This window comes from Lysinibacillus sp. NPDC093688 (assembly GCF_050280145.1).
GTDB lineage: Bacteria > Bacillota > Bacilli > Bacillales_A > Planococcaceae > Lysinibacillus > Lysinibacillus xylanilyticus_B.
On the sequence record NZ_JBNNUX010000034.1, the window covers coordinates 1 to 45,731 of the forward strand.

Below are 45,731 nucleotides of genomic sequence, written 5' to 3' on the forward strand. Positions count from 1 at the left end.
GAGCCGCTTCGCTGCGCTGCAGGGTCTCGGGCCAACACGATGTTGGTCACGAAGGCGTTATCACAGGATGTGATGCTTTTAGCCTTCGTTCCTCTGACGCTGATCCCCAAGGAGTCGCCCAGTCTCCACTCCAATCAACTTATATATGGCATATGTTTTGACCAATGCCATTCCTAACTTTTGGTGATGAATCATAAAAGTCCTCTTTTTTCATATATCGGGAAAATACCGTTATTGTTGAATTGTCCTCGTTAAGTGATACTATGTGATATAAGGAGATTCGTAGAGGTTTCAAGTAGCGATTACAAAAAGTGTATCTGCCAAAGTTTCGTGTTATCCGGGGGATAGAAATGATGAAAAATATAGCAGCAATAATACCAGCCTATAATCCACAACAGTCACTTATAACCTACGTCCATCAATTATTAGCCACCAATATTAGCCAAATTATTATTGTCAATGATGGCAGCGATCAAAAATATGCCAGTGTATTTGAAGAGTTAAAAAATATTGATTGTTGTCGAGTACTAGAGCATGACCACAATATTGGTAAGGGAGGCGCATTAAAAACAGCCTTTGCCTATGTAAGGTCGCAAAGAAGTATGCTTCAAGGTGTTATTACAGTTGGTGCTCATGGGCAACATACTATACAAGATGTAAAGCTCGTTTTAACGATGACAAAGGTTTTTTCTGAAGGAATTGTGTTAGGGGTACGTAACTTCCATTCGTCGGACAGCACGTTTTTATCATATTGGGGTAATCGTACAACAAGTTTGTTTTTTGAAATCCTTTATCATAGAAAATTAGTGGATACACAAACAGGTTTACGGTTTATTTCTATAAAGGAACTACCATGGCTGATGAAAGTAAAAGGTGAACGATATGACTACGACACAAATATGCTAGTCGCAGCACTTAAAAGAAAGTGTCCAATTTTTGAGGTAGAGATAGGTCAGTTACGAATAAAGAAAAATACAGTGATACAGTATGATGAAATAACAAATGCAGGGGCAATTATTGCTACAATGCTTATGAATTATTTAAAACCAAGGAAAAAATAGCTACAGATTTTATTTTGTAATAGGATAAAGAATAATAACTCAAGAACGTAGCGAGTATAGAAAGAAGGAGCAATGATGATGGAATATTCAGATCAAGTAAAAAATCGTGTAAAGCGCATGGAAGGCCAGCTACGTGGAATTTTAAAAATGATGGAAGAAGAAAAGGACTGTAAGGCAGTCATAACTCAATTATCGGCTGTACGTTCAGCGGTAGATCGCACAGTTGGTGTCATTGTTAGTACGAATCTTTTAGAATGTGTACAAAATGCTGAAGGTGATGGCGAGAAAATGAATGAAGTTATTCAAGAGGCCGTTAATTTAGTAGTAAAAAGTCGTTAACATAAAGAGAAGCCTGCTCGATAGAAAAGGGCTTAGAAAACTCACTAAAACAGGTGAGTTTTTATTTTTGTACAAAAATATAGTTTTATTCGATACTTATTTTGTATTAAAGGGAGTTTATACCTATATGAAGTTTATTGGTTATACAGTTAAAAGTCATAGTTAGTGAACTTGTCCGATAGATTAGTAGTTACTTTCTCTGTTATTCTAATTACAAGAATATAACAAACGGGAAGGTGATTTATTGTGAAAAAATGGTTGATAAGCGGAGCGGCATTGCTGATGTTAAGTCCAACAGCAGTCTATGCTCAACATGCAGACGCTCGTTCAGCAAATACTTCCCCAGCGATTGCTTATCATGTAGTAGCTAATACTAACGTAACAACTTGGGATCAATTCACAACTGAAATCGTAAAGCAATTAAATAATTTCGCTCCCGAAATTAACATTACATATAGTGGACCAATGACAGATTTCAAAAAGAAATTTATGGAGTCCTTTGAAAAAGCACAGGAGCAAGCAGTCTATGCGAGTGGTCATATGGAAAGTACCACTATTTCTGCAGACTCAACAGGTAATGTGACGTTTAAAGTGAAGTATTTGACAAACCAAACACAAGAAGCAACGGTACAAAAAAAGGTTGATCAACTATTAAAAACGATTATTAATCCTTCAATGACAGAATTCGAAAAAGTAAAAGCGATTAATGATTATATCGTGTCAAATACTACATATGGTACTAAAACAAAGGCTAGTCCCCATAGTGCTTATGCATTGTTAATGGAAGGACAAGCTGTGTGTCAGGGTTATGCGTTAGCGACTTATAAAATGTTGGAACAAGCCGGATTCGATGTAAAGTATGTTGTTGGTACTGTTAATGGTAACGAGGCACATGCATGGAATTTAGTAAAGGTTGATGGGTACTGGTATCATTTAGATACAACATGGAATGACCCATTACCAAATCGTTTTGGGGCTTCTTCGTATGATTATTTTTTAGTAACGGATGCACAACTAAAGAAAGATCATAAATGGATAGCATCTAATTATCCAGCTGCAACAAGTACAAAATATAACTATATGCTAAATGTTCATTTTGCATATCAAGTGAATAATACACTGTACTTTAGTAATACAGCAGATAAAGATAAATTGTATAAGCTTGATTTAGCAAGTGGTAAGAAAACAAAGGTTATGGAAAAACGTGCCTTGTATATTACAGGAGCTGATGACTTTTTATATTTCAGCGATTACAGTAACAGTGGCTACTTAACAAAATTAAATCTAAAAACATTAAAAGCTGAGGTGCTTGTGAAGCAAGCAGTTACAGATTTAAGAATGAAAGATAATTATTTAGTTTATAATGTTAAGGGCAAAGAACAGAAACTTGAAATTAAATAAGTATATCTTTATCTATTAATAAAATGAAAGCACAAAAGGACTTCCAACTGAGTTCTTTGTGCTTTTTTTGTATATAATGAATACAGGAAAACGGTTGGAGGTGAGGATTTTGTGGAAAAAGTTAGCCATTATCGTAATGATCATTATTTTTATTGACCCTATTTATACGGCTGGTAAGGCAGTTGTACAACAAGTGATAACTTGGGCAAATAATGATGAGATAGAAACGATGCTTCTTTCAACAAAGGAAAAAATCATAGACGTTACTGCCAAACTTTCAGAGAATACCTCCATTGAAACGGCCACACCTATAGAAGAACAGCCAAAAGAAGGAGTAGCCGTTACAGCTCCTGCAGTCAAAAAACCTGAAGCAAAGTTAGTTGTAACAAACGCAAAGGAAATGGCTGATGCGATGTATGCGTACTACAGTAGTTTTTCACCTACGTTTGAGATTCAATATAAAGGCAATACACAGCGAATTGAACAGTTAGTCGAAGAAGCCTATGAAAATGCTATTAAACGAGATGATTATGTATATGGACATATTAGTAAACACTCAATTCGTTTTGAATATGGAGGAAGAACAGCCAAAATCTTTGGGGAGCAAAGTTATTTAATGACACCAGAGCAGTCGGCATTTGTTGAAATGAATGTTCAAGAGGTTGTAGCCTCTATCCATAAAAAATCATTAAGTGATGTAGAAAAGGTTAGAGCTGTTAATGATTATATCGTTGCCAATACTGCCTATACGGATCAAACAAATTCAAGTCCACATAGCGCTTATACAGTGCTTGCGGAACATGGTGGCGTTTGTCAGGGCTATGCATTGCTGGCTCATTCGATGTTACAAAAGCTAGGGATAGAAACAAAGTATATCGTAGGCTATGTCGGCCAGGAAGGGCATGCATGGAATTTAGTAAAGCTGGATGGTCAATGGTACCACCTCGATACTACATGGAATGATCCGGTGCCTGATCGTAAAAGGGCGGTACGCTATCAATATTTTTTAGTGGATGATCGAACGATGGCAAAAGACCATACGTGGATTGCTGAAGACTACCCGAAAGCCACAAGTACAAAGTATAACTACTTTCACAATGTAGATTTCGCTGCACAGGTAGGGCAACAAATATTTTATAGTAATGTTTCTGATGATAATAAATTGTACGTGCTTGATTTAGAAACAGGTAAATCGAAACGCATTTCTAATTCACGTGCGCAGTACGTTGTTTATGCGGATGGTTGGCTATATTTTAGTAATTATTCACATGGAGCGTATTTAACGAAGATTCGTCCGGATGGAAGCGGAGAACAAATGATAAATAGGGAAGAAACGAAGGATTTATTTGTGAAGGACAGCTATTTATATTTCACGACAAATGAACTGAAAAAAATGGCACTTTAACGTGATCAACGAAAACATTAATTTGCAAAAATTAAAGAGCCAATGACATTACGGTTAAATAAAGAATGACTCTTCTGCAAAACGAGGGGTTGATTTCCGTTCCGACTGGGCGCTTTCCTGGGGGCGTCGGGGCAACAGGATGTTGGTCACGAAGGCGTTATCACAGGACGTGATGCTTTTAGCCTTCGTTCCCCTCCCGCTTCACTCGCTATGCTCGCTCCAGGGTCTCGGGCCAACACGATGTTGGTAACGAAGGCGTTATCACAGGATGTGATGGTTTTAGCCTTCGTTCCCCTATCGCTGATCCCCGAGGAGTCGCCCAGTCTCCACTCCAATCAACCACTTCACATAGCGTGATCGTTTGGCATGTCACTCATACACTATAGACACCTTAATTTTATTGAACATAATAGTTTCCAACAACATGAAGAGCCTATGACATTACAAACTGTCATAGGCCCTTTTTGTCCGCTCTATAAGATAATGGATTGGTTGATGCTGACACAGAGAAACTTCAATTTGCGGATATATCGATTTCATTTCTTGTGAAAAAGTTTTAAAAATTAATGGATTATGCTTAATGGCACCACCATTACAATAAAGGCTAAATGCTTCGCCTTGATAGTCGATTTTTTTCAACACGGCACATGCAAGGAGCGCTAATTCATGGGCAGCACGCATTGATATTTGGATGGCGCATGAATCCTCTTTGGTCACGGAATCCGCTAAAAATGCCCCCATTTTTGCAAGCTGCGCGTTCGTGTAAGATGGGCGGAACAGCCATGTGGCTAGCTCTGTAACATCTTGTATGTGTAAGTGATGATAGACAGCATTTTTTAATAGGGTCGGCTCACCGCGTCCGTCTTCCATGCGGAAAATGGCGCGTATTACTTCTTGCCCTAGCCAATAGCCACTGCCTTCATCTCCTGCACGATGCCCCCAGCCACCTGCACGTACTATTTGTGTACCGGTAAATGCGTAAGCAATGGCTCCTGTTCCAGCGATGAGTAATGCGCCTGCCTGTCCAGCAGTAACACCAAGTAAAGTGGCTTGCGCATCATTTTCTATAATAATCGTATCTATTTTTAGCTGTAATGTTGATACGGCGCTATGAACGATTGCTGATACGATTTCACGATCTTTGGGAGAATCAATCCCTGCCATTGCAAAGGTAGCTACAGCAATAGTGGAATCAGCTTGCTTTTGCAAAAAGTTCTGCACATTTGCTAATAACGCTTGCACTATTTCTGTAGCAGATGCAGCTCCGATCGCTTGATAATTCGAGCCACTTGTTGAATTTGTATAGTTTATTTCGCCAGACTCGGCATGTACGAGCGCACATGCCGTTTTTGTAGCACCACCGTCAATAATTAGTAGCCATCCCATCATTGATTCCATTCCTCTATAAATACGGTTAATTGTTTTTCTGCCTCAATAATCTTTAATTCCTTCAAACGAATCCACTCATAAAGATTATGAGAATTTGCCTTGGAGCGTTCAAGAGACGCTTTCATCGTTACGGGAGCTGGACCACCAGGTAATGTACGTACACCAACGAAGGACTCTGGTTTTAATGTGTTATAAAAATCTTCCTCAGAAATTTTTAATGGTTTACCAGTAATTAATTTGGATTGTGTATTAGTAAGCCCCCATGTAAGACTTGCTAAAGATTCCTCCCCATGAGAGAGCAATACTTTAATACAGTTACTAACAATACTATGTGCCTGGCGGAATGAAATCCCTTCAGAACGCACTAACGTATCGGCAAGTTCTGTGACATTGGCAAAGCTATTTTTTGCTCGATTTCTTAGTTTTTTCTTATTTACATCCATCGTGACAACTAGCGAACCAAATAGTTTGTAAATACCTATTAAACGGTCGATGGCGCGCCATAAATATGGTTGCATATCATCCTCTGTGTCTACAATATCTCCAAAAGGTGTATTATGTACCATCTGTAATACAGTACTAGCGTCACCTACAACCGCTGATAGCAATGAACGTGTATGCTCTATTGAAACTGGATTGCGCTTTTGTGGCATGATTGAGCTAACTTGTACGTATGGGCTCGCCAACGTAAATGCATTGAATTCCTGTGTAGCCCATAGTAGAAAATCCTGGGATGTACGGCCTAGATTAAGAGCCGCAAGCTGAACGATACTCGCTGCCTCTGCGATATAATCTGCACCAGCAACAGCATCCCACGCATTTTCGATAATATCGTCGAAGGCCAATAACTCACGCATGCGCTCTCTATTAATATTGAAGCCAGTTGTTGTTAATGCCGCTGCTCCCATACTACTACGATTCACCGTTTTGTAGACATGCTGTAAACGTTCAAAATCTCGTTCAAGTTGATCGATGACAGCCTTCAAATAGTGCGCAAAGGTTGTTGGCTGTGCCTGCTGCGTATGTGTATAGCCAATCATAATCGTATCAACGTGTTCCTCAGCAGCTGCAATTAAATCATCCCGTAATGTCAGTAATTCACGCATAAGCAATAACAATTTTTTTCTCAAAGTCATTCGATAAATGGCAATGCCCATATCATTACGACTTCTACCAATGTGAAGATTTCCTGCAATATCGCCAGCAAGCTCTATTAATTTATTTTCGATGCGGAAAAACAAATCTTCATATCGCGGGCTGTAATCCTCTATACGAAAATAGTTCAAGTCTAGTTTTTTTAGAGCAATACCAATCTCTTTAGCTTCTTCTTTTTTGACTAGTCCCTGTTCTTCTAACATTTTTAAGTGTGCAATATTGATTTGTAGCATAAATGTTAAAAAGTTTTTCTTGGCTTCATCGTAAGCCGGCTGTAAGACAATTTTACGATAAATATTAGAAGGGAAGATCATCCCATCCTCTTGCTGTGTTTTGTTGCGGAAATCTTCAAACATATAAATGGCCTCCTATTAGATTAGCAGTTATATGGCCGAACCAGCACTGCCTTTAGATAACTTCTCAGAAATAATAAGCACAATTAAAATTAAACAAATTTGTAAGACGCCATATGCACAAGCAGTTCCGAATTTAAACGAATATAGTTTTTGGAATATCGCCACTGATAATGGGATGGTCGACGTACTGTAAATAAGAATGGACGCTACGAATTCGCCAAAGCTTTGAACAAGTGCTAGTAACGTACCTGCCAAAATGCCTGTAAAGGTAAGGGGAAGTACAATACGTCTAAATGAATACCACCATGTTGCACCTAAACTCCGTGATGCTTCTTCGATAGATTGATCTAATTGAACAAGTGATGCCGATGTCGATCGGAAAACAAGAGGTAAATGTCTAATAAAATAAGCTAACGGCAAGATCCAGAACGTCCCGACAAGAACTTGATTCAAGGCGAAGATATTTTCTGTACTAAAGGCTGCGATCAAATTGACAGCTACAACCGTTCCCGGCAATGCCCAAGGAACCATGATTAAAATATCGAGTAATGTTTTACCTTTAAAGTTTAACCGAACCATCGCATAGGCTGCTGCAACACCGAAAACTATATTGCCGAGTGTTGCAACGATCCCCATTCGAACGGAATTCCAAATTGGTCGCCACGTCCGTTCATCTGTAAAAAGTGCTTGATAATGATCCAATGTATAGTCTGTTGGGAGAATTTGCGTTTTCCATGCACCATCAACGGAAAATGAAATTAATATAAGCACTAAAATCGGCAAAATTAAAATTAATGTGCCTATGAAAGACGCAATAGTTGCCATAACTTTCATGCCTTTTGATGACACTTCAGAACGATGCACACTAATACCTTTACTGAGGTTTTGATAATTTCGGCGGTTTTGATACCAGCGCATTACAATTAAAAAGGTAATGGACACAAAGGATAAAATCATAGATTGTGTCGCTGCCATATCTAAATTCCCATTCGTACGTGATAAATAGATTTGCATAGTCATTGTGCGTTCGACACCGAACATTAAAGGTGCAGTGTAAGATGCCATAGATATCATAAAGACGAGTAAGGAGGAGGCAACAATCGAAGGTGTTAACATGGGCAAAATAACCTTTGTCCATACCCGAATACGCCCGGCACCTAAACTAGTAGCGGCCTCTTCTAAAGCTGGATCAAGACCTTTTATAGCTGCTGAGGCGGTTAAGTAGAAGTAAGTGTACATAGTGAATGTATGTACTACGATAACCCCCCATATGCCTTTTAATGAAAAGGGTACTTGCTCTAAACCGAATAGGTGCTGAAACGCACGTGGGAAAATACCACTGTCTCCATACAAAAATGTAAAGGACAGTACACCTACTAACGGCGGAAGAGCCATAGGTACCAATACTAAAACAGAGAGTATCCGTCTACCTGGGAAATTATAGCGTTCCAGAAGAAAGGCCATGGTTACACCGACGATTGCACAACAAATAACACTGATAGCGGAAATATATATACTAGTCCACAATGCCTCTATATTTGCTGGGCTAGCTATATTAAAGAAATTTTTATAAGTAGAGAGCGCATCATCACCAGAAAAGCTTTCTTTAAACGTTTGATAGAACGGGTATACTACATAGGCAAACAACACTAAAAATAAAGGCGCAACTAAAATATAGACAAACCAATTCGAGCTAGTTAGACGTGTCCATGCGTTTCCTTCAGAAGGATTGTGGTGTGTTTTTTCCATGTTGGTACCCTCCTATTCTCCTAAAAAATACAGTGAATCTTGGGCTATAGTTAGAGTGATTTCTTCACCAATTTTTTTGAATTGACCATTCATATTAATAATCATTACTTTTAGTGAAAAATCTAGACATTCCACAATGTAGTTCACACTAATTCCTGTAAATTCAACAAAAGTGATTTTACCCGTTAATGTGTTTTCACCAGTACCTTGATGAATAGATTCAGGACGAATAGAAATAAACACTTTGTCTCCAATCATATGCGTTAAAGTGGGGGAGCTTTGTTGCTTTCGCCCAGTGAGAACAAGTCCACTCGCTGTTTTTACTTGTATATCTTCACCATTAACAGCATCGATGGTCGCCTCAATTAAGTTTGTCTCACCAATAAAATCTGCTACGAAGCGGTTTGAAGGTCGATTATAAATTTCTTGCGGAGTACCGATTTGTCTGACGTTCCCATTTTCCATGACCATTATCCGATCGGACATGGACATAGCTTCCATTTGATCATGCGTAACATAGATGGTTGTAACACCGAGCTCGGATTGAATACGTTTTATTTCAACGCGCGTTTCTTCACGTAATTTAGCATCTAAATTTGACAATGGCTCGTCTAATAATAAAATATCGGGTTCTATGACAAGCGCCCTTGCCAATGCAACCCGTTGCTGCTGCCCACCAGATAATTCATTAATTTTCCGATTCCCATATTGCGTTAAATGGACAAGCCCTCTAATACGGTCAACCTTTTGCTTGATCTCCGCCTTCGAGAATTTCCGTACTTGTAATCCAAAGGCGATATTTTCGTCTACCGTCATATGTGGAAAGAGGGCATAATTTTGAAACACCATACCGATGTTCCGTTTATTAGGTTGAAGCCTTGTCACATCAAAATCATCAAAAAGAATTTTTCCTTCCGTTGGGTAATAAAATCCGGCTATCATCCTTAGTGTTGTCGTTTTACCACAACCACTTGGACCGAGGAACGTGAAAAATTCACCAGCTTTAATATGAAGATCTAAATCTTTTACGCCGTGAATTTGACCGAATTTCTTAGAGACATTTTCTATTTTGACACTTTTCAATTGAAATGCTCCTTTCTCGTTAGAAAATTAGTTGCATGAAGCCTCGAGCAAAAATATACTCGAGGCTTAAAAATATGAACAATATTCGTAGATGTCTTATGATATTAAAAGGCTCATCACCATAACGTGGGGTTGATTTCCGTTCCAACTGGGCGCTTTCCTGGGGGCGTCCGATGAGCCGCTTCGCTTCGCTGCAGGGTCTCGGGCCAACACGAGGTTGGTCACGAAGGCGTTATCACAGGATGTGATGGTTTTAGCCTTCGTTCCTCTATTGCTGGTCCCCAAGGAGTCGCCCAGTCTCCACTCCAATCAACTTATATACAAAGCAACATTTTCACAAATGTCCTTCCTAATTATTTTTGTGAAGAGCCTGTCAGCGACATAGGGCAAGTTCATAACTTTTTAGTTATCGGTCACTTTTTTCCGCGTCCTTTAATATTGTTATCCCAATGCTCCATCCATTCAGCTTCTTTTTCAGTCATGAGCTGCCAATCTATATCAAAAGTTTTTAAATCTAATTCTTTATACCACTCAGGCATTGCCGCTTTATCGATATCTGAGCGAGTAGGAATTTGGTAGTAATCGTTTGCTAGTTGAGTCACCATATCTTTTTCAAATATGAATTCTGTGAAGAGCTTTGCATTTTCTAAGTTTTTGGCATTGTTTACAACACCAACACCATCAACTAGAATCGGTGCACCACTCTTCGGATAAATGTAATCGAACGGATAATCAGTCGTATATTTCTTTAATAAAATATCTTGCAAATTCCATAAAGAAACGCTGCCTTCTTGTCGTGTCATCTTTAAATAAAGTGCATTTGGATCTTGTGTATATTCCTTCGTGTTGGCATCTAATTTTAATAGCCAATCGTAGCCCTTCTCAGGTGAATCTGCACCTTGACGTAAAATCATAGATGAGTAAATCGTACGCATCGTCCCAGATGCTAATACACCTCGAATTAAAATTTTATCTTTCCACTTTGGATCTAATAACTCATCCCAATCCTGTGGTCCCGTTTCTTTTTTTAATACATCACTGTTAATCATAATAACTTCTGGTAGTAACATTTCACCAAACCAACGACCATCTGCATCTTTATAAGCCGCATCAATGGAGTCGTTAAAGCTAGGCTTCCAAGCTTGAAGTAAATCTTCATTGGCGCCGACAGTTAATGCAGATTGCGTACCGCCCCACCAAAAATCAGCCTGAGGATTAGCTTTTTCACCACGTAGGCGTTCTAAAATTTGCTGCGCACCCATCGTTAAAAATTCCACTTCAATGTCTGGGTACTTTTCATTAAACTGATCGATTACTTTTTGCACCATTTCCTCATCGCGTCCTGTATAGATCACAAGCTTTCCAGATGGTGTAGCTGCCACATCGGTCTTTTCAGAATCGGATTTTTTGTTATCTGTAGCGTCTTTTGTAGAAGTCTTATTATCACTACTACAAGCAGCTAATACAACAACCATCAGCACAAGTAAAAAGCCAAAGATACGTGTTTTCTGCATAATCTTCCCCCTCCCTAATAGTGAAAAACTTACATATAGCAGTATAATCCGGAGACCTTACATTAATGTTAGAATAATTGAAAAATTATAATTGGATTCAGCATAGCTAAGGAAATACTAGAGAGCAATGGCGTTTTTCTAATGTCTAAAGTAGCGAGTAGTCTTGATTTTGGGGACGGTGAGAATAGATTATCAAAATATGTTCAAAAGTGAACAAAGATTGATTTTGGTGATTTTGAAATGCATGTTAGAAATTAAAACAAGTAAATCTATAAAGTTTAATTTATGTATGTCTAAATATTGCAGTAAAGGAGTTTTTATAATGATTTAAAGATCGTTTCATGGGATTTTAGCAGAAACAGTTTTGTTCGTAGGAATTTAGCTAATTATCAAAATTTTCTTAAAAGTGCACAAATGTTGATTTTAATTATTCTGAAATTGATGCTACGATTTGAAACAAGGACACCTATAAAATTTATTTTTATGTATGTTCTAATCATCTCAGTAAAGGAGTTTTTATAATGATTAAAAAATCGTTTCGTGGAATTTTAGCAGGATTAGCAGTTTGTACATGTTTAAGTGTATCAGCAAAAGGAGCTTCTGCAGAAGAATTACCTACAAATGGGGGCTGTGTTGACTTGGATGCATTAATAGCCCAAGAAGAAACTGGTTCTTTCCTAATTGATGATACAAATAATAATAACGCTAGAGCAGCTGTAAAAGCTGGAGGCGGTACATGGAACGTAATCTGGGGATTGGATCGTCATTCCTCGGAGTACAACCATCCTTCAAAAGAACATATGGCAACCGCAGGTAATTGGCGTACCATACGTCAAAGTGAATGGGAAGCACCAGGTAACTTAGCATATGCGTGGATTAAATCTTCACTTTGGGGTAATACAGCAAATTGGAATACTAGATAAATATTAAACAAATACAAAGTGTAGGTATTATCCCTATACTTTGTGTTTATCGAAAGGATATATTCATGAAAAAAATAATATATCTATTTTTAACTATCGTGATAATCACATCAAATTTATTCAGTTTTTCGCTATTTTCGAATAATAAAGTAGTTGATTTTTTATATAAAAGAAATCAAATTGTTATGATTGATTATAGTTATGCTAAATTAAACTTCAACGTTAATGAATTTACGGAACATTTAGTTGAATTTTCTAAGAAAAATAATATTAATATTTCTCAATATAATTTTATAAGCGAAAATTCTTTAAATATTTACTCTACGAACGTTTTAAAAGATTCTTATATAAATTTAAAATCAGGAGAAATTCCGGATGGAAAGCGTTTTATCGCTAATTACTTGAAAGAAGATGAAAAAGACCAATCAGGTATTTTTTACTTTCCACTATCTAATAGGAAAGTTCATATATATGATTTTAAACAAATAAAAAATATAGGATTAAACAATGAATTTTATTTAAGTAGTGTAGATAAAGAAATCCTCCATTCTTTTACTAAAGAATTCTCACCATACGGTAACATACAAACTAAACAAGGAAAGATAAGCAGTTTAGCATTAGCAAATATTTCTTTATTAATGATTGTTATTTTTTCTTTTGTTATTTATATAATAGGGATATTTTATTTTTTAATTCAAAAACAGAAAACGTTACTATTATATTATCTGTGGGGGTATTCGAAAGCAAAAATTGTATGTTCTTTTTTCAGTCCCTTTTTATGGTTCTCGTCCATTGTATTCACATTAGTATCAATGGGATTAATTATATCTTCCGTAATTTTTAAACACGTGTACTTTTTAAAAGATTTTTTCCCACTGTCCATACTAGTGAATATTTTGATTTTAATGATTCTTCTAGTTGTTACATTACTAGGTATATTATTAATTTTTAAATTTAATAAATATCGTTATAGTGTTAAAGGTGCTTTACCATTTCGAAAGATTCAGTGTATGTCTATTATTTTAAAGACATTAGTATCTATTGTACTTTTTAGTATGATTTGTTTTTCTTTTATGAAATATAATAATTTAACCAATAAATTAAATAGTTTAAATTACTGGGATGACACCCAAAATGTATTTCGTATTGAAGTAGGTGTGCTAAATAATAGTATTTCGGATAATTTAAAACTCGATAGAGATTTAAACGATAGGTTAAGTCTGTTTTATGAAAAAATCAAAAAAAATAACCAGGCCTTTCTCATAGAAGCCGAAAAATTTAGTGTTATTAATTATAAAGATGGAAAACCTATATATAGCTATATGTTAGGTATTAAAAATACAAATGATCTTTATACCCCTCAGGGAAGACGTATTGTTATAGATGAAAATTATCTCAAAGTCAACCCGATTCAAAGTAGTAATGGTGTGTCGATTATTAAGCAGTTGAATGAGGATAAAAATACCTTGAATGTATTAGTGCCTGAACATTTAAATGTTATCGAAGAGCATATTGTGAATTCGTATCGAGATTGGTTTTATTTCCAAAGCGTTGAAATTTTCAATATGTATAATAAAGAACTCGCTCAACCATTACTTGAAAAGAAAATAGACGATTTAAAAATTAATATAATCTATACAAAAAAAGGACAAGAATATTTTACATATAGTAATTATAGAGGAAACCAAAAAAATAGAGTTATAGACCCTGTCGCTATTTTATATACTGATAGCTTAGATACTTCTACCATAGGTGCGTATGCAACACATTCATTATTTTTCTTAGATAATTCAAATGGAGATGCCTATGAAAATATTTCTTCATCGTTAGAAGAAGCAAACGCTAAAGAAATATATAGCGTAGTATCTGTTTATGACGAAGCAAATGATGAAATAATTGAACTAAAGTGGGAATTGTTTCAACAACTAATTGGTTTAACTATTGTTATTATATTTTCATTTATACTTTATATTGCATATATTTGGTCTTACTATAATGCATATCTTTATCAATTAACCCTTAAATATTTATTTGGTTATTCTTATTGGAAACGAAATAAAACTATTATTCTTATAACTAGTCTCTCTAATATTTTTGCAGCTGTATTGGTGTTGTATTTCTTCAAAAGTACTAATGTTATATTACTGCTTTTAGGAACTTTATTTTTAGAGCTTCTATTTTTTAATATATTTATAAAATTTTTGAATGAGAAAAATACAAACAAAGTAGTAAAAGGGGATTGAGTATTTAATGATTGAACTCAAAAATATAAGTAAAAGTTTTTCGGGAAAAACTATACTTACAAATTTTTCATTGAGCATTAATAAAGGAGAATTTGTATCTATTATGGGTGAAAGTGGTGCAGGTAAAACGACTGTTTTAAATATGATTGGCCTATTAGATAAACCTGAAAAAGGTACTGTTTCTATTGATGGTCATTTAAATCCAAATCGTAAAGTTACTATGTATTTGCGAAGGCATAAATTCGGATATATATTTCAAAATTATGTGTTAATGAATAATGAAACAGTTAAAGATAACTTACTAATTTCACAGGCGTATAGTAACAATTTTAGTAATGAAATAATGATAAATAATTTAGAAAAAGTCGGCTTGGATGCCACATATTTAGAAAAGAAAGTTTATCAGTTAAGTGGTGGTGAACAACAGAGGATTGCTATAGCCAGAGTAATGCTAAAACCTTGCGAAATAATATTAGCAGATGAACCAACAGGAAATCTTGATGATTTAAATAAAGAAGTTATTTTGAATTTATTTAAGCATTTAAAAGCTTCAGGGAAAACTATTATTTGTGTAACGCATGATAAGGAAGTAGCTGAATGGTCAGATAGAATAATTAATATAGAGCGCTTATTTTATAGTTAATACAGAAATAAGGGAGATGTATCAAAAACTATGATACATCTCCCTTTCCAATTTAGGTTAGAGCATTTACTTATTGATAGGCTCTAAAGATTTATCCTTTTTTCGTCGCTGCGAAATTATTGTCGGTAGCATCATACCTAGAATAACCAAAATAATACCCGCTATTTGTAAAAACGTTAAAGGCTCATGTAAAACAATAACTGAAACGGTTACAGCCACGGTTAACTCCATAGCGTTTAAAATAGAGGCAAGAGCCCCTCCCACCTTTGGAACAGCTATAGAGCATAAATAAATCGGGAAAATAACACCGAAGAATCCCAATGCTAGTCCGAATTTCCATAAACCACGCAGGCACAAAGCCGATTCCGGACGCACTTATACCGAAGTGAGGTATAAGTGATCTAGAGTCGAAAACGCTTTAAAGTAGCTTGTAGTCTTGGTTTTGGGGACTTTGAGAATAGATTATCAAAATATGTTCAAAAGTGAACAAAGATTGATTTTGGAGTTTTGAAATGCATGCTACAATTTTAAATTCAGCTTCTTTAGCCTTAACGTCAGATTTAGCAAAAGCATCGGAACAAGCGGATTAAACGAAAGAAAAAGATCAACTAATTATCGGAAACTCTTTAAAATAACAGAGAGTTTTAATCGAGTGAATATTTAGTATTATCAATATTTTCGCGAAAGTGAACAAAAATTGATTTTGATGATTTTGAAATTGATGCTAGGATTTGAAACAAGGACATCTATAAAATTTAATATATGTGTGTCTAAACATTTCAGAGGAAGGGGTTTTTATAATGATTAAAAAATCGTTTCATGGGATTTTAGCAGGCACAGTTTTATTTTCTTCTTTAGCTTTAACACCAGATTTAGCAAAAGCGTCAGAACAATCGGCTCAAACAAATGAAAAAGATCAACTAATCAATAAAAATGACTTTTTAAATGTAACTGTGAATGTTGATGAATTGAAAGCAGTTGGGCTCACACAAGAAGAAATGGATTTAGTTTTAAGTAGTACACCAGCATCGGGAATTTATTTGATTAGTGGTGTTGCCTATGATGAAAATGGAAATATATTAGAAGTCCGTGAAAGAGGAAAATTATCATGGGCTGTAAAAGGTAAACGGTTTTTGCCTACCGTAATCGTTGTCGAATCAATCGCGAGCAGTTCTTTTTTCAAAGAAAGGGAGCGTTTAGCAGAACGATTTAATCGACTGACAATCGTTGAGAAAATCTGCTTTAGAATTTGAAAATCAAGTACTTTTAAACGTTTGGACAATGTAGAATAATCTACATCTTTTAATCCATGACTAGGTGCTATATCAGCGGCGTGACGCATACTTTTCCATTCAAAATCGCAGCACCAACCAAGTAGGAAATAAGTGTGGAAACATCACATTTACGTGCAACATCTACAAACCCAACATCCGCTAAAATCTCATTCACTTCTTCCGGTGAAATAAAGTTAATCAACAGACGTGAATATTTTATATAAACGGAGGTGTCCTTTTGTGAATATTAATCTTGGTAAAACAATAAAATTGATTCGAGAAAATAAAGGATTAACCCAGACCTATATTTCTAATGGAATACTAACTCAAGGCAATCTTTCTAAATTCGAGAATTTAAATTTAGAAATTGGTGGGTCATCATTAATTGCAATTCTAAATAGATTAGAAATGTCCTTAGAGGAGCTTTTGTATATAAATAATAACTTTAGAATTACTAAACGTAACAACATAATACAGAAATTTTACAGTCTTTCATATAATGATAGAAAAGCAGTAAAAAATTTACTGAATGATATTGGGAAATATTCCGAAAAAGCAGATGATTTCCTAATGGAAGCTATTGAGGAAATATGCACCTCTCTAATGATACTTATGAAAACAAATAATATGGAAAAAGCTCGAAAGGGAGTTAGTAATATATGGGCTCATTTAAGTAAAAGAAATCATTTATATATTTCGGATATCTATTTATTGAATTCAATGTTATTTTTCTTCCCACATCAAGCTGGTCGGGAAATCATTAAATATTTATTTAGAGGTATAGATAAATACAAAAACTTTAAAGGAATAGAAAAAATAAAAATAAATTGCTTATTAAACTTCTCTGTAATTTTGATAAAAAACAGAGAATATAAAGAAGCATTAATTTATATAGAAAATGCAATATCATTATGTAAACTTTACAAGGAATATTTAAATATTTCAGTTTGTTATATCAGGAAAGGAATTTGTTTAAATCAAATTAAAAAGGAAAATAAAACAGTTTTTTGGTTCAATAAAGGTTTTAAATTATTAATAGCTTTAGATGAAATGGATCTATTAGATCAATTAAAAGATGAAGTGGAAAGGCTAAATTATAGAGTTTGAAAGATATAGGAAATATTAATCTATTGTGAAACTCTCTATATTATATATGGTACTTCACCAAAACATGTGCTTGACTAAGAGTCGTATTCAATCCTCAGCAGTGTAAATCGGTATTGTACGTATGCCCCTTGCAAATGGCAAAATCATCGAATCACATAAATCCTTGATAGAATGAGAGTGCATCTGTATAGCTCTCTTGTTGTTGGTACTTTCAACTATAGCGGGTACAGGTGCTTTTTTGTACTCGTTTTCAATCAAGAACAGATTTTAGCGTTGAGCCTAATATTACATAGGAAGTTTATGATAGAATTACAACTATTCAGAATAAAAGAGGCGAGATGTATTATGCTAAAAAAAGGAACTCGTTTTGAAATGTCTACAATATATTGGATTATATTATTAGGGCTATTTTTATTTATTAGTTATAAAAATTTATTCTTTGATTGGTCAATACAAAATTATTTAACAAATAAACTTGAACTTGAAATTTTTGGTCGATATGTATTTATTTTATTTACAAGTTTTGTTGAATCGTTTATATATATTTTATTTATTCGTTTTTTTGTTTTCTTACTCAATAAGGCTATTTTAAAACAAAAAAAGTGAGTGCATTGCTCACTTTTTGGCTATTATGAGTTCAAATCTTCATAATAATATAACAATCCATAATAAGTAGCAATTAAAGAAGTAGAGTTGTTATCTTCCATGACTGTATTAAATCCTCCAGAATTATTTATAAATTTTAATAATATCTCACTATAAAATAAATCTTCGCTAGTATTCAGTATATTCAAGATAAAACAATAATCATAATTAAGAAGTATATCATTCCTTTCATCTCTAATAAAAATACCTTGTTTTTCATTATAATAATTTAAGATTTCTTGATGAACTAAATCTTTATCAAATTCATAATTCAAATTCATCATAGAATTTATTAGATAGCGTTGTTCAGTAGAATTTAATATGCCAAATTCTTTAAATAACTCACTAACAATCTCAGTATAATATTGGGAATTTTCTTTTTCGAATTTTAAATTTAAAAATTTATAAAACTCTGTTATATAATAAATATTTTCTATCAGTTTAGAAACATTATCAATTTTTTGTATGTTAGTGGCTCTAAGTATTTTGTTAAAAGATAAAATATCTTCTTTTATTTCATTCTGATATTTTAATGCACCTTCAAAATTCATAAAAGTTATCATTTTTATTCGCCAATTCTGATAGTCACCTATAAGAAGGTAATTTTCTAGGTTAAGTGGATTAGATTTTTTATCTAACATACTAAGGTTAACTCTTGCTAATAAGTCAGATGTAATACTAGGTTTTATTGTTCTTTTTGCAGTTAAACCACCGTTTTCAGTTGAAAAATTCCTCACATTTTTCTCAAGCATTTGATATAATGCCGAATATAATTTGTTGCTTTTTATTTCTAATGTGTCAATAATGGTAGAAATAATATACAAATCAACAATACTAAGAGGATTATTATTGACATAATCATTCAAAAAATAACTTATTTTTTCTAAAAATTTATTAGGAATATCGCCTTCTAAAGACTTTACAATTCCTTGTAAATAGAAAATATCCGTCAAACTTTTTTCTTTAACCTCCAGCTCTTTAGCTAAAATGTTAAAAAAATCCTCTACTTTTAAAGAAGATTCAAAGTTAACTTTTGAGGTTAAAAAACAGTATTCATAAATGTTTCCTAATTGCCTCTCTGTAATTTCTAAAATTGAAAGGTCAATGGTTCTTAAATATTCATTTACGACGATTTTAACATCTTCATTAATATGGCTATATTTAAGAATAAAAAAGAGATTTGATATTTTTTCCAAATCATTTTTATTAGTATCATTTATAATTTCTAAAATACTTTTTACATTAACGATTTTAGTATTATTTAATAAATAGTTTTTCTTCAGACTATTTATTAAATTCGATTCTAAATTTAATTGTTTTAGATAATCATAAGTAGAAGTTGGGATATCTTTATTTAATAGCAAATAAACTTCTGCATAACGAAGTGTTTCATCAGTATCAGATTCTCTTTTATTATCTATAAAAAAATCATAAAAAAATCCATCTTTCTTAGCCGATAATATTTTAGAAGAGGTATGTTTAGTCCATTCCTTATCTAAGGATATTTTATTTTTTTCTTCTGAAAATTTTTCTTGAGAGAAAAAATTATTTGATATTAAAAAAAATATAATGAAAATTAAGCTGATTATAGAAAATATTCCAATAAAAACTTTGTATTTAGTCATTTAGTTACTTCCTTTCTAAATATACACAAAGAGGCTGGGACAAAAGGATATTTTCAAAGCAAAATTAAAAAATTAAAAGCGCGAGAAATCAACGTTTTTAAAATTGATTTCTCGCGTTTTTGACAGGTTTTATCCCAGCCTCTTTAAGCTTCTATATTTTTTAAAACCAAAACCAAATATCTTCATACCAAGTCTCACTTCCAACACCGGATATATTTAAATATGATTGATTTTCAAAAATAGTGTAAAGAGTCGAGATATTTTGGATTTTTACATTTGAAAAATTCGCTTGCGCATATTTCTCACCAGCTATTTTTCCTGCAGTAGCGATTGTTTTTGTACCCTTTAAAAGAGACCAAGCACTACCGTTTGTAGAAATGTTAGGTATTACTCCTGTAGCACTCACAGTAACTTTAGATTTCATACTTGAAATTGTTCCTCCACCAGAGTACCCTGTATACCCCCATCCACTAAAACTATAATAAGCTAGACTTGACAATGTTCCACTATTATCCACTTTGCCATATATTGCATTTTGTCCTTTTCCCCCAAAGTTAGAAGATGATTTAGAATCAGAAGTAGAAGCACCTGGATATACCATAGCAGCACGTGAGTCAATATTCGTATCGGAAGAAATTAAATTAGGGTTATATTGTGGGTAATCTTCTTTAGATACTTCATCTAATTCAGGTTGGTTTTCAAGTTTTAATACTTCTTTAACTTCATCAGGCATTATATCACTATCCAATTGATCAAGATCTTCTGGATTCCAACTAGCAGCATCTACTTCCTTATCTACCCCTAGAAAAATAAAACCTATACAAAGAAAACTGGCCATCTTTAATTTAAAGTTGTTCATATCATTCTCTCCTCGTATAATAAATTTAAGTTTAATATGCTGGGGAAATAATTTATTTATCTTTATTCTAATTCCCTATAAGCTATACTTCTTATATGGGAGATATTGTATATTCCTCATGTTTTCACCTCCTTTACCTGATATTAAACTATGTATTTATTTAAGGTGGAGAAATATTCATATGTGAATTATTTTCTGATTGAACGATAGAAGGAGTAAAGGCTGCAAGACTCTGTTATCAACTTTAGATTAAGGGTGAATATAACATTGCACTAGTTGATTGAAAACGGTAATTTCAGACCACAATTTACGGCGTTAATGTATCAGCGCTTGGGTTATAAAAGTTAATACGGAAAAAAGGGAGATGTATCAAAAAATATGATACATCTCCCTTTCTAATTTAGATTAAAATTTACTTACTATTAGGCTCTAAAGATTTATCCTTTTTTCGTCGCTGCGAAATTATTGTCGGTAGCATCATACCTAGAATAACCAAAATAATACCCGCTATTTGTAAAAGAGTTAAAGGTTCATGTAAAACAATAACTGAAACAGTTACAGCCACGGGTAACTCCATAGCGCTTAAAATAGAGGCAAGAGCTCCTCCCACCTTTGGAACAGCTATAGAGAATAAATAAATCGGCAAAATAATACCGAAGAGTCCTAATGCTAGTCCGAATTTCCATAAACCACCGGCAAATAATTTACCGTTCCAAAGAACTTCAGGGTTTAGGAAAATACTAATGATGATAAGGGCGACAAAGGAAACTATCAGCACGCGTGATGTAGTTGTAATACCTTCCACATGACGAGAGTTAAATTGGATAAAGCAAGCAAAAGTAAAGGCAGCAGCAAAACCTAGTAGCCAGCCTTGAATAGCAATGCCGCTTAAATCTACATTTAGTACACCAGCAGCTAAAATAGTTCCAGCGAATAATACAATAATTGAAATCACTTCAGTTCGGCTTGGTAGGCGTTTATGAAGTGCGCAATCTAATAATAAGCCTATCCACGTGAATTGGAAGAGCATTACTACTGCAAGAGAGGCTGGTAGATACTTTAATGATTCTCCGTATACAATCCCTGTAGTACCGGTAAATATCCCGGCACACACTAAAATAAGCAGCCCTTTTTTAGAAAGCTTCGGTAATTGCCTTTGTGTCACTATAAAAATAGTTGCAACAAGCATAAAGCCAATAATATATTGACTTGATACTGCCTCTCCTGTTGTAAAGCCATGCTGCATAGCTACTTTGACAATTGTCGATAGTATTCCGTAGCTACTAGAAGCAATGACAATCAAAAGGGGATATATTAAATTCGTTTTCATGTTTTTTATTTCACTTCCTAAAATTGTTTCACCATATGATGAAATGGTTCATCAATGATAGACCACGGCTCTGTAATAACAAAGCCCATACGTTCATAAAGGCGACGAGCGTCCTCTTTTTCTGTTTCAACATTTAATGATAATTTTGTATAACCTCGTTTTTGTGTTTCCTCTAAGGCGAATTGTAATAATAATGTTCCAATTCCTTTACCACGAGCTTCTGGTGCTACACAAACAGTATCAATATAATATTCATCTTCATGCGCTTCTTTATCGATGATTACAGATGGCGCATTTTTTTCTTCAAGCCATTTTACGAGATTCGCATCCATGTGAATGGCTTCGACACCATTATAGTAAACAAGAATTCCTAGTACTTGCTCATTCTCAACAGCAACAAAAGTATTTAAATAGGAATGTCGATTATCCTCACGCTTGAATAGTACAGTAAGTTCTTGTTCGACTGCTTCAGCTGTCTGTTCTCCTGTTAAACGGTTGGCAATTTCACCAATCGCATCAATAATTAGTGGTATAACGACATGGGCATCCTGTGGTTGCGCTTGTCGAATTGTAATACTCATTGTCAAAATCCCTACCTTTCTATACGCAAGTATAACAAAGATAAAGGCTGACTCAAGTTTTTGAATTAATGGTGATATTCTGACGGCATTTTTACCTTCTTTCATCGGGTGTCCAAACCCCTGATGAAATAGAGGAACTCAGTAAAAGAGCGCCACGTCCTGTGGCATTACCGAAATGACCGACATTGTGCAGGCCTAAGCACAATGTCGATTCCGGACGCATTGTTTATCTGCGCGACAGCGGCAAGTGTTTTCTGTAGCGAAAGCAAAGCGACAGCTACAATTATGCCAAGCTGTATTTGATTATTTTTCCGAAAGTTTAAAACTTTATACGATATCTGATTTCGTGTTAATCTATAATGACTAGAGTTTCGGGAGGACAACCATGACAAAGGAAGATAAGGATTATATTTTAGTTTATGGAGATGCTTTTATTGACTATATCGCTGATGATGTAACAAATACATCATTTACTAAATATATGGGTGGTGCGACGGTAAATGTTGCTGCGGGAATTAGCCGTATCGGCGCTCCATCTGCATTAATTACGATTACTGGAGACGACGAGGGCTCTCAATTCGTTCGAGATGGTCTTGCACAAGAAGGGGTAAACCTGGATTATGCTGTATTTGACCCTGCGAAGCGTGTTAGTGGTGTCTATGTACATTTAACAGAAGCATGTGAGCGAATTTTTAAAGATTATGTCGATGAGACGCCAGATTTACAAGTAGAAGCAACACAGTTAAACGAAGCAGCTTTTAAACATGCATCTGCTTTAACAGTATGTTCGGGGACAATGTTCCATCCTACAGCCCTTGATACAACACGTGCTGCTGTAGAGATGGCAAAGGAAAAAGGCGCCATTATCGCAATGGATGCGAATATTCGCCCTCTACGTTGGAGTAGTGAGCAAGTTTGCCGTGAAACGATCACGTTATTTTTTGAGCAAGTAGATATATTAAAGGTTACTGATGAAGAATTATTTTTCCTGACAGAAACAACTAGTTTGGAAGAGGGAATTGAGCAATTAAACAGTTATTTAGTGCCTGTTATTTTAGTAACAGTAGGGGAAAATGGCACTTATGCAGTATTAAATGGTGAAGTTATCCATGTACCGACAGAAAAGGTTGTGCCAGTAGATACTACAGGTGCTGGAGATGCATTTATGGCTGGAGTATTACGCGATGTTCATTACAATGGTTTACCTACAACAGAGGAAGAACTTGTGCGTTGTGCAAGCTTTGGCAATAAGCTTGGTGCTTTGGCTGCCACTAAAGCAGGGGCATTAACAGCTCTTCCATACTATGATGATATTAAGCATTTACTTAAATAGTCGTTTGGAGTGTGCATACAATGGAGAAAAATTACGATGTATTAGTGAAGGATCGATTATTCTTTGGCGGTGCGAAAGATGCAGATGTAGCTTTTGAACAAGAAACGGTGGATATCGTGATTGATGTGCGCGTAAATGGCTTATCTAATGAGGAGCAGGAAGCGGCTTCATATGTGTACAAGCATATGCCAATTGCTGATGAGGACATAGAAGTAGCGCCATCTATTCAAAAAGTTGCGAAAGAAATTGTTTCTGCCTATAAGAATGGGCAGAAAGTGTACTTCCATTGCGGAAGCGGGGGAGGTCGCGCAGGAGTGGCTGCCACTGCTGTATTAATGGAGCTTGGCATGACCGATTCTCTAGAGGAAGCGGAAACAGCTGTAAAGAAAGCGCGTCCACAAGTAACAATTCGTCCGAAAATGGCAGATGCTTTGCAGAAGTTATATAAATAAATGAGAAGATGTACCGAAAAGGTTTTTTCAACTTTGGTACATCTTCTTTTTTAATTCTTTTTGAAAGGTAGATGTCGATAAACATTAAAAGTTGGGCGATAAAGCGTGAAAGTTGATCGATAAAATTAAAAAGTTGGGCGATAAAACGTGAAAGTTGATCGATAAAATTTTAAAGTTGGGTGACATTTTGTTAAAGCGTATGTCATGCGATAGATTGATTGGAGCGAGCAACGCGGCTCATTCTCAATATATTAAATTGTGCTATACATATTAGAACAGTTTTTGTTATAGTAATAGTATAACAAAGATGAGGTGATCTGTATGATGGAGGAGTTGGCGAAAGTTCCATGGGCAATCATAGCACCACTAATTGTGGTCCAATTTATTTTAATGATTGTAGCTCTAGTTGATTTGCGTAAAATCCATGCAACAAATGGTCCTAAAGTTTTATGGGTGTTTCTTATTATTTTTACAAATATTATTGGGTCGATTGCGTACTTTGTAGTGGGGAGAAAACAATCATGACGATATTATTCCAGGTAACAGGACTTACAAAGCAATTTGCAGAGAGAGTAGTTGTGGACGGAATCGAGTTCACATTAGAAAAAAATACATCGACAGCTTTAATTGGACCTAATGGCGCGGGTAAGACAACGACATTATCGATGCTAACAGGTTTATTAAAACCAACCTCTGGAAGTGTGAAAATGCTGGATGGTAATGTAAGAGCTAATATTGGTTTCTTGCCGCAATATCCGCAATTCCATCCTTGGTTAAGTGCGTTAGAGTTTACTGAAATGGCTGCAAAGTTAAATGGTGTGCCTGCAAAAAAAGCAACATTAGAAGCACAAAAAACACTTGAGTTTGTAGGACTAGGTAATGCTTTAAATAAGAAGATTGCTACATTTTCTGGTGGCATGAAGCAACGGCTTGGAATTTCCCAGGCAATTGTGCATAAGCCTAAATTACTGTTATTGGATGAACCTGTGTCTGCATTAGATCCGGTAGGTCGTAGGGAAGTTCTTGATTTGTTAAAGGGCTTACAACAAGAAACAACTATTTTATATTCGACGCATATTTTAAATGATGCCGAAGAGATGACAGATCAATTATTGTTTTTACGTGATGGGAAGCTAGTAGAACAGGGGACATTACGTGAAGTTCGACAACGTTTCGATGAACCAAATTATGTTGTAGAATTTAGCACTGAAAAAGAGGCAAAACTTTTTGCCAGTCAATCTGAACTTATTGGGAAAGCAAAGGGCAGTAATGTTTATATAGAAATTATTGATGCGAAGCCGAGTATGCAAGAGCTGCTTCAATATTTAAGTAGTAGTCCTTATAAAATACGAAAAGTGGAGCGACAAACAGCATCACTTGAAGAGATTTTCATGAAGGTGGCGAGAAAAATATGAGAGGATTTACTGTACTTCTGCAAAAGGAATTTAGAGAAGCTTGGCGAAGCTGGAAGTTTTTATGGATACCTCTTGTATTTGCATTGCTCGGTATGAGTGACCCACTAACAAACTATTACATGATGGATATTTTAAATGCTGTTGGTAACGTACCAGAAGGCTTTGAAATGTTGATGCCGGAATTAATGCCAGTTGACCTATTACAAGCTTCCATTGGGCAATTTCAAACGATAGGTTTACTCGTATTAATAGCTTCTTTTGTAGGAACTATTAGTAAAGAAAGAGCAAGTGGAATGGCTACTTTATTGTATGTCCGTCCTATATCGTTCGGCGCTTATTTTATGAGTAAATTTATCGTCATGAGTACAATTAGCTTTATTAGCATTTTAGCTGGTTTTGCTGCGAGCGTATACTATACGGTCGTGCTTTATGGGACATTTGAGATAGGATCACTTATGGCAAGTTTTTTCACGTATTTTTCTTGGCTGCTCTTTGTGATAGCAGTGACATTAATGATGAGTGCGACTTTTAAAACAGTGGTAGCAACAGCATGTGCATTTGCTTTTATATTTATTGGGCAAATATTAGACGCTTTAGTTGGGGCGTTTTGGACAATATCACCGTGGAAATTACCGGTATATGGCGTTCAATTAATGAGGGGCACGATGGAGATGCCGGATTATTGGTGGAGCCTATCTATTACATTAGTTATCACGTTAATTTGTATGAGTATAGGGATTTTGACGATGAAGAAAAACGCATCGATGACGAAAATATAACTTCTTTCAGACGATTCCGGACGCAATTATGCCCTGCCAATAGAAAACTATAGTGTACTTAGCCACATGGTTACAGTAAGAACTCCATGTCTGTTGAAACACATAAGTACTGTTTTTAAACGAGCATCAACTTGATAGATTCTTATCGAGTTGATGCTTTTTATTTAAATTAGATAATAAGGTTTTATATTATTGATGATATTTGTTTATAAGCGTATTTAAGGTAATTATTATCTTAAGTGCGATTTTTTATTTTCGCATAGTTACTAGGGTGATTAAAAAAAATTTTTTTAAGCAAGGAGTGGAGTGGGGACGCCGCTTTAAAGCTTTATACATCAAAAACGAATCGGCATTGTTACATCATTAGATATTGTAGAAATAGATAAAGCAAGACGATACAAGCTGTTAAGAGCTTGATCGTCTTGCTTTATCCTTCATGCTAATATAGAGGGAGCCATTTGTTTGAACCTGAGCAAAATAAACATCTTCAACAGATTGGACATTTTGCTTTTTCAGCTTTTTCATAAGCCAATCTTCAGTTAATTCAAGTTCAACTAAGTTTTCATAAATAACCTTCCCATCTGAAGCTACTTCTGTTGGTATATAGGTTGGTGGTGTAACATCGGCCTTTACATCTTGTTTTGTAGCTGGTTGTTCAGCAGGCTTTGGTAGCACACTTAGTTTACCCGTAGTTTCAAGTAACGCATATTGTACATCTTGTACAGAGAATACGGCTTGTTCCCTTAGCATCATCGCTAATTCATCCATATGCAAACGATTCTTCTTTAAGGCAGACTCTAAAATAATGCCATTTTGAATAAGGATTGTTGGCTTGTCATCAACAATCACACGAGCTTTTTTAGATTTAATGGTAATGATGGTCATTAAATATGTTAAAACGCTCCACCAAATGAGGGCAATGAGTCCATCTAAAAAAGGTGTCTCAGCCTGTGCTGCTATTTCTGATGCAATGGAACCAAATGTGATACCCGTTGTATAGTGGAAGAATGTAAGTTGTCCAAGCTGTTTTTTTCCTAGTAGTCGGGTTACGATGAGTAATGCAAAGAAGGAAAGGGTGGACCTAAGTATCATTTCCCAAAAATCAGCTTTAAAAAATTCGTCTATATTCATACATAAATCAACTCCCTTAAAACTGCTATTTCAATAAATAGCTTGTGCAAAAAGGTTAATAGTATGCGACGATCTCTTATAAATGGAGATTGAATAAAATTGGAAAGTGTAGGTGGCGACATGAATAAGAAAATAGAAAATTTAAATAATCCGGTCTATCCCATTATGATTGCAATAGCTGTTGCTCATCTTATCAATGATACGATGCAAGCTGTTATTCCGGCGATGTTCCCAATATTGAAGAGTGATTTAGGGCTAACTTTCACACAAATAGGTCTGATTTCGTTCGCATTAAATATGTTTGCCTCTGCCTTGCAACCGGTTGTAGGTTTTGTTAGCGATAAAAAGCCGATGCCTTATGCTTTACCAATTGGTATGATTAGTTCATTTATTGGCATAGCCATAATAGCGTTCACATCACAATATTGGATAATAATTATTGCAGTATTATTTTTAGGATTTGGCTCTGCTATTTTTCATCCTGAGGGTTCACGTGTTTCCTTTATGGCAGCAGGCTCAAAAAGAGGGCTTGCTCAATCGATTTACCAAGTCGGAGGTAACTCCGGGCAAGCACTTGCACCATTAATTAGTGCTTATATTTTCGCTATCTTTGGACAACGTGGTGCAGCAATTGTCTTAGTAGTGGCAGCAATAGGTATTCTACTATTAAGTAAAATTGCAACGTGGTATAAAAAGCAGTTGGAGCAAGAACGTCTGGCAAAGAAAAAACGAGTATTAGTTTCTAATTTGCCCCCATTAACAAAGAAACAAGTAGGCATTGCGTTGACGTTACTATTTACTATTATTTTTGCGAGATCATTTTATACAACTAATATTACAAGCTTTTATGTGTTTTATTTAATGAATCATTATGGGGTTAGTCTTCAGCTTGGCCAAATTTTAATTTTCACTTTTATGGCATTTGGCGTCGTCGGTACATTTTTCGGAGGGTCATTATCAGATCGAATTGGTAGAAAAAACGTTATTTTACTGTCCGTTGTTGTTCCGATGCCATTTTGTTTAGCGTTACCTTATGTACCATTATGGGTAGCTATCATATTTTTAGTGATTATCGGTACACTCATTATGATCAGCTTCTCGGTAACAGTTGTTTACGCGCAGGAGCTTGTTCCGACAAAAATTGGTACAATGGCTGGTTTAACAACCGGCTTTGCTTTCGGAATGGGTGCAATAGGTGCGATGGTCATTGGTGTATTGATGGATCATAAGGGTATTGATTTTACGATGATGGTCGTATCTTTACTACCTTTATTATTACTAGTAGCATTTTTCCTACCTAAAGATAAACCTGCTTCAGTGGCGTAACGCTCAGGTAAGAATGAAAAATAAAAACGCTACTCCTAATTGCATTGCATAAAGCTGTATGGTGATTTTTTGAGAGGAGCATCGAAACAGTCTGTTTTCCTCCAAGGTGAGGATTTAGATTGGATGTTTTTGGTGTTTTAATCAAAGTTATTGTACTATTTTGGTTCAGCTTGCTATTCATACAATAATGATGAGGAACTGTTGATTTTTCACGGAGAGTGGCGACTCCTGCGGGATGAGCTTGCGCTGAAAGCCCCGCAGGAACGTAGTGACGAGGAGATTGATCAATTATGCCTCGGCATAATTGCGTCCGGAATCGGCTTTGTGCTTGCACAAAGAACTCCTTTCCGATTCCGTGACATCCGCCGGAGGCTTTAACTTCTTTCAGCAAATGTCTTTTGTACCGAAAGCGTAGCGACAGGTACAAATGTTTGGACACCCGCTGAAAGAAGTTGAAGCCAAGCCCGCGGAAAGCGCCAACTCGGAGTGAAAATCAACTTTTGATTAATGCTACACTTTAATTTATATTCATTATTTTATAGATAAGCTAAAACGCGTTCTCATATTAGAGGAACGCGTTTTTATTATTGACGTAATGGTGATAAAAATTCAGATGGAAGTTTTCCCTTATCTAGTATATAGCCTTCTGATATGTGAACTTCATGCATTTTATCATTGTAAGTGAATTTAAAAATACCATTATCAAAGTCAGTACCAATCTCTTTGAAGAATATCCCTTCAATGGATACATATTTAGGACAAGTAAATGCTACTTTAAAGTCTTCATGTTCTTGGATTAAATAAGCACGTACACCTTTCTCATATGTATCGTTTGCATCATCGTCAGTTGGACGTTGGACAGCAACGATGTGAAAATCAACAAAAGGAACCTCTTTTAATAAAACATTTAGGAAGGAACCTTTTGTAATCTCTTCCCAGCGACTTTGTGCGCTTTGACCTACGATAATTTGTGAAATTCCGTAATTTTTTGCCACTTCTGCAATAACCTTTTGTATAGGACGCTTTTCATTATCTTGTAATATGAACTCTTCAACTTCAAGCTCATCAGATAACTTTTTCCATTGCTCAATGTAGCTAGATTTCTCTGCATCAAATGCATCAAGGGGTTGCGAATCGACCGAAAGGATATAGAGTGGACAGTCTAGCATTGTAGCCATTTTATGACCACGTTGTATTAATCGCTCGCCGTTAAGCCCATAGTAAACACAAACTAATATACTTTCGTCTAAACGCCCTTTTACATGCTTCATAAAAATTAACACCTCGTATCTTGTTGTTATTTTGTTAATTCTACTGTCGATTTTGAAAAAAATATCCTAAAACAGCTAAAATCGATGCTGATACAGTGCATTATGCTCATTTATATTGTATACTAAAAGACGTATAAAAGTTAATGACAATATATCGGGAAAGCCTTGAGAAAACTGGGTTATCTTTATACTTTACAGTTATTTGATTTATGCATTTCGTGCATTTAAACCGATTGCTTCTATATGCCACACTATTATGCAGTTAGTTAAATAGATAGTCAAGTGACTTGGTACGCCAATGTGTGTGTACATATTATCTCATTTAAAAGTCAGGCCATTCTCTAAATGGTTAAGGCGATATTGGTTATTCAGGCTTCCTAGGATATGAAGCTAAATAGCCGAAAAGGTTCCCCAGGTTTTATGCAGTGCTACCATTAAAAACTTCTTCCTGCATAAAATATGTGCTGAATGTTGAATGAACAAAAATTGTCTTTATTTATAATATTTATTACTTCAACACATACCACTTACTTTCCAATTCCAGTTTGTTACGTGATAAAAAATCAAATTTCAAGAAAATTTCTGATATGTTAGTTAGCTTTATTTATTCAATATCTGCCTGGTGATAGGCAAAAAGGCTTTACTATTTTTCAGTGTAAACGTCTGCTGATTAAAGTTAGAGTCTCCAGCAATTGCTATAGATTTTTTGTGTGCGATATAAAGTATAAACAGTAGTAACTTCAGTATATTTGGGAATACTTTATTATCGGTTATCACAGTTTTTCGCACTATAGTAAACAGTTGCTGAACGAAATTGATAGTAGGAGGTTTTCACTTGGTTACAGTTCTCATTGCGATACTTTTGCCATTTGTTTGTGCTGCGCTTATTCCACTACTTTATAGGCGACTAAGGCGTGTTGCACATCTTGGCTGGTTTGTTTTATCCGTTCCATTCATCCTGTTTCTTTTACTCGCGCGCTACATTCCTCAAATTGCCGAGGGTAAAACGTTTATTCATACATATGAGTGGATTCCCTCTTTTAATATAAATTTCACAACATACCTCGACGGACTCAGTATGATTTTTGGTTTGCTGATTACGGGTGTAGGTAGTTTAGTCATTTTATATTCTATATTTTATTTATCAACGAAAGAATCACTTCACCATTTTTACTGCTATTTATTACTATTCATGGGCGCTATGCTTGGCGTCGTCTTTTCAGATAATTTAATGGTATTATACACATTTTGGGAGCTAACAAGTGTATCTTCATTCCTGTTAATTGCATTTTGGCATCATCGAAAAGCATCTCGTGCTGGTGCAAGAAAAGCCATGACAATTACCGTTTTCGGTGGCCTTTCAATGCTTGCAGGCTTTTTAATGCTTTATGTAGCATCAGGTACATTTAGCATACGTGAAATCGTAGCCAATGTAGGGGTTATAAGCGATCATACACTGTTTATCCCAGCGTTAATCCTTATACTAATCGGTGCATTTACTAAATCTGCACAGTTTCCTTTCCATATTTGGTTGCCAGATGCGATGGAGGCGCCAACACCTGTCAGTGCTTACTTACACTCGGCAACAATGGTAAAGGCCGGGATCTATTTAGTTGCGCGTTTTTCTCCAGTATTTGGAGGAGAGGCGGTTTGGTTCTGGCTAGTCAGTGTGATTGGCCTTGTAACGTTGTTCTGGGGCTCATTTAATGCGGTGCGGCAAACAGATTTAAAGGCGTTACTGGCCTTTTCAACGGTTAGCCAGCTCGGTTTAATAATGAGTTTATTTGGACTAGGATCCGTTGGTCATTATTATGGCTATGCTGCAGATACTGTTCTTTACACGCAGGCAAGTTTTGCAGCGTTGTTTCATCTCATTAATCACTCCACATTTAAAGGTGCACTATTCATGATGGTCGGTATTGTCGATCATGAGGCGGGCACACGTGATATTCGCCGTCTTGGAGGGTTAATGGCCTTAATGCCGGTAACTTTCACAATTGCAGTCATTGGCGGATTTTCTATGGCAGGATTACCTCCATTTAATGGTTTCTTAAGTAAAGAAATGTTTTTCACCGCGGCACTAGCTATTCGCGATGTAGAGGCATTTTCAATTTCTGATTTGGGACTGTTATTTCCAATAGTGGCATGGGTGGCAAGTATCTTTACATTTGTCTACTGTATGATTTTAATCAGTCGAACGTTTTTCGGAAAACTACAGCTTGATAAGTTGGATAAAAAACCGCATGAAGCTCCGTTAGGCATGCTACTATCGCCAATTATTCTGTGTGTCTTTGTAGTTGGGATATTCTTCTTCCCAAATGTACTAGGGCATTATATTTTAGAGCCTGCTATGGCAAGTATTTATCCAACATTCCCATCAACTAATGAATTAACACCACATATTCATGCTTGGCATGGCATTAATGCTGAATTGTTAATGACTCTTGGTGTCATTATTATAGGGATCATCTTATTTAAAACGTTAAAAAGCTGGAAGCCTTTGTATCGGATATTCCCGCAAAGATATACGTTTAATATGTATTACAATCGTTTGATTGAGTTTGGTGAAAACAGTTCTGCAAAGCTTACGAATCGTTATATGACAGGTAATTTAACACATTATTTTGTCTATATATATGTATTCTTTGTTGCCCTTATCGCAGGATATTTTATATGGTCAGATGCTACTGCATTTAATTTTGCGAAGGATTCCGCAATTGAGTCCTATGAGCTCATTTTAGTGTTTGTAATGATGTTCGCTGCAGTATGGATGATTTTCGCTAAAGGACGCGTAACAGCAATGTTATTGAATGGCGTGCTTGGTTATTCAATCGCATTTTTCTTTGTTATTTTCCGTGCTCCTGATTTAGCATTAACGCAATTAGTCGTAGAATCTGTGACAACTGCTTTATTCCTTCTATGCTTTAAATATTTACCTGATTTAATGCCTGAAGCCTCTCGCAAAAAAATGCAATGGTCTAAGGTCATTATATCCATTTTCGTTGGCGCCACAGTTACATTAATAGGCTTAGCAGTTGTCCATTTCGATCGCTTTGAGCCAGTAGCTACTTATTTCAATGATTCCTACAAGTTGGCGGGTGGTTCAAATATCGTCAACACCATATTAGGCGATTTCCGTGCATTTGATACGATGCTAGAAGTTGTCGTTCTTCTGATTGCTGGCTTAGGAGTGTATACATTAACGAAGCTAAAGCCACGAAAGGAGGAAGCGGATCATGAAAATAAATGACGTTATTTTACGTACGGTCACAAAGACAATCGTATTCATTATTTTAACTCTTGGTATTTATTTATTCTTTGCAGGGCATCATGCGCCGGGTGGCGGTTTTATAGGTGGTCTCGTGCTAGCCTCTGGCATCGTTCTACTGTATTTAGCGTATGACATTGAAACAGTGCATAAAGGGATGCCATTTGATTTTAAAAAAGTTGCAGCGCTTGGTGTATTACTTGCGACTGGCACAGCAATAGGCTCACTATTTTTTGATGTTCCGTTTTTAACGCAGACACATAGTTATATAAATGTACCGATATTCGGGAAGATGGGCTTTTCGACTGTAACCATTTTCGAGGCTGGTGTGGCTTTAACTGTAGTAGGTGTTGTAGTCACAATTATTTTAAGTATAAGTGAGGATGAGTAGCCAATGGAGTCTTTAATACTAGTTTTAGTTGGTGTATTAGTAGCTGTTGCGACGTACTTAATCCTCTCGAAACAGTTATTACGTGTGATTTTAGGAACGGCGGTATTATCGCATGCGGCGCATTTACTGATTTTAACGATGGGCGGACTGAAGAAGGGGAATGTCCCGCTTTTAGAGGAATCAGAAGGTCCTTACACAGATGCTCTGCCGCAAGCATTGATTTTAACTGCAATCGTAATTAGCTTTGCGGTAACGGCGTTTGTGCTTGTTCTCGGTTACCGAGCTTATAAAACGAACGGTTCGGCGAATTTTGATGAATTGAGAGGTACGCCGGATGAGTAATATGATTGTTTTACCATTAATTGTGCCGGTTATAACGGCCATTTTACTTGTGTTTTTACGTGACAATGTTTTTTTGCAGCGCATCATTAGTTTGTTGACATTAAGCTTTGTTGCCTTTATTAGTGTTATTTTATTGCTAGAGATTCAAAAACAGGGTGTAATGCGTATTGATTTTAGTGGCTGGGCACCGCCATTCGGCATTTTATTTGTTGCTGATTCGTTCGCAATGCTTCTTGTATTAGTGGCGAATATTGTCGCAGCCATTTGTCTGTTATATGCCATTTTTACAATCGGTAAGAACTTTGAAAAGATGTATTTTTACCCGTTTGTCCTACTGATGGTAGCGGGTGTGAATGGCTCATTTCTAACAGGGGATATTTTTAACTTGTTTGTGTGCTTTGAGGTGATGTTACTTGCTTCTTATGCACTCATTAGTTTAGGTGGCGAGAAAGTTCAGCTGCGAGAGGCATTAAAATATGTCCTTATTAATATTGTTGCATCTTGGATTTTCCTAGTGGCACTAGCTTTTTTATATGGAACCGTTGGAACGTTGAATATGGCACATATTTCTGTCCGCGTGATGGAGCTAGGAGCCGACCCACTAATCACGACTGTGGCTCTTATTTTCTTAATTGTCTTTAGCTTGAAGGCTGGCCTATTATTATTCTTCTGGCTTCCAGGCTCATACAGTGTACCTCCAACAGCTATAGCCGCACTTTTTGCAGCATTATTAACAAAGGTTGGAATTTATGCGCTAGTTCGTACTTTTACATTACTTTTCCCAAATAATACTGAAGTGACTCATATGGTGCTAGGAATTATGGCAGGACTTACGATTATTGCTGGATGTATGGGAGCACTAGCAGGACGAGATGTCAGGACAATTGCCGCTTATAACGTCCTTATTGGTGTTGGCTTTATAGTAGCTGGTCTAGCGATCGGTACGGAGTCTGCCTTACAAGGCGTAACTTACTATTTGATGCATGATATGGTAGCTAAGGCCATGCTGTTTTTAGCAGTTGGCATGATGATGTATGTTACCGGTGAAACGGTTATTGATAAAATGAGTGGGCTTATTCGAAATTACCCTCTATTTGGCTGGTTATTCTTTATTGTCATGTGTTCCCTTGCTGGGATACCACCATTGAGTGGCTTTTTAGGTAAGGTTTTAATTGGACAAGGAGCTATTGAGGGTGGGAATTTTGTTCTACTAGGGCTAGGATTTTTATCTAGTTTAATTGTTTTGTATTCACTATTACGAATATTTCTCTCCTCATTCTTTGGAGAAACGATTATTAGTCTAGAGGATGAAAAACCGTTACCAAAGCGTATGGTCTTACCATTAACATTATTGGCAGCTTGTACAATTGCTTTAGGAATTGGAGCTGAATGGATGGCTCCATATGTAACAGATGCAGCAAAGACACTCTATACGCCATCGATCTATATTGATGCAGTGCTGGATGGCACAACATGGCAAGGTGAGGTGAATAAATAATGGCGATGCAATTTATCTTAAATTTATTTATCGCAACACTTTGGCTCTTGTTACAGGATGAAGTTATACCACAGTTTTCGACATTTTTAATGGGGTTTATCGTCGGAATAGGGATTTTATATGCGATGCACCGCTTTTACGGCACACAATTTTATTTACGACGTGTGTTTTCAATCATTAAATTATTATGGCTCTTTAATTGGGAGCTACTATTATCGAGTTACAGCGTATTAAGACAAATAACTACTCCGAAGCTCACTATAACTCCTGGAATATTTACGTATAAAACAGCGCTAAAAGGAGATTGGGAAATAACGGCTCTTGCGTTGTTGCTCACTCTGACTCCAGGTTCAGTCGTGATGGAAGTTTCTGAAGAGGGAGATATGTTTTATATTCATGCAATGGATATTGAACAATCAAAAGAAGCTGTCATTCGTTCAATAGGGAAATTTGAACAAGCGATCATGGAGGTGACACGTTAATGATTGATAAAATTTTACTTTTGGCTCTTGCATTATTCAGTGTATCGATTGCGTTGTCGCTGTTTCGTGTGATTCGGGGTCCTTCGTTGCCTGACCGTGCTATCGCACTTGATACAATAGGTGTTAATTTACTTTCAGCAATCGCTATCGTCTCTATTATTTTGAAAACAAAGGCGTATTTAGAAGCCATTTTAATATTAGGGATTTTAGCTTTTATCGGCACAATTGCGTTTACGAAATATATTGAAAGAGGTGTGATTGTTGAACGCAAATCAAATGATTGAATGGGCGGCAGTCATACTTATATTGATTGGCTCCGTTGTAAGTGTTATTAGTGCATTTGGGATGATTCGTTTACCTGACGTATACACGCGTTCACATGCTGCAACGAAAAGTTCGACATTATCGGTCTTAACATGTTTATTAGGCGCATTTATTTACTTTTGGGTTCATGATGGATATGTTAGTGTACGTTTAATTTTAGGAATTGGATTCGTTTTTGTAACAGCTCCTGTAGCAGGGCATTTAATATGTCGTGCTGCGTATCGCTCTCGCGTACCTTTAGCAGAAGGGTCAGGAGAGGATGAGCTAAAGGAAAAGCTATTTGCAGATGAAAAATAAGTGGCAAACCTCCAAAGGCATAAATGTGAATCTATAAATAAAGGTTAATTTCCACTCCGAGTGGACGCTTTCCGCGGGCCTGGCTTGCTTCAAGCTCCTCGTGGTTTTCAGCGCAAGCTTATCCCACAGGAGTAGCGTTAGTAAATAATCTGAGACCCCATTTTCGGGGTCTTTTTTATTAAAACTCTCAATTAAAGGAATGTTTATGCACTTTGAAATGATTTGCTCATCACCACAAGTTGAGGATTACATTTGTTAAAACGTCCGCCATGTACAAGTTGTTGGAAGTGCAAGTGAAGCAGGGGAGCGAAGGCTAAAAGCAGCGCGTCCTGTGATAACGCCTTCGTGACCAACCTCGTGTTGCGATGTTGTTGTTGTTGCTGCCGCTTCGCTTTCGCACAGACAAAACCATGTTGCTGCCGCTTCGCTTTCGCACAGACAAAACCATGTTGCTGTTGCTTCGCTTTCGCACAGCACAGACAACAGGACGCCCCAAGAAAGCGTCTGGCCGGAACGGAAATCAACCCCACGTTATGATGAGGAGGGTATTTTTTATGGGGGAAATCTGAATGTATTGATTTTTCGAAAAATTATGTATATAATGTTTTATCGGGAAATTTTCAGATTAGCTTGATTATTACTTCGAAAGAGTATATCTTATTAGCAGATAGATATTTATTCTCTGCAGTGAATAAATATCCATTCAATTATTTTCGAGAACAAGAGTTTCATAAACAATAAAACATAAATAAAAGGAGATTGTTAATATGAAGAACAAATTTTTCATGCTTATACTCGTTCTAGTAATTGGTGTACTAGCAGCATGTGGCGCAAAAGATGATAAGACAAGCGATAAAGATTCAAATGCTAGCGGTGGCACAGAACAAAAGCAAGTATTAAAAGTAGGTACTTCATCTGATTATGCACCATTTGAGTATGTTGATGCTGCAAAAGGTGAAGATATTATTGGTTTTGATATTGATTTAATTAAATTAGTTGGTGAAAAGATTGGTGCAGAAATACAAGTTCAAGATATCGACTTCAATAGTCTAGTGCCAGCTTTACAAGCAGGAAAAGTTGATATTGTTATTTCTGGTATGTCACCTAATGAAGAACGTGAAAAAGTTGTAGATTTCTCTGATAAATATAATCAAACAGAGCAAGTATTTATTGTGAAAAAGGATAGTGGAATTAAAAAAGAGGCTGATTTAGCTGGTAAAAAAATTGGTGTTCAAAACGCTTCTATCCAAGAAACTTTAGGTAATAAAATTGCAAAAGAAGTAGATGCTACTGTTGAAGGACGTACTCGAATTCCTGAAATTGTTCAAGACATGATGTCTAAGCGTATAGATGCTGGGATTGTAGAAAGTGGCGTAGCAAAAGGTTATCTTGATACGAACGATAAACTAGAAGCGTTCCCTGTTAAAGAGCAACCTGAAGACTTTAAAGCAATCGCTGTTCCAAAAGGTAGCGATCTTAAAGATAAAATAAACAAAGCATTAAAAGAATTAGCTGCTGAAGGTAAAATTAAAGAGCTAGAAGACAAATGGTTAAAAGTTAAATAAGCTAGTTTAACTGCGATAGCTCTATTTCGAGCTATCGCTTATATCTTTCATTTCCTGAAAAAAGAACAAGAAAGGAGGGGGCACTGTGAATTTAGATTTTACAGCTATCATTCCCTCTATTCCTTATATACTAAAAGGAATAGGTGTCACACTTCAAATTGCAATCGGCGCATCAATCATTGGTTTTATAGTTGGTATATTACTAGCGTTATGCAAAATTGGTAAAGTGAATGTTTTACGTTGGTTTGCAGATTTTTATACATCGATTTTCCGTGGTACACCGCTCGTACTACAATTAATGATTATCTATTATGCAGTGCCACAATTATTAGATATTCAAATTGATCCTGTTCCAACGGCTATTATTGCATTCGGGTTAAACTCAGGTGCTTATATTTCAGAAATCATTCGCGCTGGTATTAATGCGGTTGATAAAGGACAGATGGAAGCGGCACAAGCACTAGGTATTCCATATGCGAAAATGATGAAAGATATTATTATCCCACAAGCCGTAAAAAATATTTTACCATCTTTAGTGAATGAATTTATTACATTAAATAAAGAAACAGCTGTTGTTACGGTTATTAGTGCACTTGATATTATGCGCCGTGCTTACATTGTAGGTGGTTCAACATATCGCTATCTTGAGCCTTTACTATTTGCGGGTGTAATCTACTACATTATGACGCTTGTCTTAACGTTCCTTGGTAGACGAATTGAGAAAGGAATGAGAAAAAGTGATTAAAATTGAAGATTTACACAAATCATATGGACAAAACGAAGTACTAAAGGGTATTTCAACAGAAATTAAAGAAAAAGAAGTAATTGCTATTATTGGTCCATCAGGGTCTGGTAAATCAACATTCCTGCGCTGCTTAAATTTATTAGAAGAGCCAACGAGTGGAAAGATTACAATTGCGGGCGACGTTCTAACGGACAAAGGGACAAACATTATGAAGATCCGTGAAGAAGTCGGTATGGTATTTCAGCATTTTCATCTTTTCCCTCATAAAACGGTACTTGAAAATTTAACATACGCACCGATTAATGTGAAAGGAATGGATAAGACAGCGGCTATCGAAAAGGCTGAAGATTTATTAACGAAAGTAGGCCTATTTGAAAAGCGCAATGAATATCCAAGCCGTCTATCGGGAGGACAGAAGCAACGTGTTGCCATTGCCCGAGCACTTGCAATGGATCCAAAAGTAATTTTATTTGACGAGCCTACCTCAGCTCTTGACCCTGAAATGGTAAAAGAGGTATTAGCCGTTATGAAAAATCTTGCTGATACGGGTATGACGATGCTAATCGTAACGCATGAAATGGGCTTTGCACGTGAAGTGGCTGACCGTATACTATTCCTTGATGGCGGAAAGTTAATTGAGGACTCACCACCAGAACAGTTTTTCTCAACACCATCTACACAGCGTGCGAAGGATTTCTTAGAAAAAGTATTATAAGTGATAAAACGCATTTAGACTCTATTCAAGGAGTGTCTAAATGCGTTTTTTGTTAACCTATCAATAGGACAGTTAAAATAAGATTTCTTTTCAAAAGAAAGCATCAATATGTACATTTATTCAATCTCACTATTTATTGAAATAGGTAGTAAGCATTTGTAATCCCAAAATCTCCAAGAGACTAACGCGAAGGCGGAGTTAGACTTTTTGTGCTATTTGTGGATTTTTAGAGCATATGCTTACAATTACCTTGTTTTATGCTTATAATAGGGGAGTCAGATTTTTATCTTCATTCAGTAGAAGCTCCCACCTCTGAAGGTGATGAGATGAATGTGGATGTTGGTCCTTTCAGGAGGTATCCCAACACCTACTGAAATAGAGGAACTCAGTTTAAGAACGCCACGTCCTGTGGCAATAACTGAGTGACCAACATCACGTTGGCCCAAAGCCTCCGGCGGATGTCACGGATTTTCAAAGGAATGAAATTGTGCAGGCACAATTCAAAATCCGGACGCAATTACGCCAAGGCGAAATTGATCTGATGAAAAGTAGCCACAAAGTGAGCGATTGCGATTGAAAAAATTATTATATGTAGCTTTTTTTGTTGTTTTTATAGTCATTTTTTTGTACGTAAACAATCATTGGCTGGTTGTAAGCAAGCATGAATTCGAGTCAGAAAAAATGCCTGCCAATTTTGATGGGCTACGCATTACGCAAATAACAGATTTACAGGATGCTCTCTTTGGTGAACATCAAGAGAAACTCATAGCAAAAGTGAAGACAACAAATCCTGACCTGATTTTTATTACAGGTGATTTAGTTGATAGTAATCGTTATAATTTGGAGCGAAGCTTGCAAGCTGTTAGAGGATTAGTTAAAGTAGCGGATGTCTATTATGTACTAGGAAACCATGAAGTAGCGACGAATAAAGTGAATGTAATTTATGACGAGCTATCATCGTTAGGGGTACATGTGTTGTCCAATGAATCGACCGTTATTGAGCGCGACGGGGAGCGTTTGGCGATTGTTGGCATCGAAGATCCGCTATCGGGTAGAACAACGAAAGAAATGCTAGAGATAGCAACAAAAAATGTTCCGCCTAATGTATTAACAATTTTACTAGCGCATCGACCAGAAGTGTTTAATACGTATGTGGAATTTGGAATTGATTTAGTATTTGCAGGACATGCACATGGTGGACAAGTTCGAATTCCTGGTATTGGTGGTCTTTTTGCACGAGGACAAGGAATACTCCCGAAGTATACGGCAGGCGTTGTTGAAGAAGGAACAACAACTATGGCCGTTAGTCGAGGATTAGGTAACAGTACAGTACCTATTCGAATTTTTAACCCACCAGAGATTCTTGTAATGGAATTAAAGAAAAAATAAGCACTGCGTCTTTGCTACGCAGTGCTTTCTATTTGTTTACGCTCTATACGTTTAACAAGATAAATACTTATTTCATATAAAATAATCATTGGAATTAATACGAGTAGCTGACTAATAAAATCGGGTGGTGTAATCACAGCGGAACCAACGCCCATCCCGATATATGACCAGCCTCGTATTTTTTTCATGGATTCAGCTGTTAGGATCCCTATGGACGATAAAAAGAGGGCTACGATTGGTAATTCAAAGAGTAGTCCGAGTGGTACAGTTGTCATCACTAAAAAATGCATGTATTCATTTGCTGATACCATCACATCAAAATTAGTTGCCCCTACACTCACTAAAAATGAATAGCTGAGTGGATTAACAATAAAGTAACCGAAAGATACGCCTAATAAAAAGAGTACAAGCATGACCGGTGCATAAAGACCGAGGAAACGGCTTTCTTCTTCTTTTAAACCTGGCTTTACGAAACTCCACAAAAAATGAACTAAAAATGGCATAGATAGCCCGAATGCTAGTGTTGTGGAAATCGTCATGTAAAATTTCACAACCTCTAAAGGCCCCAAAATAATTAGTGAATGTCCTCGAGTGACATAAGGAAACCAAATATTAATGGTAGAGAAAACGATAATAAAAAATAGAATAAATACGATAAGCCCTTTAATCATTTGTTTTCGTAGTTCAGTGAGATGTTCGAGCAGAGATACAATTGGAAAAAGGGGTTGTTCATCTACTACCATAGCCTGCTCAATTGTCTCTTCCGGAACTTTAACAAAAGCCTCTACAGGCGTGAGAGGCTCGGCTTCTTTCTTATCAAGTGGACTTAAATATTTTCTTTTTCCTTCTTCATATGGATCCATAGGAAAACCTCCTACGAAGCGTCAGATTTTTTTTCTTCTTTTTTCGCGGAATCATCCTCATCATCGATAAGCCCCTTCGTGGACTTTTTAAACTCTGCGAATGTCTTACCGACTGCACCGCCGATTTCAGGCAATTTTTTTGGACCAAACACGATTAAAACAATGACCAAAATAATGATTAACCCAGGTACTCCAATTGCTCCAAGACCTCCCATAGTCTTGCCTCCTTTTACTAAAATGTCTGTTTTTAAACTAAGGAACCACCTGATTTGCTATATTTCACAACACCTTCTGCACAGCGGTAGGCTAGTGCCCCTAAAGTACCGGTAGGGTTGTAGCCGCTATTGTGCGCAAAGTTTCCAGCACTCACAGCAAATAGATTTTCTACATTCCAATGCTGCAGGTAGTTATTCACAACGCCATCTTCTGGCTTTAAGCTCATAACTGTCCCGCCTGTATTATGGGTTGTTTGATACGGTACAATATTGTAATCAGTAATTTCGGCATTTGGGACAACAATTTTGGCGCCCATTTCTTTCATAATGTCAGCTGCACGTGCAGAAATATATTTATGAAGTGCACGATCCTGATTCGTAAAATTATACGTTAACTGCATTAGAGGTAAGCCGTAAGCATCCTTATACGTAGAATCAAGAGATAAATAATTCTCTTTATGTGGCATTGAAGCCCCTTGTGCACCAATCCCGAATGAGCGTGTATAGTAATGAATCGATTGTTTTTTAAATTCTGCACCCCATATTGGCGTATCAGGAGGTGTTGGATTCGAGCCGATAGGGCGTGCACCTGTTTGTGTTAGAGCGATATTTCCGCCGTGAATAAAATCTAAGTCACTATGATCGAAATTATCACCATTATAGTTATCTAAACTCATACCGAGTGAACCTGCACCCATAAATGTGTTATACTGCTCATCAAAAAATCCTGCTGCACCCGGTAGTATTTGATAGCAATAGTTTCTTCCAAGTGTCCCTCTTCCAGTAGCTGGATCATAGCGTTCTCCAATGTTAGAGACCATCAAGAGCTTGGCATTATTAAAGACATAACTAGTAAGTACAACAGCATTTGCTGGTTGAATAAATTCTTCACCAGATATCGTATCGATGTATCGGACACCAGTTACTTTATTGCCTTTCTTTAAGATTTCAACAACATTGGAATTATAGCGTAAGTCAAAATTATTTGTTTTTAATGCAGTAAGAACAACAGTAACCTCTGCAGATGATTTGGCGCCATATTCACAACCAAAGCGCTCACAGAAGCCGCAATATTGACAAGCATTAATCGTTTCACCGTCAGGGTTCTTATAAACTTCTGATAAATTTGCAGAAGGAACCATGTAAGGTGATAATTTTAATTTTTTTGCAGCTGTTTCAAATTGCGTAAGCATCGGTGTCATTTTCATAGGGCCGGTCGGATAAGGATTTGAACGTTTTCCGCTAAATGGATTTTTATCATCTCCAGAAATACCTGCCGTTTTTTCGAATTTGTCGAAATAGGGCTCAAGCTCATCGTATGTTAATCCCCAATCCTGTAATAAATAATCAGGTCCAAGCTTTTTCGATCCATACCGTTTGTCTGTTAATGTTTTAATTTGAAAATCATATGGTAAGAAGCGATACGTCATACCGTTCCAGTGTGTACCAGAGCCGCCAAGCCCTTCACCAAGTAAAAAGGAACCGAGCTGACGCATAGGCAATGCCTTCATATTGCGATTATTACGGAAGCTTACGGTTTCTTTTGAAAGGTTTTGCATAATATCGTAACGAATTGCATAGCGATATTCGTCATGGACCGTCAGATAATCCTCTGTGCCACGCCTTTGGCCACGTTCTAAACCAACGACCTTTAAGCCAGCTTTTGCGCACTCTGCAGCGACAATGCCGCCGGTCCAGCCTACCCCTACTGTAACAACGTCTACACTTGGTAATGTTGTTGCCATTTTTTAACCCCCTTATATTAGTGGCTACCTAATGAATTAGGCTCAATTTTTTGGAATTTCGGATCTTCAATTTGAGTAATATACGCCATTTGATGACCAGGGAAGCCTTTCATACGCCAGCCATCCATATTGCGATTCCCACCATATATAGGGTCAGAGTAAGCGCCCTCTAATGTTGCGGCTCGTAATAAAGTAAAGAAGAAAGCAGATGTGACACCACTCATTTGCACGTCACCTTTCTGGAAGGCAGTTAAAATTTCGTCCATTTGCTTCCCATCAATATCATTAAAGCTCTTTTTATAGCGATTCAGTGCTTCCGACTCCAGCTTTTGAACCCCTTGCTTAAAAATTTCTGCACGGGTTAATCGACTCTGATAGCCTTGTGTTGGAGCACCTTCACCAAAGGGGCCATGCATATATTCTTTAGAATTACTGCCGTATTGCCCCGCTAGCTGATGATCGATAAAATAAGGCACATCTAAGCCCTTTGCCCCTGGACCTAAATCGTCCTCAGGAAAAATACGTTCAGTAGCATTTGCTAAAATATTAAAATCTCGTTGATTCATAAAAAACATTTTAGCTTTTGGCGAACCCGTCTCTTCAGTAGCAGTTCCGTGCTGACCATGTTCTAGCGTGGCAGTTCCTTTGCTAGGCATGTTATAGCCTACAAGACCTCCTATTAAGCCACCGCCGACTAATGTACCCGCTGCGATCCCCGTTGTTTTTAAAAAATCACGACGTGAAATATCCTTTTCTGGACTCATCGAAAATCCTCCTCTCAAAATGTATAGAAACTATTCTATTTTTTATAATCAGCAAAAAAAGGAAATAATAATCAGGTATCTATGGAAAAATTTTTTATTTAATCCAACAGGTGAGTCGGTTAAATGTAATTGAAATAAATTGTGGATAAATTGTGCATTAATCATGGATAAATTGTGCATTAATCATGGATATCTTGTGGATAAAGAAGGCTGCTGAGAAATCGATAGCTTCATCTGAGCAAATGTTTGTGGATAATCATCGATGGGGGAGATAGCAGCGATAGAAAGTGCAGCTAGTGATGATGTGTATGTATGAATGTAGGAGCTTTCCTAGTAATGGGGAAGGCCCTTATAGGCTTGAAAAACAATGACAAGAAAACATTTATGTATATTGTGGGTCTTTAAATGAGGATGATTTTAGTCCATATTACTACTTTCCTGTGGATAAGTGTCACATCTCTTCTTCCACTTTGTGATGTCGCTTCGCTTTCGAACAATAAACATTTGTTACTGAAGATACAGACAATGTAAAAGTCGTTGATTGGAGTGGAGACTGAGCGACTCCTTGGGGATTAGCGATAGAGGAACGAAGGCTAAAATCATCACATCCTGTGATAACGCCTTCGTGACCAACATCGGTGCTGTTGCTGTCGCTGCGCTTTCGCACAAACAAAACCCTCTGCTGCCGCTACGTTAGCACTACGCTTTCGCGCAGAAAACATCTGTTGGCCCGAGACCC

At 36.4% G+C, this 45,731-nt stretch carries 44 protein-coding genes and 1 pseudogene; 27 read left to right on the forward strand and 18 right to left on the reverse strand.

The features are described 5' to 3' along the window. Positions 1 to 350: 350 nt before the first annotated feature. From ACQKN2_RS20225 to ACQKN2_RS20240, 4 genes are all read left to right on the forward strand, one after another. Positions 351 to 1,061 (forward strand): glycosyltransferase family 2 protein, encoded by a 711-nt coding sequence (locus tag ACQKN2_RS20225; protein ID WP_427416536.1) that lies wholly within the window; start codon positions 351 to 353, stop codon positions 1,059 to 1,061. Between the two features lie 78 nt (positions 1,062 to 1,139). After that, on the forward strand, positions 1,140 to 1,400 hold the full coding sequence (locus tag ACQKN2_RS20230) for a metal-sensitive transcriptional regulator (protein WP_010857552.1): 261 nt from the start codon (positions 1,140 to 1,142) through the stop codon (positions 1,398 to 1,400). 246 nt (positions 1,401 to 1,646) lie between these two features. Further along, complete coding sequence (locus tag ACQKN2_RS20235; protein ID WP_427416537.1) at positions 1,647 to 2,801, forward strand: transglutaminase domain-containing protein; 1,155 nt, start codon at positions 1,647 to 1,649, stop codon at positions 2,799 to 2,801. A 100-nt stretch (positions 2,802 to 2,901) separates the two neighbouring features. Then, a complete protein-coding gene (locus ACQKN2_RS20240) occupies positions 2,902 to 4,206 on the forward strand; it encodes a transglutaminase domain-containing protein (RefSeq protein ID WP_427416538.1) in 1,305 nt (434 codons plus the stop codon). A gap of 441 nt (positions 4,207 to 4,647) precedes the next feature. Here the strand turns inward: ACQKN2_RS20240 and ACQKN2_RS20245 are convergent, their stop codons facing one another. The 5 genes from ACQKN2_RS20245 to ACQKN2_RS20265 all read right to left on the reverse strand — a co-directional run bounded on the left by ACQKN2_RS20245 (position 4,648) and on the right by ACQKN2_RS20265 (position 11,452). Next, a complete protein-coding gene (locus ACQKN2_RS20245) occupies positions 4,648 to 5,595 on the reverse strand; it encodes an N-acetylglucosamine kinase (protein WP_427416539.1) in 948 nt (315 codons plus the stop codon). Continuing rightward, the gene (argH, locus tag ACQKN2_RS20250) at positions 5,592 to 7,106 is read right to left on the reverse strand and encodes an argininosuccinate lyase (RefSeq protein ID WP_427416540.1); all 1,515 of its coding nucleotides are present in this window, start codon (positions 7,104 to 7,106) and stop codon (positions 5,592 to 5,594) included. Before argH ends, ACQKN2_RS20245 begins: the two co-directional genes overlap by 4 nt. A 27-nt stretch (positions 7,107 to 7,133) precedes the next feature. Further along, positions 7,134 to 8,855 carry an ABC transporter permease gene (locus tag ACQKN2_RS20255; protein ID WP_427416541.1) on the reverse strand — a complete coding sequence of 574 codons (1,722 nt, stop codon included), beginning with the start codon at positions 8,853 to 8,855 and terminating at the stop codon, positions 7,134 to 7,136. A gap of 12 nt (positions 8,856 to 8,867) precedes the next feature. Next, positions 8,868 to 9,938 carry an ABC transporter ATP-binding protein gene (locus ACQKN2_RS20260; RefSeq protein ID WP_427416542.1) on the reverse strand — a complete coding sequence of 357 codons (1,071 nt, stop codon included), beginning with the start codon at positions 9,936 to 9,938 and terminating at the stop codon, positions 8,868 to 8,870. A 413-nt stretch (positions 9,939 to 10,351) separates the two neighbouring features. Beyond that, positions 10,352 to 11,452: an extracellular solute-binding protein gene (locus ACQKN2_RS20265; protein ID WP_427416543.1), complete on the reverse strand. Its 1,101-nt coding sequence runs from the start codon at positions 11,450 to 11,452 to the stop codon at positions 10,352 to 10,354. Positions 11,453 to 11,973: 521 nt separating this feature from the next. On the opposite strand from ACQKN2_RS20265, the gene ACQKN2_RS20270 reads away from it, so the two are divergent. From ACQKN2_RS20270 to ACQKN2_RS20280, 3 genes are all read left to right on the forward strand, one after another. Then, positions 11,974 to 12,375, forward strand: coding sequence for a lactococcin 972 family bacteriocin (locus ACQKN2_RS20270; RefSeq protein ID WP_427416544.1), 402 nt, complete (start codon positions 11,974 to 11,976; stop codon positions 12,373 to 12,375). A gap of 65 nt (positions 12,376 to 12,440) precedes the next feature. Further along, the gene (locus tag ACQKN2_RS20275) at positions 12,441 to 14,618 is read left to right on the forward strand and encodes a DUF1430 domain-containing protein (protein WP_427416545.1); all 2,178 of its coding nucleotides are present in this window, start codon (positions 12,441 to 12,443) and stop codon (positions 14,616 to 14,618) included. 7 nt (positions 14,619 to 14,625) lie between these two features. Continuing rightward, positions 14,626 to 15,261, forward strand: a complete 636-nt coding sequence (locus ACQKN2_RS20280; protein ID WP_427416546.1) for an ATP-binding cassette domain-containing protein — start codon at positions 14,626 to 14,628, stop codon at positions 15,259 to 15,261. A gap of 66 nt (positions 15,262 to 15,327) precedes the next feature. Here the strand turns inward: ACQKN2_RS20280 and ACQKN2_RS20285 are convergent. Next, a pseudogene (locus tag ACQKN2_RS20285) lies at positions 15,328 to 15,618 on the reverse strand (EamA family transporter); the annotation flags it as partial. Positions 15,619 to 16,061: 443 nt separating this feature from the next. Between ACQKN2_RS20285 and ACQKN2_RS20290 the strand changes: the two are divergent. The 3 genes from ACQKN2_RS20290 (at position 16,062) to ACQKN2_RS20300 (ending at position 18,248) form a co-directional block, all read left to right on the forward strand. Beyond that, the gene (locus tag ACQKN2_RS20290; protein ID WP_427416547.1) at positions 16,062 to 16,514 is read left to right on the forward strand and encodes a hypothetical protein; all 453 of its coding nucleotides are present in this window, start codon (positions 16,062 to 16,064) and stop codon (positions 16,512 to 16,514) included. A gap of 261 nt (positions 16,515 to 16,775) precedes the next feature. Further along, the gene (locus ACQKN2_RS20295; RefSeq protein ID WP_427416548.1) at positions 16,776 to 17,642 is read left to right on the forward strand and encodes a helix-turn-helix domain-containing protein; all 867 of its coding nucleotides are present in this window, start codon (positions 16,776 to 16,778) and stop codon (positions 17,640 to 17,642) included. A gap of 345 nt (positions 17,643 to 17,987) precedes the next feature. Further along, positions 17,988 to 18,248 (forward strand): hypothetical protein, encoded by a 261-nt coding sequence (locus ACQKN2_RS20300; RefSeq protein ID WP_427416549.1) that lies wholly within the window; start codon positions 17,988 to 17,990, stop codon positions 18,246 to 18,248. A gap of 23 nt (positions 18,249 to 18,271) precedes the next feature. Here the strand turns inward: ACQKN2_RS20300 and ACQKN2_RS20305 are convergent, their stop codons facing one another. From ACQKN2_RS20305 to ACQKN2_RS20320, 4 genes are all read right to left on the reverse strand, one after another. Next, a complete protein-coding gene (locus ACQKN2_RS20305; RefSeq protein ID WP_427416550.1) occupies positions 18,272 to 19,912 on the reverse strand; it encodes a hypothetical protein in 1,641 nt (546 codons plus the stop codon). Between the two features lie 160 nt (positions 19,913 to 20,072). Continuing rightward, positions 20,073 to 20,771, reverse strand: a complete 699-nt coding sequence (locus ACQKN2_RS20310; protein WP_427416551.1) for a hypothetical protein — start codon at positions 20,769 to 20,771, stop codon at positions 20,073 to 20,075. Positions 20,772 to 21,183: 412 nt separating this feature from the next. Continuing rightward, positions 21,184 to 22,101: an EamA family transporter gene (locus tag ACQKN2_RS20315; RefSeq protein WP_427416552.1), complete on the reverse strand. Its 918-nt coding sequence runs from the start codon at positions 22,099 to 22,101 to the stop codon at positions 21,184 to 21,186. 17 nt (positions 22,102 to 22,118) lie between these two features. Continuing rightward, a complete protein-coding gene (locus ACQKN2_RS20320; protein WP_427416574.1) occupies positions 22,119 to 22,682 on the reverse strand; it encodes a GNAT family N-acetyltransferase in 564 nt (187 codons plus the stop codon). Between the two features lie 385 nt (positions 22,683 to 23,067). Between ACQKN2_RS20320 and ACQKN2_RS20325 the strand changes: the two genes are divergently transcribed. From ACQKN2_RS20325 to ACQKN2_RS20345, 5 genes are all read left to right on the forward strand, one after another. After that, entirely contained in the window at positions 23,068 to 24,015 is a 948-nt protein-coding gene (locus tag ACQKN2_RS20325) for a carbohydrate kinase family protein (RefSeq protein WP_427416553.1), read from the forward strand. A gap of 20 nt (positions 24,016 to 24,035) precedes the next feature. Then, complete coding sequence (locus ACQKN2_RS20330; RefSeq protein WP_427416554.1) at positions 24,036 to 24,467, forward strand: protein-tyrosine phosphatase family protein; 432 nt, start codon at positions 24,036 to 24,038, stop codon at positions 24,465 to 24,467. 321 nt (positions 24,468 to 24,788) lie between these two features. After that, the gene (locus ACQKN2_RS20335; RefSeq protein ID WP_427416555.1) at positions 24,789 to 24,992 is read left to right on the forward strand and encodes a PLDc N-terminal domain-containing protein; all 204 of its coding nucleotides are present in this window, start codon (positions 24,789 to 24,791) and stop codon (positions 24,990 to 24,992) included. Further along, positions 24,989 to 25,882: an ATP-binding cassette domain-containing protein gene (locus tag ACQKN2_RS20340; protein ID WP_427416556.1), complete on the forward strand. Its 894-nt coding sequence runs from the start codon at positions 24,989 to 24,991 to the stop codon at positions 25,880 to 25,882. Before ACQKN2_RS20335 ends, ACQKN2_RS20340 begins: the two co-directional genes overlap by 4 nt. After that, positions 25,879 to 26,661: an ABC transporter permease gene (locus tag ACQKN2_RS20345; protein ID WP_427416557.1), complete on the forward strand. Its 783-nt coding sequence runs from the start codon at positions 25,879 to 25,881 to the stop codon at positions 26,659 to 26,661. The genes ACQKN2_RS20340 and ACQKN2_RS20345 overlap by 4 nt, the downstream gene beginning before the upstream one ends. 405 nt (positions 26,662 to 27,066) lie before the next feature. On the opposite strand, the gene ACQKN2_RS20350 is transcribed toward ACQKN2_RS20345, so the two are convergent. Further along, positions 27,067 to 27,792 carry a DUF421 domain-containing protein gene (locus ACQKN2_RS20350; protein ID WP_427416558.1) on the reverse strand — a complete coding sequence of 242 codons (726 nt, stop codon included), beginning with the start codon at positions 27,790 to 27,792 and terminating at the stop codon, positions 27,067 to 27,069. 120 nt (positions 27,793 to 27,912) lie between these two features. Between ACQKN2_RS20350 and ACQKN2_RS20355 the strand changes: the two genes are divergently transcribed. Continuing rightward, positions 27,913 to 29,118 carry an MFS transporter gene (locus tag ACQKN2_RS20355; protein ID WP_427416559.1) on the forward strand — a complete coding sequence of 402 codons (1,206 nt, stop codon included), beginning with the start codon at positions 27,913 to 27,915 and terminating at the stop codon, positions 29,116 to 29,118. Between the two features lie 584 nt (positions 29,119 to 29,702). Here ACQKN2_RS20355 and ACQKN2_RS20360 read toward each other — a convergent pair. Then, a complete protein-coding gene (locus ACQKN2_RS20360; protein WP_427416560.1) occupies positions 29,703 to 30,389 on the reverse strand; it encodes a histidine kinase in 687 nt (228 codons plus the stop codon). An 835-nt stretch (positions 30,390 to 31,224) separates the two neighbouring features. Between ACQKN2_RS20360 and ACQKN2_RS20365 the strand changes: the two genes are divergently transcribed. The 7 genes from ACQKN2_RS20365 to ACQKN2_RS20395 are packed head-to-tail and all read left to right on the forward strand — an operon-like array spanning position 31,225 to position 36,991. Then, positions 31,225 to 33,639 carry a Na+/H+ antiporter subunit A gene (locus ACQKN2_RS20365; protein WP_427416561.1) on the forward strand — a complete coding sequence of 805 codons (2,415 nt, stop codon included), beginning with the start codon at positions 31,225 to 31,227 and terminating at the stop codon, positions 33,637 to 33,639. Further along, a complete protein-coding gene (locus tag ACQKN2_RS20370; RefSeq protein ID WP_427416562.1) occupies positions 33,626 to 34,048 on the forward strand; it encodes a Na(+)/H(+) antiporter subunit B in 423 nt (140 codons plus the stop codon). The genes ACQKN2_RS20365 and ACQKN2_RS20370 overlap by 14 nt, the downstream gene beginning before the upstream one ends. Positions 34,049 to 34,051: 3 nt before the next feature. Further along, the gene (locus tag ACQKN2_RS20375; RefSeq protein ID WP_079562761.1) at positions 34,052 to 34,390 is read left to right on the forward strand and encodes a Na(+)/H(+) antiporter subunit C; all 339 of its coding nucleotides are present in this window, start codon (positions 34,052 to 34,054) and stop codon (positions 34,388 to 34,390) included. Then, entirely contained in the window at positions 34,383 to 35,888 is a 1,506-nt protein-coding gene (locus tag ACQKN2_RS20380; protein ID WP_427416563.1) for a Na+/H+ antiporter subunit D, read from the forward strand. Before ACQKN2_RS20375 ends, ACQKN2_RS20380 begins: the two co-directional genes overlap by 8 nt. Then, positions 35,888 to 36,370 (forward strand): Na+/H+ antiporter subunit E, encoded by a 483-nt coding sequence (locus tag ACQKN2_RS20385; RefSeq protein WP_427416564.1) that lies wholly within the window; start codon positions 35,888 to 35,890, stop codon positions 36,368 to 36,370. Before ACQKN2_RS20380 ends, ACQKN2_RS20385 begins: the two co-directional genes overlap by 1 nt. Next, the gene (locus ACQKN2_RS20390) at positions 36,370 to 36,654 is read left to right on the forward strand and encodes a Na(+)/H(+) antiporter subunit F1 (RefSeq protein ID WP_079562764.1); all 285 of its coding nucleotides are present in this window, start codon (positions 36,370 to 36,372) and stop codon (positions 36,652 to 36,654) included. Before ACQKN2_RS20385 ends, ACQKN2_RS20390 begins: the two co-directional genes overlap by 1 nt. Beyond that, entirely contained in the window at positions 36,632 to 36,991 is a 360-nt protein-coding gene (locus ACQKN2_RS20395; protein ID WP_427416565.1) for a Na+/H+ antiporter subunit G, read from the forward strand. Before ACQKN2_RS20390 ends, ACQKN2_RS20395 begins: the two co-directional genes overlap by 23 nt. Before the next feature lie 255 nt (positions 36,992 to 37,246). Here ACQKN2_RS20395 and ACQKN2_RS20400 read toward each other — a convergent pair whose 3' ends face one another. Then, entirely contained in the window at positions 37,247 to 37,474 is a 228-nt protein-coding gene (locus ACQKN2_RS20400; protein WP_427416566.1) for a hypothetical protein, read from the reverse strand. A 284-nt stretch (positions 37,475 to 37,758) separates the two neighbouring features. Here ACQKN2_RS20400 and ACQKN2_RS20405 point away from each other — a divergent pair, with 284 nt between their 5' ends. The 4 genes from ACQKN2_RS20405 (at position 37,759) to ACQKN2_RS20420 (ending at position 41,405) form a co-directional block, all read left to right on the forward strand. Then, entirely contained in the window at positions 37,759 to 38,556 is a 798-nt protein-coding gene (locus tag ACQKN2_RS20405; protein WP_427416567.1) for a transporter substrate-binding domain-containing protein, read from the forward strand. 85 nt (positions 38,557 to 38,641) lie between these two features. Next, entirely contained in the window at positions 38,642 to 39,301 is a 660-nt protein-coding gene (locus ACQKN2_RS20410) for an amino acid ABC transporter permease (RefSeq protein WP_376074388.1), read from the forward strand. Next, positions 39,294 to 40,016 (forward strand): amino acid ABC transporter ATP-binding protein, encoded by a 723-nt coding sequence (locus tag ACQKN2_RS20415; RefSeq protein ID WP_427416568.1) that lies wholly within the window; start codon positions 39,294 to 39,296, stop codon positions 40,014 to 40,016. Before ACQKN2_RS20410 ends, ACQKN2_RS20415 begins: the two co-directional genes overlap by 8 nt. Positions 40,017 to 40,589: 573 nt before the next feature. Beyond that, a complete protein-coding gene (locus tag ACQKN2_RS20420) occupies positions 40,590 to 41,405 on the forward strand; it encodes a metallophosphoesterase (RefSeq protein WP_427416569.1) in 816 nt (271 codons plus the stop codon). Positions 41,406 to 41,419: 14 nt separating this feature from the next. Here the strand turns inward: ACQKN2_RS20420 and tatC are convergent, their stop codons facing one another. From tatC to ACQKN2_RS20445, 5 genes are all read right to left on the reverse strand, one after another. Then, positions 41,420 to 42,268, reverse strand: a complete 849-nt coding sequence (gene tatC / locus ACQKN2_RS20425; protein ID WP_427416570.1) for a twin-arginine translocase subunit TatC — start codon at positions 42,266 to 42,268, stop codon at positions 41,420 to 41,422. 11 nt (positions 42,269 to 42,279) lie between these two features. Continuing rightward, positions 42,280 to 42,483 carry a twin-arginine translocase TatA/TatE family subunit gene (tatA, locus tag ACQKN2_RS20430; protein WP_100546241.1) on the reverse strand — a complete coding sequence of 68 codons (204 nt, stop codon included), beginning with the start codon at positions 42,481 to 42,483 and terminating at the stop codon, positions 42,280 to 42,282. Positions 42,484 to 42,515: 32 nt separating this feature from the next. Continuing rightward, positions 42,516 to 44,228: a GMC family oxidoreductase gene (locus ACQKN2_RS20435; RefSeq protein WP_427416571.1), complete on the reverse strand. Its 1,713-nt coding sequence runs from the start codon at positions 44,226 to 44,228 to the stop codon at positions 42,516 to 42,518. Between the two features lie 17 nt (positions 44,229 to 44,245). Further along, positions 44,246 to 44,992, reverse strand: a complete 747-nt coding sequence (locus ACQKN2_RS20440; RefSeq protein WP_427416572.1) for a gluconate 2-dehydrogenase subunit 3 family protein — start codon at positions 44,990 to 44,992, stop codon at positions 44,246 to 44,248. Positions 44,993 to 45,443: 451 nt separating this feature from the next. Then, positions 45,444 to 45,659 carry a hypothetical protein gene (locus tag ACQKN2_RS20445; protein WP_427416573.1) on the reverse strand — a complete coding sequence of 72 codons (216 nt, stop codon included), beginning with the start codon at positions 45,657 to 45,659 and terminating at the stop codon, positions 45,444 to 45,446. Positions 45,660 to 45,731: the final 72 nt, after the last annotated feature.

What these genes read in the sequence shown, in the direction of transcription:
- ACQKN2_RS20225 (WP_427416536.1), top strand. Translation starts at nt 351, where the DNA reads ATGATGAAAAATATAGCAGCAATAATACCAGCCTATAATCCACAACAG.
- ACQKN2_RS20230 (WP_010857552.1), top strand. Translation starts at nt 1,140, where the DNA reads ATGGAATATTCAGATCAAGTAAAAAATCGTGTAAAGCGCATGGAAGGC.
- ACQKN2_RS20245 (WP_427416539.1), bottom strand. Translation starts at nt 5,595, where the DNA reads ATGATGGGATGGCTACTAATTATTGACGGTGGTGCTACAAAAACGGCA.
- argH (WP_427416540.1), bottom strand. Translation starts at nt 7,106, where the DNA reads ATGTTTGAAGATTTCCGCAACAAAACACAGCAAGAGGATGGGATGATC.
- ACQKN2_RS20255 (WP_427416541.1), bottom strand. Translation starts at nt 8,855, where the DNA reads ATGGAAAAAACACACCACAATCCTTCTGAAGGAAACGCATGGACACGT.
- ACQKN2_RS20265 (WP_427416543.1), bottom strand. Translation starts at nt 11,452, where the DNA reads ATGCAGAAAACACGTATCTTTGGCTTTTTACTTGTGCTGATGGTTGTT.
- ACQKN2_RS20270 (WP_427416544.1), top strand. Translation starts at nt 11,974, where the DNA reads ATGATTAAAAAATCGTTTCGTGGAATTTTAGCAGGATTAGCAGTTTGT.
- ACQKN2_RS20275 (WP_427416545.1), top strand. Translation starts at nt 12,441, where the DNA reads ATGAAAAAAATAATATATCTATTTTTAACTATCGTGATAATCACATCA.
- ACQKN2_RS20280 (WP_427416546.1), top strand. Translation starts at nt 14,626, where the DNA reads ATGATTGAACTCAAAAATATAAGTAAAAGTTTTTCGGGAAAAACTATA.
- ACQKN2_RS20290 (WP_427416547.1), top strand. Translation starts at nt 16,062, where the DNA reads ATGATTAAAAAATCGTTTCATGGGATTTTAGCAGGCACAGTTTTATTT.
- ACQKN2_RS20300 (WP_427416549.1), top strand. Translation starts at nt 17,988, where the DNA reads ATGCTAAAAAAAGGAACTCGTTTTGAAATGTCTACAATATATTGGATT.
- ACQKN2_RS20305 (WP_427416550.1), bottom strand. Translation starts at nt 19,912, where the DNA reads ATGACTAAATACAAAGTTTTTATTGGAATATTTTCTATAATCAGCTTA.
- ACQKN2_RS20310 (WP_427416551.1), bottom strand. Translation starts at nt 20,771, where the DNA reads ATGAACAACTTTAAATTAAAGATGGCCAGTTTTCTTTGTATAGGTTTT.
- ACQKN2_RS20315 (WP_427416552.1), bottom strand. Translation starts at nt 22,101, where the DNA reads ATGAAAACGAATTTAATATATCCCCTTTTGATTGTCATTGCTTCTAGT.
- ACQKN2_RS20320 (WP_427416574.1), bottom strand. Translation starts at nt 22,682, where the DNA reads ATGAGTATTACAATTCGACAAGCGCAACCACAGGATGCCCATGTCGTT.
- ACQKN2_RS20325 (WP_427416553.1), top strand. Translation starts at nt 23,068, where the DNA reads ATGACAAAGGAAGATAAGGATTATATTTTAGTTTATGGAGATGCTTTT.
- ACQKN2_RS20330 (WP_427416554.1), top strand. Translation starts at nt 24,036, where the DNA reads ATGGAGAAAAATTACGATGTATTAGTGAAGGATCGATTATTCTTTGGC.
- ACQKN2_RS20335 (WP_427416555.1), top strand. Translation starts at nt 24,789, where the DNA reads ATGATGGAGGAGTTGGCGAAAGTTCCATGGGCAATCATAGCACCACTA.
- ACQKN2_RS20340 (WP_427416556.1), top strand. Translation starts at nt 24,989, where the DNA reads ATGACGATATTATTCCAGGTAACAGGACTTACAAAGCAATTTGCAGAG.
- ACQKN2_RS20345 (WP_427416557.1), top strand. Translation starts at nt 25,879, where the DNA reads ATGAGAGGATTTACTGTACTTCTGCAAAAGGAATTTAGAGAAGCTTGG.
- ACQKN2_RS20350 (WP_427416558.1), bottom strand. Translation starts at nt 27,792, where the DNA reads ATGAATATAGACGAATTTTTTAAAGCTGATTTTTGGGAAATGATACTT.
- ACQKN2_RS20355 (WP_427416559.1), top strand. Translation starts at nt 27,913, where the DNA reads ATGAATAAGAAAATAGAAAATTTAAATAATCCGGTCTATCCCATTATG.
- ACQKN2_RS20360 (WP_427416560.1), bottom strand. Translation starts at nt 30,389, where the DNA reads ATGAAGCATGTAAAAGGGCGTTTAGACGAAAGTATATTAGTTTGTGTT.
- ACQKN2_RS20370 (WP_427416562.1), top strand. Translation starts at nt 33,626, where the DNA reads ATGAAAATAAATGACGTTATTTTACGTACGGTCACAAAGACAATCGTA.
- ACQKN2_RS20375 (WP_079562761.1), top strand. Translation starts at nt 34,052, where the DNA reads ATGGAGTCTTTAATACTAGTTTTAGTTGGTGTATTAGTAGCTGTTGCG.
- ACQKN2_RS20380 (WP_427416563.1), top strand. Translation starts at nt 34,383, where the DNA reads ATGAGTAATATGATTGTTTTACCATTAATTGTGCCGGTTATAACGGCC.
- ACQKN2_RS20385 (WP_427416564.1), top strand. Translation starts at nt 35,888, where the DNA reads ATGGCGATGCAATTTATCTTAAATTTATTTATCGCAACACTTTGGCTC.
- ACQKN2_RS20390 (WP_079562764.1), top strand. Translation starts at nt 36,370, where the DNA reads ATGATTGATAAAATTTTACTTTTGGCTCTTGCATTATTCAGTGTATCG.
- ACQKN2_RS20405 (WP_427416567.1), top strand. Translation starts at nt 37,759, where the DNA reads ATGAAGAACAAATTTTTCATGCTTATACTCGTTCTAGTAATTGGTGTA.
- tatC (WP_427416570.1), bottom strand. Translation starts at nt 42,268, where the DNA reads ATGGATCCATATGAAGAAGGAAAAAGAAAATATTTAAGTCCACTTGAT.
- tatA (WP_100546241.1), bottom strand. Translation starts at nt 42,483, where the DNA reads ATGGGAGGTCTTGGAGCAATTGGAGTACCTGGGTTAATCATTATTTTG.
- ACQKN2_RS20435 (WP_427416571.1), bottom strand. Translation starts at nt 44,228, where the DNA reads ATGGCAACAACATTACCAAGTGTAGACGTTGTTACAGTAGGGGTAGGC.
- ACQKN2_RS20440 (WP_427416572.1), bottom strand. Translation starts at nt 44,992, where the DNA reads ATGAGTCCAGAAAAGGATATTTCACGTCGTGATTTTTTAAAAACAACG.